Here is a 57,671-nt window from a genome sequence, read left to right as displayed (position 1 = left end):
TTTTTCACAGGAAATGTAATTTATTTTAAATTTTATACCGAAAGGATGAATAGGAAAAAATGATGAACAAAGAATTTTTTGAAGCAGTAAAAATGCTTACAGCTGAAAAAGGAATTCCGGAAGATTATCTTTACGAAAAAATTTCTGCCGCAATTATTGTTGCCGCAAAGCACGATTACAACGGCAAAGACATTGTACATTGCGACATTGACCCGGATAAAATGAGCATTAAGGTTTATGTAACCAAAAATGTTGTTGAAGAGATTGAAGACCCTGATACAGACCTCACTCTTGAGCAGGCTCAGCTTATTCGCAAGAGTGCAAAGGTCGGCAAAACAATTGATATTCCGCTCAAGACAAAAGATTTTGGCAGAATTGTTGCTCAAACCGCAAAGCATGTTATCCGTCAGGGTATCCGTGAAGCGGAAAGAGGAAAGATGCTTGAAGAGTTCCAGAGCAAGAACCAAGAGCTTCTTTCTGCAAAGGTTAACAAGGTTGACCCTGTAACAGGTAATGTTTACCTTGAAATCGGCCACAGCGAAGCTGTTCTTCCAAAGGCAGAGCAGGTTCCGGGCGAAACATTTGTTGAAGGTCAGATGACAAAGATTTTTGTTGTTGATGTTAAGGATATGGGCAAAGGTCCAAAGGTTATGATTTCAAGAACTCACCCTGGTCTTGTAAGACGCCTTTTTGAAACAGAAGTTCCTGAAATTTTTGACGGTACAATCGAGATTATGAGCGTTTCCCGTGAGGCAGGCTCCCGTACAAAGATTGCCGTATATTCAAAGGACGAAAATGTAGACGCAGTAGGTTCATGTATCGGTCCTAAGGGTCAGAGAGTTTCAAATGTTGTTGATGCTCTCGGCGGTGAAAAGATTGATATTGTTAAGTACAGCACAGACCCGGCAGAGTTTGTTTCTGCCGCACTTGCACCGTCCGATGTAATTTCCGTTGAAATTCTTGACGAAGAAGCAAAGTCTTGCAGAGCAACCGTTCCGGACGATCAGCTTTCACTTGCAATCGGTAATAAGGGTCAAAATGTTCGCCTTGCCGCAAAGCTTACATCGTGGAAGATTGACATCAAGCCTGAATCGGGTTTCTATGAGGGTGAGTCCGAAACTGCTCTTGAAGAAAGCGACAGCGAAGAATAATTATAACAAAGGTGATAGCTTATGAAAACCAAAAAAGTACCTATGAGAATGTGTACGGGCTGCGGCGAAATGTTTGACAAGCGTACACTTGTAAGAGTGGTTAAAGGCCCCGACGGAGAAGTCAGCCTTGACCTCACGGGCAAAAAAGCCGGCAGAGGTGCTTATGTTTGCAAAAACGCAGACTGCTTAAAAAAAGCAAGAAAAAAGCGTGCCTTTGAAAGAGCGTTTTCTATGAAAATAGAGGACAGCGTATACGATAAAATGGAAGAAGAAATTTCAAATGCCGAATAAAAAATATCTCTCAATGCTGGGAATGGCGAGAAGAGCGGGTAAACTCTCAATGGGTCACGATATGACGGTTAAATCCGTTATGGAACATAAAACCGACCTTGTGATTTTTGCATCGGATGCTTCAAAGCGACTCATTGATGAATTTGAGGTAAGCATACAAAAGTCAAAACATGATGTTGCCGTTAAAATCATTCCCGAAACGATAAACGACATCCACAGAGCTTTGGGCTACAAAGCGGGAGTTATTACGGTTAACGACATTAACTTTTCCGGCAGAATAAAAGAATTAATTAATCAGGAGGAAAACGAGTATGGTAATAAAGATTAAGGTTTCCGATGTTGCAAAAGACTTCGGAAAGCAAAACAAAGAAATTATCGAAGTACTTGACCAATACTGCGAAGGTCCTGCAAAAAAAGCTGCAACTGCACTCAGCGAGGATGAACTTAACATCCTTTTTGATAAACTTACACAAGCAAACAGCGTAAGCAATTTTGATAGCTACTTTGCACAGAAAAAGGCTGCTCCAAAAAAGAAGGCGGCACCTAAAAAGGAAGCAAAGAAAGAGGCTGACCCTAAGGACGATGCTAAAAACAAGAAGCGTCAGAGTCAAGCCGCTATTCTTCAGATGGCTGAGCAAGCCGCAAAGAGAGCGGAAGAAAAAGCAAAGAAAAAGGCAGAGCAGGCTCCTCAGGCAAGAACAAAGGGCGAGGCTCGCCACATTGATACAAGGGTTAACAATGTTGACCTTGAAAAGTATAATCAGAAGTACGAAGATATTTCTCCTGCAAATACAGTAAACGATTATCAGAAAAAGCAAAAGCTTAATCAAAAATCAAAGCAGTACAGAAAGAAGAAGCCTCAGGGTATGCACGCCCGTTCAAAGAAAGAAACAGAGGCACAGCGTCTTGCCCGTATTGCAGAGCAGAGAAAGAAGCAACAAATCAAGATTACAGTCGGTGACGAAATCACAGTAGGCGAACTTGCTTCACGTCTTCGTCTTGCCGCCAATGAAGTAATCAAGGCACTTATGAAACTCGGTATGATGGTATCGGTTAACGAGGTTATCGACTACGATACAGCCGAAATCGTTGCAACAGAACTTGGTGCAAAGGTTGAAAAAGAGGTTGTTGTTACAATCGAAGAGCAGATTATCGAGGCAGAGGACGAAAACGATGAAAACGCAGTTACACGCCCACCGGTTGTTTGCGTTATGGGTCATGTTGACCACGGTAAAACATCTATTCTTGATGCTATTCGTAACACATCCGTTACATCAACCGAAGCCGGCGGTATTACACAGGCTATCGGTGCTTATCAGGTAGTAACTCCTGATAAACAGGTTATTACTTTCCTTGATACACCGGGTCACGCCGCATTTACCGCAATGCGTGCAAGAGGTGCAATGAGCACGGATATTGCCGTTCTTGTTGTTGCCGCAGATGACGGTATTATGCCGCAGACTATTGAGGCTATCAATCACGCAAAGGCAGCAGGCGTAGAAATTATTGTTGCCATCAACAAGATGGATAAAGAGGGTGCAAATCCCGACAGAGTTATGCAGCAGCTCACAGAGCACGAACTTGTTCCGGAAGAATGGGGCGGCGATGTTATCTGTGTTCCTGTTTCGGCTAAAACAAAGATGGGTATCGACAAGCTTCTTGAAACAATTAACCTTGTTGCAGAAATGTGCGAGCTTAAAGCTAATCCGGACAGAACCGCAAAGGGTGTTGTTATTGAAGCAAAGCTTGACAAGGGCAGAGGCCCTATTGCAACACTTCTTGTACAAAACGGTACTCTCAATGCAGGTGATGTTATCGTTGCAGGTACAGCCGTAGGTAAGGTAAGAGCGATGGTTGACTGCCAGGGCAAAAAGATAAATTCGGCAGGTCCGTCTGTTCCTGTTGAAATTATGGGTCTTGACAATGTTCCTATGAGCGGTGACCTCTTCAATGCCGTATCGGATGAAAAACTTGCCCGTCAGCTTGTTGAACAGCGTAAGGCGGAGGCTAAGGAAGAAGAATTCAAGGCATTCCAAAAGGTTACTCTTGACACATTGTTTGACACTCTCCACGAGGGCGAACTCAAAGACCTCAATATCATTGTTAAGGCTGATGTTCAAGGTTCGGTTGAAGCTGTTAAGCAGTCACTTCTCAAGATTGAAAATGACGAAGTTCGAGTTAAGATTATCCATGGCGGCGTAGGTACGGTTAACGAAAGTGATGTTATGCTTGCAAACGCATCAAATGCTATCATTGTAGGCTTTGCTGTAGGCGTTGACCCAATCGCACAGGAAAGTGCAAACCGTGACGGTATCGAAATCAAAACTTACGATATCATCTATGACGCTATTGAAGATATTGAAAACGCTATGCGTGGTATGAGAGCACCTAAGTATCGTGATGTAGACACAGGTGCCGCAGAAGTTCGTGAGGTCTACAAAATTTCTTCGGCAGGTACTATTGCAGGTTGCGTTGTTACATCGGGTAACATCAAACGTGGCGGTAAGATTCGTGTTATGAGAAACGACAAGCAAATTGCCGATGTTGATATTGCAAACCTCAAGAGATTTAAGGATGAAGTTAAGGAAGTATCATCGGGTTATGAATGCGGTATCAGCCTTGCAGGTTTTGATGACATTCAGGCAGGCGATATTTTTGAGGCTTACATTGTAGAAGAATACAGAGATTAAGACTGTTGACAAAGCCAAATAAAGCTTTCTTAACAGTCGTAGGGAGGATTTATGGCAGGATACAGAATAGACAGAATTACAGAAGATATAAAAAGAGAACTTATTGCTATTCTCCGTGAGGTCAAAGACCCGAGAGTAAGCGGTATGCTCACGGTTGTTAAGGTAGATGTCAGCAACGATTTAAGCTATGCAAAGGTGTACATCAGTGCTCTTGAGGGCGTTGAAAAGGCTAAAGAAGCGGTTAAAGGCTTAAAGGCGGCACAGGGATTTATTCGCGGTCGTCTCGGCTCATCGCTTCACCTTCGCAAAACACCCGAGCTTCGCTTTGTTGCGGATGATTCTATCGAAAAAGGAATGGAGCTTTTTGATAAGCTAAAGGGTATAGAAGCTAAAAATGAAGATTAATGTTGAAAAGTGTGCAGGTTTGCTCAAAAAAGAGGATTGCTTCACAATTCTCTGCCACGCTCATCCTGACGGTGATACCTTGGGAAGCGGATACGCACTGCTTCGTGCTTTGCAAAAAATGGGCAAAAAGGCAAAACTTATTTGTGATGATCCTATTCCGACAAAATATGAATATCTTTATAACGACATAGAGGTTCAGGAGTTTGACGAAAAGTATATTATTGCTGTTGATGTTGCTACGGAAAACCTTCTCGGCGGACTTCAGAACATCTATGGCGGAAAAGTGGATTTGTGCATCGACCACCACGGCACGAATACAAATTACGCAAAGTATTTATTGCTTAATGCGGATGCGGCGGCAAACTGCGAAATTATACTTAAAGTTATTAAAGCACTCGGTGTTGATATTGACAAAAAGATGGCTGACTGCCTGTATACAGGTATAACAACAGACACAGGTTGCTTTAAGTATTCGTCGGCAACATCAAACACTTACCGTTCTGCGGCAGAGCTTATTGACCTCGGTGCGGATAACGGCTATATCAACCGTGTTATGTTTGAAACAAAGACGAAAAAATTTGCCGCTTTGGAGCGTCTTGCCATTGAGGGTATGCAGTTTTTCCTTGATGAAAGAGTGTGCATTCTTACCGTAACGAATGAGATGTACAAAAAGACAGGCACCACAGAACTTGACACGGAACCGTTGCCTCCGCTTACCCGTCAAATTGAGGGCGTGGAAATCGGTTTAACTATCCGCGAAAAGGCAGACGGTACCTGCAAATGCTCAATCAGAACATACGAGAGCGTAAATGCGGCAGAACTTGCGGCGGCTTTCGGTGGCGGAGGTCACAAGCAGGCGGCGGCTTGCAGATTTGATTGCGATGTTAAAACCGCAACAAAAAAGCTTGTTGAAAAATCAAAGGAATTATTGCACATATGACGGGAATAATTTGTGTAAACAAAGAAAAAGACATAACCTCTTTTGGCGTTGTTGCAAAACTTCGAGGCATAACAGGCGAGAAAAAGGCGGGCCATACAGGAACTCTTGACCCGATGGCAACAGGTGTTTTGCCTGTGATGTTCGGCGGAGCAACAAGGTTTTTGAATTTTTTGCCCGACAGCGACAAGGGCTACCGTGCAACCTTTAAACTCGGCTTGACAACGGACACCTTGGATATTACCGGTGAGGTGACTTCGCAAAGCGAGGTTGCGGTTTCGGTTGATGATGTCAAAAAGGTGATGCGTGATTTTGTCGGTGTTATAGATCAAATTCCGCCTATGTTCAGTGCAAAAAGCGTGGACGGAGTGCGTCTTTATGACCTTGCAAGAGAGGGCAAAACCGTGGAGCGTGAAGCGTGCAAGGTTGAAATCAAGGAACTTGAATTGGTTGCTTTTGACGACAAAGAGCACACCTATCAAATTGATGTCCTTTGCAGTAAGGGCACCTATATCCGCTCGCTCATTGACGATATAGGCAAAAAACTCGGTTGCGGTGCGGTTATGACAGAACTTGTTCGCACAAAGGCAATGGGCTTTGATTTGTCGGATTGCGTAACTTTGGCAGAACTTCAGGAGCGTAAGGACAGCGGCAAAGGTTTTGATGATGTTCTTATCGACATTGAAAGAATGTTTGATTGCTACAAAAAGGTGAGAGTATCTCCTGCACAGTCTACAAGATTTTTCAACGGCGGAGCACTTGATATTAACCGAGTGCAAAAGAATATTATGCCTGATGAAATATGTGCGGTTTACAGTGATAAAAACGAATTTTTAGGATTGGGACAAAGACAGGGTGAGGAACTAAAGGTTCTTCGCATTTTGTCCGTTAGAGAATAATGAATACAGACAATAACAAAAAGCAGAGAATTGCGGTTGCGCTCGGCGATTTTGACGGTATGCACCGTGCACATCAAACCGTTACCACCGGTGCCGAAAAAGTTATAATTTTCTGCGTAAACAACAAATTTTCACTTCTTCAAAAAAGTATTTTTGAAAAGCGTTATCCAAATGCCGTTTTTGCGTCTTTTGATGATATAAAGAATTTGAGCGGCGAGGAATTTATTGACAACATTTTGATAGGCGGATTTCACGCAGGAATTGTTTTGTGCGGATTTAATTTTAAATTCGGCAAAAACGCATCGTGGAACGCTATGGATATGAGAAAGTATCTTGAGGCAAAAGATGTTTGGGTGCGTATTTTGGAACACCTTGACTACAAGGATTTGCCGATTAGCTCAACGAGAATCAGAGAATGCGTAAAAAACGGCGAGATTAAAGACGCAAATGAGATGTTGGGCTATAATTTTACATTTGAAAATGAGGTAATCGGCGGTGACCAAAGGGGCAGAACAATCGGATTTCCAACCATAAATCAACATCTGCCGAACGGACTTGTTGTGCCTAAGTACGGCGTGTACGAAAGCAGAACCTTTGTTGACGGCAAGGAGTACAAGTCCTTTACAAACATCGGAATTCGCCCTACCTGGAGGGTTGACAAGCCGCTTTGCGAAACTCATATTTTCGATTTCAGCGGCGACCTTTACGGCAAAACCGTGAGGGTAGAACTTATCGATTACAAACGAGAGGAAAAAATCTTCAAAAATGTTGAAGAACTCAAAAAACAACTTGATTATGACAAAAGCAGTATTATTTGATTTTGACGAAACTTTGCAGGACAGAACAAAGGCTTTTGAAAAATACGCTTACGCTTTTCTTGATGAATTTTTGCCCGATTTGTCGGCAGAAGAAAGAGAAAAACGCAAAAGGGATATGGAGGACACAGGCAACGGCGGTTATGTCAACCGTGTTGAATGGTGTACCGAACTTATAAAAATGTGGGGATGGGAAAACGCTCCCGACCCGACTGTTCTTGCAAATCACTATGATGTCAATTTCGGTGATTACAATGTTATATTTGAAAATTCCGTGCCGCTTCTGAGGGAACTTCGTGCAAGGGGTTACCTTACGGGAGTGATTACAAACGGACCGTCAATTCTCCAAAATCACAAAATGGATATGAGCGGACTTCGTCCGTTGTGCGATATTGTGGTTGTAAGCGGTGACGAGGGCGTGCATAAGCCCGACCCACGACTTTTTGAGATTACGGCTGAACGACTCGGAGTGCAACCGAGCGAATGTATTTATGTCGGCGATCACCCGATTAATGATATTCAGGGTGCACTTTCGGCAGGTATGAGGGCAATCCGTATGAACTTCGGTTGGTTCAAGGACAAGGATTTGCGTTCCGATGTGCCTGTGATTACCGATATTATTGATGTGTTAAAATATGTATAGAATTACAACAGCTTCCCTTGTTTCGGCATTTAGGGGAGCTGTTGTGTTTTTTTGCGACTGTGGGGAATGATTGTTTTCGTAACAGTCAATTAATATTCTTTTTACAGTAGATTTAAAATTTGTTCTTTGTCAATTCGTATTTTGCGGGTATTATAAAGTCAAAGGTTAGGAACGAACCTTATAATACAACCAAAATACAGAAAGGAAAATGAATATGTTAGATTACATTTCAGGACAAAAAGGAACAGGAAAAACAAGAATGTTGACCGAAACCGCAATTTACACAGCTCAGCAAAGCAAGGGCAATGTTGTGTTTGCCGAATACGGAAGTAAAACTTCAAAAATTCTTCCTTTGTCGGTCAGACATATTGATTTGAAGCAGTATGATATAACATCTGCATGGCAGTTGTACGGCTTCTTTGCAGGAATTTGTGCCGGAAATTATGACATAACCGATATTTTTGTTGATGCAACAAATTGTGACGATTTTTGTAAAAATTCTAACATTGACGACTTCATTGATATATTAAAAAACCTTTCAAACAACACCGGCGTTGATATTCACCTTGCGTTGAGCGACGAGTACAGCGAGGAAGTATCGTATATTGATGTTGCATAAATAATTTGAATTTTTCATTTTTCTCCATACAATATATAAAAAGGACCGCTTCACTGTAAAAGGTGAAACGGTTCTTTTTTCTTAAATGTCAGCCGATTATTCAAGTATGCTCATTGCATACGCATTTTCAATCGTTGTGCCGAAGATGATGTTTTCAATATCCTGTGCGGTTTCGTAGTCGGCACTCATTTTGTGGGTTACAAAATGATATGGAATGTTGAGCGATTTTGCAAATTCCTTTGCATTGTCGGGCACGGTTGCAGAGTGGTACATTTCAATAAGCACCTCATCAACATTATCAAGATTGTAAGCACCCAAATCCATTGAAACATAGGGCTTTATTATCAGTACATTTTTGTTGCTGATTTTTTTCTTGCCTGTCGGAGCAGGGTAGTGAGAAATAGCCCTGAACTCGTCATTGATGTCGGCACTTGTGATGCAGTTTGCCCTTTTTATTCCGTTATACGAAACATACACTCCGCTTTTGCCGCTTAACAGATGAGCAACGGCGGCATCAAAATTAGCCTTTGCGTTGCTCAGCGGATTTTCAACAGGTTTGTCGGAGGCAACAAGAACAATGTTTTTGTCGGCAAACGCATTGGCAATAATAGCCGATGTAAACGCAAGAGTGTCGCTTCCGTGGAGAATGATTACGCCCTTGTATTTTGAAAAATCAATGCTGTCAAGGTAATTTATCAGTTTCTGCCAAAGTTCTTTTGTCATATTTTCGCTGAGCACCTTGAACGGAGAAATGCCTTCAAATAACACATTTTTGTGTTCCGTAACGCTTAGGATTTTCAGGCAGTTGTCGTCAAGCGAAATGCTCTCGCCTGCAACACTCCCGATAGTTCCGCCCAAGCCGATTACAAGAATTTTATTCATAAATCTCGCCTTTGTCAAACTTAATGTTAAGCTCTGTGCCGTCCTTGCACTTGATACCTTTTGCATAACCCGACCATTCCTTTGGAATTGCACCTCTTACGAGCATTTCGGCAATGCCTGCCGCAACGCCGAAGTTGCCGTCAATTTGAAACGGCGGGTGGGCGTCAAACATATTCGGATAGCTTCCGCCTCCCGGACGCTTCAAACCTCTCGGATTGATTGGTCGAAGTTGATTTTTGATGAGCTTCAATGCGTTTTCAGCCTCATCAAGCCTTGCCCAAAGGCAAACTTTCCAGCCGAGTGCCCAGCCTGTGCCGTCAAAACCACGCTTCAAAAGTGATTTCTTTGCAGCCTCTCTGACTTTGTTTGGCTGTTCAACAGCCGACGGATAAACGCAGTAAAGATGGCTCACATGGCGGTGAGTGACTTCTGTTTCGTCGTATTCCTTAGCCCATTCGTTGATTCTGCCGTCAGAACCGATAGGGATATTTGGAATTTCAGGAGTGTCAAAACCGAATTCCTTGCAGTTTTGGAAGAATTCCTGAAGAATACCGATGTCCATTGTCGGCATATATGTCAAACAACCACGCTGACCGTTGTCGTTGAAAGTGTTTTCGGGTGAACTTGACGGACAGGTAACCAAATTGCCCTCAAATTCAAAGAGATAATCTTTGTAGAAATTGAGCACCTTTTCAAAATACGGCTTCATTTCTTCAAACAAAAGCTCGTCTTTTGTGTAGCGATAGTGCTCAAAAACTTCGTTGAGCATCCACGGAAGTGAACTTTGCCAATAAGCGTAACTTTCGGCATCTGTTTTGCCGATTGGGTCGCCGGCAGGATAGCTTGCACCCCAGATGTCACTGTTGTGGTGTGCAACCGAACCGCCGCAGTTGTAGTAATCTTTTGCAGTTGTTTCACCGTTTATGCACATTTTTTTGACTTGTTCAAAGAACGGGTCAAAACATTCCGAAAGGTTGCAAATATCCGTGCACCAGTAATTCATTTCGGTGTTGATGTTTGTTGTGTAGCTTGATGACCACGGAGCACGCAAATGAGGGTTGAATATGCCCTGAAGCGTCATTGCCTGTGTGCCGGAACGAGAACAGCAAATAGTGAGGTATCTGCCGTATTGGAAAAGAAGCGCAATAAGATTGTTGTCATCCGCACCTTTTTTGAATTGCTTTAATCTTTTATCTGTCGGAACATCTGCTCTCTCACTGCCAAAATCAACATCAACTCTGCTAAACAGTTCGGAAAAATCATCTGTGTGTTCACGCAAAAGTTCATTGTAAGGTCTGATGTTTACAAAATATTCCTTTGCCTTTTCAAGCGGGTCACCCTCCGGCATTGATTTGAAATCAACAAAGTTTGTTGCAAGCGACACCAAAAGAGTGAATTCTGTTTGGTTTGTAATCACTATTGCATCATCGTCAAAGGTTGCCGTGCCAAGTACCTTGACTGCACCCGCAAAACTCATTCCGCCTTCGCCATAATCAAACACATTGCCCGTGTTGTAGTAAGGCGGCATACAAATCTCGGGAGCTTTGCCCTCGATAACAAGCATATCCTCATCCGTATAACACTTGTGATGAAGTTTGCTGAAAAGCTGAACTCTTGCACTTATCGGTTCGTTTGCCTTGACATTAACCACCAAAAGCTGTGACGGACAGCTTACAAAAACCGTTTGAGTGAGCAAGTCGCTTTTTGTGATTGACAAGCCCTTTTCAAGGTCGAGTGTACGCTCGTAACCTTTTTTGGTTGATTTTGAATATTCAATGTTAAGGTCGCCGAACGGAAGATAAGCCTCGCTCCAGTGACCGTGAAAATCTCTGTTTGCAATTTCTTTTGCCGTTTTGCGGTCGCTCGACAAGATGGCTTTTCTGAGCGGCTCAAGGTATTTGCCGGAATCTTTTTTGTTCAAATCCTTTGGATAACCCGACCACAGGCTGTCCTCATTGAGGGCAATTCTTTCTGTTTTTAGGTTGCCAAACACCATTGCACCTATTCTGCCGTTGCCGACAGGAAGTGCCTCCTCCCAAGCCTTTGCTTTTTTCTTGTAAAATAAAATATTTTTCATATCTTATACCTCACATATTATTAATATTATTTTATTATATATAACATTATATTTCAAGACTTTATTGACAAATAGGTATTTTGGTGTATAATCAAGTAGAAATGGCTTAAATCAAACGGAATCGGGTGAGAATCCCGAGCAACCGCCATTACCGTATTTGATGAAGATTTTGCAATGCCATCGGTAAAACGAGAAGGTGCAAAATCAAGCTTTGCTATATCATAAGTCGGGAGACGAGTTTTAAGCTTAATTTTCGCTTTTGGGCAACGGGAAAGCAAGAAAATACAGTATAGTACGGGATTACTATACCCTTTTGCATTCTCTGTCTACACACAGAGTTTTTTTGTTTATAAGGAGGTAAAAATAATGAAAAAACTGTTATCAATTTTGTTATCGGTTGTTATGATTTTCTCGGCAGTAGTTCCGTTTACTGCTCTTGCCGAAACGGCAAAAATCACAACAGCAGAGGCAACAGCTGTACAAAGCAGCGTAAATTCCGATATTAAAGGAGCAATTAAGTTCCTAAATATTGAACAAACCGTGGCAAATTCTTACACTGTTCACACACTTGCAAAGGCAGGCGGAGATGTTTCAACATATCTCACGGCACTTGATGCAAATCTCAAAGCCAACAACGGCAAGATTATGGCAAGACAGCAGAACGAAACCGCAGACAGCGAAAATCTTGTTTACTATGCCGTTGCCATTGACATTTTGACAATCGCAGGCAAAGATGTAACAAACTACAACGGCTACAATCTTAAAGAAACATTTGAAAATTTTGCAAAAACAAATCAAACCGTTTCAAATCCGTATTTTTACAGATGTATCATTGAAGCTTGCGTGAATATCAAAAACGATGTTTTGGGCTTGGCATTTGCAAATCAAATGGCACAAAGCTACAAAATCGGTTCGGGCTTTGATTATTACGGCTGTTCATGTGATAACACGGCAATGTTTGTTGCATCGGTTGCACCTTACAAACTTGCTCTTTCCGAAAAGGTTAACGATGCACTCAAATTGATTGAAAAGTACAAAAAAGACAAGGGCTACTATTCGGACGATAAGTATACAACAAGCGAAAATGCTGATTCTACAGCATATGTAATTATGGCTTATTCTTCCGTAGGTGAGTATGATTATGCTTACAACGCATACAAACTTCTTGTTTCAAACTTTGAAAGCAAAACAAATGACGGTGTATTTTTGGCACTTGATTGGAACACAGGAGCGTTGGCAGAAAACACATATGCAACAACAGATGTTTTGAGAGCACTTCCGTATTTTGACGCAACTCAAATTTATCATAATTTTAACACAAACGGCATTTGCACCGTTTGCGGCTCAAAGAAAACGGCTTCTCCGACTCAAAATGTTCCAAAGCCTGCAACCAAACCTACAAAGCCTTCAACTTCTCAAACAACAACTTCGGCATCAAAACCTGCAAAAACAAAGGTTCAAAAGATTTCAACAGGTAAAAAGTCAATCACGGCACAGTGGAAAAAAGTTGCCGGTGTTTCTGCTTATCAGGTTCAAATCGCAACAAACAAGAAGTTCTCAAAGAACAAAAAGACCTTCAAGGTAAGCAAAAAATCAACAAAGGTTAAGATTAAAAAGCTCAAAGCTAAAAAGGTATACTATGTTCGTGTTCGTTCATACAAAATAAAGAACGGCAAAAAGGTATACTCAAAGTGGTCAACCGTACGAAAGGTTAAAACTAAATAATTAAATCCAAATTAAGGCTCCTCTTGTTGTAAGGTGATTCCCCCGTTAATCGGGGGAAATGTCTGCAACGCAGACAAAAGGGGGCGTCTACGCAGTAAAGCTGTCGCACTTTATGTGCGACTGAAGGGTTAAATCAAAATGCTCACTTTTGTGACCGAATGAATAAAATCGGTCAAAAGTGGGCATTTTTATTTTTGTAATAGTGTAATTTGAACAACAAAAGGAGCAAATTTATGCAAATGTGCCGAAAGTTATTGATTGCTATTGACCGAATTTGATTGAATTGCTATAATTCAAGTAGAAAGTGAACCCGAGGTGATTGAAAATGCTTACACAGGAAAGACGACAAAAAATTTTAGATTTAGTACTTCACAAAGGCTCGGCAAGTGTAACAGAGCTAAGCCAAGAATTTGACACCTCGGAAAGTACAATCAGGCGAGATTTGGTAGCACTTTCAAATTTGGGAAAGCTAAACAAGGTACACGGCGGTGCAACGGTTTTATCTCAGGAATTTGTAAATAACGAGGATAATAACGAAGAAAAGTTTTTGAAAAACATCAATGAAAAAACCTTGATTGCCAAATATTGCGCAGAGCAAATCAATGATGACGACTTCGTTTTTTTGGACGCAGGCACAACAACCTATTTGATGATAGATTATCTCGAGGGCTCAAAGGCGACTTTTGTCACAAACGGAATTTCACATGGCAAAAAACTTGCACAGGTTGGTTGCAAAGCATTCATTGTCGGCGGCGAGGTTAAGGCGACTACGGATGCAATTATAGGTCTTGCGGCGGCAAAAAATTTGCAAAAGTACAACTTTTCAAAGGCGTTCATCGGCACAAACGGAGTCAGCGAAAAGCAAGGCTGTACAACTCCGGACACCGATGAGGCGATGCTGAAAGCGGTTGCTGTTGAAAAAAGCTTTGTCACTTATGTGTTGGCAGACAGTTCAAAATTCGGCAAGGTTTCGGCGGTGACTTTTGCACCGATTGATGCGGTTTGTATTGTCTGCGACAAATGCGATGACGAGGCAATTAAGGAACGAACGGTTATAAAGGAGGTAGTGTGATATGGTTTATACGATTACATTGAATCCGGCACTTGATTATGTTATGAAAGTCGGAAAACTCAGGTATGACGACATAAATCGTTCTGTGAGTGAGGAAATTTATTACGGCGGAAAAGGCATTAATGTGTCGGTGATTTTGACAAGGCTCGGTGTTCACAACAAATCACTCGGTTTTGTGGCAGGCTTTACGGGCAGAAAGCTTGAGCAAATGCTTGTTGAGGAGGGCATTGATTGTGATTTCAACAGGCTCAAAGAAGGTCAAACCCGAATCAATGTCAAGATAAAGGCAGACACGGAACTTGATGTAAATGCACAAGGTCCTGACATCAGCGAACAGGAAATCGGCGAGCTGATGGAAAAACTTGACGACATCAAAGAGGACGACTATTTGGTGCTTGCAGGCTCAATACCAAGCACTTTGCCCGATGATATTTATGAGAGAATTTTGGCAAGATTGCAAAAACGAAATGTCAATTTTGTGGTTGACGCAACGGGCGATTTGCTGAAAAATGTTTTGCCTTACAAACCGTTTTTGGTAAAACCTAATCATCACGAACTCGGCGATTTGTTCGGAGTTGAAACAAAAACCGAGGAGGATATAGTTAAGTATGCCAAAAAAGTTCAGGAAATGGGCGCAAGAAATGTGCTTGTTTCAAGGGCAAAGGACGGAGCAATGCTGATTGACGAAAACGGCAAGGTAACAACATTCGGCAATGTTGACGGTAAGGTGGTCAATTCAGTAGGTTGCGGCGACAGTATGGTTGCAGGCTTTGTTGCCGGATATATCAACAAAAAAGATTATGCCTATGCACTTAAATTGGGTGCGGCGTGCGGCAATGCAACCGCATTTTCAGAGGAACTTGCAACAGCAGATGAAATAAAACATATTTTTGACATTATGTAATTAGAGCATTTAAAAAATGCTGAAAATATAAAATAATTTATCGGGAGGGACAATTATGAAAATAATTGATTTGCTGAAGATCGGTGCTATTGAACTTAATACATCGGTTGCAACAAAAGACGATGCCATTAACAAAATGGTATCGCTTCACGAAACTGTCGGTAATTTAGCCGACGCAAAGGCTTACAAGGAGGCAATTTTGCTCCGTGAAGAGCAGGGAACAACAGCTATCGGCGAAGGCATTGCGGTGCCTCACGCAAAGAGTGACAGCGTAAAAGTTCCGGGTTTGTCCGCAATTACGGTTAAGGGTGGCGTTGATTATGAATCACCTGACGGAAAACCGTCTGATATTTTCTTTATGATTGCCGCACCTATGGACGGCGACTTGCATCTTGAAATTCTTTCAAGGCTTATGGTTATGCTTATGGAACCTGAGTTTTGTAACGCACTTCGCAACGCACAAACGCCTGAAGAATTTTTGCAGATAATCGACAAAAAAGAGGCGGAAAAGTATCCGGAAGAGGCGGTAGCGGAAACTCCTAAAAAGGACGGCTACAGAATCCTTGCGGTAACAGCGTGCCCTACGGGTATTGCTCACACCTATATGGCAGCCGAAGCTTTGGAAAAGGCAGGCGAAAAGATGGGTTATCCTCTTAAAGCCGAAACAAACGGCTCGGGCGGTGCAAAGAATGTGCTCACAAAGGCGGAAATCGCAAATTGTGACGGTATTATCATTGCCGCAGACAAAAATGTTGAAATGGCAAGATTTGACGGCAAGCCTGTTGTAAAAACTTCTGTTTCAAACGGTATCAACAAGCCTGAAGAACTTATTCAAAGAATTGTTGACGGCAAAGCTCCCGTTTATCACGAAGAGGACGGAGCAACTGCTTCTGCCGATGATGATTTGGAAAAGGAAAGCTTCGGCCACAAGATTTATAAGCACCTTATGAACGGTGTTTCGCATATGCTTCCGTTCGTTGTAGGCGGCGGTGTTCTTATCGCACTCGGCTTCCTAATTGATACGCTTATGGGCAACGCCACATTGCCTGACGGTTCGGCAAACGGTTCATTCGGTTTCACAAGCTTTGCGGCTTCCGTTCCGTTTTGGATTGGTAAGGTTGCATTCGGCTTTATGCTTCCTGTTCTTGCAGGTTATATCTCTCAATCAATTGCAGACCGACCGGGCTTGCTTCCGGGTATGATCGGCGGTATGATTGCCGCACAGGGCTACACCTTTAATTCTATGTTCGAAAATCAAAATATGGTTGGCGATTCAACGGCTGTTTCGGGTTTTCTCGGTGCACTTTTTGCCGGCTTCGCAGCAGGTCTTATCGTAAATCTTCTTAAAAAAGTATTTTCGTGGCTTCCAAAAGCTATGGACGGTATCAAGCCTGTATTCCTCTATCCGTTGTTTGGTACTTTCCTTGTAGGTGCGTTGATGTGCCTCATCAATCCTGCTATCGGTTTCCTTAACACAGCGGTTTCAAACGGACTTTCATCACTCGGTGAAACAAGCCAAATTCTTCTTTCAATCGTTCTTGCCGCAATGATGGCAACCGATATGGGCGGTCCTTTCAACAAGGCAGCTTATGTATTCGGCACAGCGGCTATTGCAGACGGCAACACTTGGATTATGGCGGCTGTTATGATTGGCGGTATGGTTCCTCCTATTGCAATCGCTCTTTCAACAACATTTGCAAAGAAGTTCTGGACTGAAGAAGAAATCAAGAGTGGTCCTGTTAACTATCTTATGGGTCTTTGCTTCATCACAGAGGGCGCAATCCCTTACGCTGCATCTGACCCGCTCAGAGTTATCCCGTCTTGTATGGTCGGCTCTGCACTCGCAGGTGCACTTACAGCAGTGTTCCATGTAACCTGTCCTGCACCTCACGGCGGAATCTTCACATTCGCAGTTTGCGATCACCCTCTTCTTTATATCGTCGCTCTTGTAGCAGGTTCACTTCTCGGCGGAGTTGTTCTTACATTGCTCAAGGCACTTACAGCAAAGAAAAAGGCGTAAAAACTACAAAACAAAATATCAAACGGGAGGGATTATCCCTCCCGTTACGGAGAAATAAGAGGTAACTATTATGGTATCAAAGACTTTTACAATAAAAAATAAAATGGGATTTCATATGCGTCCCGCAAATGTTTTTGTAACAGAAATGACAAAGTATGCGTCAGATGTTGAAATTGAAATGGCAGGCAAAAAGATTAACGGCAAAAGCATTATGAACATTATGGCGGCTTGCATCAAGTGCGGCAGTGAAATCACTGTTGAATGTTCTGGCGCAGATGAAGAAGCTGCTCTTGCAGAGGCAACACAGCTTATTGAAAGCGGCTTCGGTGAAGAATAATTAAGATTTAACAATTCAAATCAACACAGAAAAAGGGGGAAATGTTATGCTGAAGGGTATCGGTGCTTCCCGTGGATACGGAATAGGCAAGGCTGTTGTCATAAGGGATTGCAACCTTGATTACAAGCAGGTGAAATATGCAGGTGCAGAGGAGGAAAAGCAAAAACTCCACACCGCAGTTGACACCTTTGTTGAAGAAACCAAGGCACTTGCCGAGAATTTGAAGCAGAGTGCCGGCGAAAAGGAAGCAGAAATATTGGAGGGTCATTTGGTGATGCTTCAAGACCCGTTTATGCTTTCGCAAATGGAAGAAAACATTGACGGCGGTATGACAGCCGAGGCAGGCGTTGACACGGTTTGCTCAATGTTTATCGATATGTTCTCCGGTGTTGATGACGAACTTACCCGTCAACGAGCTTCGGATATTAAAGACATCAAGGACAGCTTGTTGAGAATTTTGCTTGGCGAGGAGGCTGTTGATATTTCGGCGGTGCCGAAAAATTCGGTGCTTATCGCAAAGGATTTCACCCCGTCTATGACTTCGCAAATCAACAAGGACAATGTTTCGGCGATTGTTACGGAAGTCGGCGGTGTAACAAGCCACAGTGCAATTCTTGCAAGAGCGATGGGTATACCGGCGGTGTTGTCGGTTGTCGGTGCCGTTGACAGCATTGCCGACGGCGAACAGCTCATAGTTGACGGATTTAAGGGCAAGGTGTTTATTTCTCCAAGCGATGCGGAGCTTGAGGAATATTCCGCAAAGCAGCAGGCTTATCTTGAAGAAAGAGAAAGCCTCAACGAATATTTCGGCAAACCTACCGTTACAAAAAGCGGTGTTGTCAAAAAGGTTTACGGAAATATCGGCAAAGCCGAAGATGCACAAAATGTTGTGCAAAACGGTGGTGAGGGTATAGGTTTGTTCCGCACGGAATTCCTCTTTATGGACAGAGAGCATCAGCCGACGGAGGATGAGCAGTTTGAGGCTTATTCAACCGTTGCAAAGGCTATGGACAACAAAGAGGTTATCATCCGCACCCTTGATATCGGCGGTGACAAGGCTATTGATTATCTTTCTATCGAAAAAGAGGATAATCCGTTTTTGGGCTACCGTGCAATCAGATATTGCCTTGGCAACAAGGAGTTGTACAAAACACAGCTTCGTGCAATTTTGCGTGCGGCACAATTCGGCAATATCAAAATCATGCTTCCTTTGGTTACAACAGTTGATGAAGTTAAGCAGGCAAAGGCTTTGATTAAGGAATGTTGTGACGAGCTCGAAAACGAGGGACTTCGTTACAGGGAAGTTCCTGTAGGCGTTATGATAGAAACTCCGTCTGCGGCTATTATTTCGGACTTGCTTGCAAAGGAAGCGGCATTCTTCTCTATAGGAACAAACGATTTGACAGGTTACACAATGGCGGTTGACCGAGGCAATGCAAATGTCAGCTATCTTTATGATGTTTTTCAGCCTGCGGTGCTTCGTGCAATAGAAATGACAATTAAGAATGCCAAGGCGGCAGGCATTCAGGTAGGTATGTGCGGTGAAGCGGCGGCAGACGAACGCTTGATACCAAAGCTTATCGAATGGGGACTTGATGAATTCAGCGTAACTCCATCGTCAATTCTTCAAACCCGAAAAAATATTTGCAACAATGAATAATTTAATTTTACAAAAAGCGTTGTTCTTTTGAATGACGCTTTTTTCTCTTGTAAAATTTGTTGTTTTATCTTATAATTAAATGCAAGAGGTGAAATTTATGTCAAATGAAAAGCAGGATAAAATTCTGTGCATATTGTCGATTGCTTTGGTTACAATGTGTTATGCCGCAGAAAGAATTATTGAAGTGTCTATAAGAGTAAATGCAAATAACGCTTTTGTTTTGTTGAGCGTTTTTGCCGCTTGCACGGTTGTTGTGTGTGCAATTTCATCAAAAGCACAAAATCCTTTTTATGGGTTGCTTTCCGCTCTTATCGGGTACAAGATGATGCCGCCGTCAATATCGGCACTTAAAGAAATATCACCGTCGGGTGATATGTTTTATTATCTGCTTCAAAAAGCGGCTGTGATTGTGTTTGTTATTATAATTATAAAAATGTATAAGAAACAAAAAGATAATGAAAAAATCGCACTTATTCCGGTGCTTGCCTGTGCCGTTGTTGTTCCGTTTTTTGTGGAAATCGCAAACAAGCTCGGCATATATTTTATGTCGCAAATGAATATGAGTATGCTTGCTTTGTATTTTTCACAGTTTGCATTTTATTCTGTTGCCGCCGCAACAATATTTGTTGTTGCATACAAATCAAATTATGTAACATTTAGGTTTGTTGCCTGCTATGAGTTTGTGGCACTTGTTATCAACATACTTCGTAAAATCGGAGTTGTCGGCGTGTACGGTATAAAGTCGGAGCATATCAGCTTGAGTCACTACTGCTGGATTGCGATTTATCTGTGCTTTTTTGCATTGTTTTACTTTACGCTTCGCCGTAAAAATAAAGCCGCTGTAACCGCTTGATATCGGTGGCGTTAAAATAATATGGTATTATCAAACAGAAAGGTTACTTTGATATGAGTGAATTTAAGGTTATAGAAATCAAAAGGTCGGTTTTCGACAATAATGATAAAGAAGCGGATAAGGTTCGTGAGCAACTTAAAAAGGACAGAACTTTTTTGCTCAATCTTATGTCCTCACCGGGTTCCGGTAAAACAACAACTCTTAAAGCAACAATTAAGGCCCTTAAAGATGAATACAAAATGGGAGTTATGGAAGCGGATATTGATTCCGATGTCGATGCAAAGGCTATCGAAGAAGCGGGTGCAAAGTCAATTCAGCTTCACACGGGCGGAATGTGCCACCTTGACGCAGGTATGACAAAGCAAGGTCTTGACAGCTTTGACGCAAGCGATTTTGAGTTTGTTGTGCTTGAAAATGTAGGTAACCTTGTTTGCCCTGCCGAATTTGACACCGGTGCAAGCAAAAACGCAATGATTTTGTCCGTTCCCGAGGGCGATGACAAGCCGCTTAAATATCCGCTTATGTTTTCAATTTGCGATTGTGTTCTTATCAATAAAATTGATGCAAAAAGCGTTTTTGATTTTGATGACGAGGCTGTTGTTGAGAGAATTAAAAAACTCAATCCAAAGGCAGAAATTTTCTTTGTCAGTGCCAAAACGGGCGAGGGAATGGATAAGTGGTTTGATTGGCTAAGAAAGCAAATCAACGATTGGAATAACTGATGCACGAACTCGGTCTTGTTTATCAGGTGGTTAAAACCGTTGATGAAGTTGTAAAGGAAAACGGCATTACAGAAGTTGATGAGATTGTATTGCAGGTGGGCGAAATGAGCGATGTTGTGCCCAAGTTCCTTGAAGAAGCTTGGGTTGCGGCGGCACCCACAACGGATTATCCGTCGGCAAAAATGACGGTCGAGGTTATGCCCGCAACGGCAAAATGCCTTTTATGCGGTTACGAAGGACATGTAAAAACCTTTGCTCCCGATTGTCCGCATTGTCACTCGTCAAATCTCAAAATCACTTCGGGTCGACAGTTTGATATTAAAGAAATAATTGCAAAATAGCCAAAAATAAAAGGATGAGCGTGTCGAAAAAGTATTTTCGACACGCTGTAGGCTGTTGAGAAAGGTTCTGAATTTCGTTTTCTTGCGAAGGAAGATGTACGATGGTACCTCGACTGAGTAAAAAACGAAAAACGCCAAAAGCACCGCAAACTCAATGCTTGCGGTGCTTTTCTTTAGACTGTATTATTAAAACGATAATATTTCGGGATAAATAAGCCTATCACTTACAAAGTTTCGCTGAAACATTTTTGGCGTGGTTCAGGAGCTTTATCGACAGTCTGAAAGGATGCCCCGGGCATCCTTTTTGATTTTTATAAATCGTCTGCGTCTTGTACAGGTTCTTCCAATATTCCGTCGTAGTAGGTTTCTTTTGTTATGCCGGTGTATGAGCCGTTATCATCAAGCTGAACCATCTCGGGATGGAAGAATTTTCGCAAATCGATTATTTCTTTTGTGTTGTCCATATCGTCTTTTTGGTTGTTGGCATTCTTGCCTTTTTTCATAAAAAATCACCTCTGCATTATTTTTTGCAGAGGCGTTCGTTTTATGCTTTTTCAACATCAACTTGAGCGATTTTGTCAAGAAAATCTTTGGTGGTTACAACTTGTCCCATATCAAGAAATTCGTCCATATTCATATTAAAATTATTTACATAAATCGGTGCACCGGCGTATTCCACATCAATGTGCAACCGTTTGGCGTCTTCTTTGATTTGCTGTGGGTCAAATGAGTTTGTATCATATTGCTTTTCGGCAAGAATTTCGTTATTGTTTATGTATTGCAAAATTATGTTGCGGTTTGAACGGGAAATTGAAATGTACCTTGTATGAGCTTTCGACAGCGTTTGACCCATTGTTGTTTGGGCAACCGCTTTGCACGAATCACTGTGCAAAAAGAACTCGTTTATAAAAATATGTTCAAGTGCCGTTGTGTCATCGGGCACTATGATGGCAAATACATATTTGGTTACTTTTTTACCGTACAGTTTGAGCATAAATTCTTTAAAGTAATACTGACATTCCGAAATCTTGCTTGCAAATTGATGGTAAAACGGAATGTTCGGCACGGCTTCGATTCCCGGCATATTAAAAGTTACAAATTTATTGCTTTCTTTTTCTTTAACAAGAATACTGTTGTTTGCAATAATTATCGGTATTGTTTTAGGCATAATATCGTCCCTTTTGTTTGATAGAAATATTATACAACATATTATTTTTCTTTTCAATAGTTATGATTTTGTGCCAAAGTTATTTGCAAAGTGTTACAATTTAGTAATTTTTGTGGATATTTGCATCAATTGTGGTATAATTAATCTGTTATTTTATGAGAGGAATACACTTTTTATGAACGATAACGAATTGGAAGAAATACTTAATGAAATAAAAAATAACAAATCTCCAAAAAAAGATTTGGACTCAAATGAATTTGAGGATATTCTTAACAGTTTGCATATCGATGTTGATGCAACAGATGAAGAATCTTCTCAAAATGAAGCACTTAAAGAAGAAGTTAAAATCAAAAAAACAGAACCTGTTGCGGAAAAGGTCGTTGATAATGATTCTGAGTTTAACATTACCGAAGAGATTGTTGATGACGAAAAGGATTTTACGCCGGCAAATCAAATAGTAACCGATAATACGGTTGAGGATAATTATTTTGAGAATGATGAGGATTTGTCAGACAGTTCCGATGAACCTTCTCAATCCGAAGAAAATGATGATGATAATGTTTATTTTTCGGATATGAAAGATATGTCCGATATCGCAGGCGGTGATAAAAAGCCTAAGAAAAAAGGCAAAGCCGTTGCGATTATTCTTATTGTGGTTGTGCTTATTGCCGCAATCTGCGTCGGTGCATATTTTTATTTCTTTGCAAATAAAGATACGGAAGAACCTAAAACAACAAAGGAAAAAGTTACCGAAACCATTACCGAAAAATCGGAACTCGGTCCGCTTAATCCGCTTACCGGCGAAACGGGATATGACGAAAACGCACTTACACAGCGTCCTGTTGCCGTCGTTGTTGAAAACGAGTATTCAACTTCATCCGTCAGACCGCAATGGGGACTTGCAGATGCAGATATAGTTCTTGAGGGCGAAAGCGAATTTTCAACAAGAATGCTTTTGTTCTGGGCAGATTACAACAAGGTTCCTGAGCAGGTCGGCCCTGCCCGCTCTGCACGACCTCCGTTTATTCATTTTTCACAGCTTTTTGACGCCGTGTTTATTCATGCCGGACTTTCTCACTCAAAGGATAATTATGTCGGCGCAGATGAGGTGTTTGAGAGTGAAAACATCGATCACATCAATCTTTTGAGCTTTTCGGAATCAAGTTCGTATTTCCGCAGAGATAAGAGCAGAACAAGCACTATCGAGCATACGGGTTGCCTTATGGGTGCCAATACTGCCGATATGCTTAAAAATTCAAAGATTGATTTAAAACTGAATGAAAGCAAGTTTACAAAGCTTCAGTTTAACGAAGAAGCAAAGGCACTTTCAACAGATGCGGCAAAAGAGGTATCGTTTAAATGGTCAAAGGGTTATTGCCCTAAGGTCGGCAAGTATACATACGATGCGGAAAAACATAAGTACACCACAACTGATTTTGACTCAAAGTACGGCACTTCGGGTGTTGAGTGGGAAAATTTGATTTTCTTGCTTGACGAAACCGAGTATATTGTAAAACACAATTACAAGCATGCCGGCAACAGCGAAACTTATTGCAATTACAAGTTGTCGGGCGGCAAGGGAATTGTTTGCTCCGAGGGCACTTGTGTTGAAATTACATGGGGCGTTAAAAACGGCAAGCTTTGGATGAAGGACGCACAGGGTAATGAGGTTACTCTTAATCCGGGCAAGTCATACATCGGCTACGGCTCATCCAACCACGGCGGATATTATGAGGTTTCAGGTGCAGCAACCGCCGACGCCTCCACAACCGATGAGCAGTAAATTTTCAAATGATTATAATCATAACCACCAGTTGAACTGGTGGTTTGCACAGGCCCTATAAGGGCCGCCTACTGGCTTGCCGACTGAAAGTCGGCACTGATAGTTTGACATCGCATTACTATTTCAAGCAGCCCCTCTCGTGGGGCTGTTTATTTTTGCTTACTTATTCTTGTTACCCGTAAACGGGTCTACATACTCTTTGAGTGACATTTGATCATTCGCAAAATCTTCTTCTAACTGATTTTGTATGTATTTCTCTATCACTTTCTTGTTTCGACCGACTGTATCAACATAGTATCCTCTGCACCAAAAATGTCGATTTCCGTACTTATACTTTAAATTTGCATGTCGGTCGAAAATCATCAATGTGCTTTTTCCCTTGAGATATCCCATGAATTGTGCTACACTTATATACGGCGGTATTGAAACCAAAAGGTGTATGTGATCTTTACACGCTTCCGCTTCTATTATTTCTACACCTTTTTGTTCGCACAACTTTCGGATTATTTCTCCTATGTCTTTCTTTATCTTTCCGTATATTTCTTTTCTTCTGTACTTTGGTGCGAACACTATATGATATTGACACCTGTATGTTGAGTGCGACAATGTTTTTATTTCATTGTTTCCGTTCTTTTTTATCATGTTTTTAACCTCCTGTATTTTAGTAACGCGGCTGCCAAACCGTTTCTATTATACTAGGAGGTTATTTTTTCGCCAATACATTCGCCTTGCTTTAAGCTCGGCGGTTTTATTTTTACTAAAGCTTTTTATTTCCCCCGGTTGAACCGGGGGTTGAGTCTTTGCTGAAGAGATAAAACAAAAGGCTATGAACCGTTTTGATTCATAGCCTTTTTCTTCATCAACAATTATCTCATTGATTCTTCGTAAGCCTTGATCATTTTCTTGACCATCTGACCGCCGACAGAACCGGCTTGCTTAGAAGTAAGGTCGCCGTTGTAGCCCTGCTTAAGATTTACACCAACCTCGTTGGCAGCTTCCATCTTGAAGCGGTTGAGAGCGTCCTTAGCTTCAGGAACTGTATTCTTTGCCATTGTTGATACACCTCGCTTATCGATATTTGCAAAGGCGTGTTGTTGTACAAAAACGCTTTCGCCCTTGCAAAACATCACTTTCACCTTGCAAGTTTATTTTGTGTATCGTATTCGATTTTACAACTGAAAAATTTTTACAATTATTTATTGTTGATTATTTAATTGTTAAAATCTAATATTTTAGTGCTATATTTCAATTCAAAATCAGGAAGTTTTTGGTCCTTTACATATTTTCAATCAACCATTTCAGCATACTTATATTTCTTTCAGTTAATTCTTCGAACTTATCATATTTGCTGAAATAAGCAATACAAATAATTTCGATAGAGTAGATAACATAAGGAATAGCCTCGATTTCATGTTCACTCAATTTATCAATTCTATTATATCCCTTAATTAGATTGTTGAGTATTTTTTGCCATAACTTAAAATTAATTTGATTATTAAAGCACTCGGATAAAATAGCGGTTGCACAATAGCAAATATCAAAAATCCGAACATTAACCTCCGTTAAGTCAAAGTCAACAAAACCTTTAAATTCTTTTTCGTCAAAAATCATATTTGAAGGGTTAATATCTCTGTGTATAAGCTGAGTAGGCAATTTATTGATTAGTTTTCCAAATTCATTTTTGTATTTTTCACAAAGCTTATTTGATAAGTTTGCAACCTTTTGGACCTTATTAAGATTATTGATACAATCATCATAAATATTAGCCTGTTCAAAATTGTCAATATCGAAAAATTTTAATTTATTATGTAGCTTGGCAATATTTTCACCGATGGTTAAAGCAATTGAAGTATCATTAAAAATATCAACACATTTTAGTTGATTTCCATAAATTCGTTTTGTAACGATAAAATACAATTCTCCGTATTGTAAATAATCATCACCGTTATTTAATTTAAGAACTTCTGAAAACAAAGTGCTCTTTTTAATCACAGCAAAATTTGTTGAATATTTCATTACATAGCCATCGCCTATATAGTATGAATTGTCACTTTGTTTACCTGTGTTTTCGTTTATAATTGGTTTAACCACGCTGTTTTGCAAATTCCAATTTGGCAATATTTTTTGTATTTTAGTTTTTGAAACCATAATATTTTCCTCTTGCAAAATGTTAATTTTATACGGTTTACCACCCACATAAGATTTTGTAAATTTTGACGGAGAGCAACTTAATTCTCGCATAAAAGCTTTGTAAAAACCGGCATAAGTATCAAATCCAAATTCAAAAGCAATATCAGTTTTTGATAAATCGCCGTTCATTTCATAAACAGCAAACAATAATCTTCTTTTGAGTATATATTCATTCGGTGAAATACCCAAATACTGCTTAAACAAGCGAGCTAAATGAATATATGAATATCCTGCAATGCTGCATAAATCATCATTACTTATTTCAGATTTTATATTTTCGTCAATGTAATCGAGTACATTTTGAATTATATTTCGAGAATTCACAGTAACCCTCCTTTCATTTTACTTGCAAGTTTATTTGTATTATATCATAAAATATTTCAAATACATTTCCTATTATATCAAAATAATGGCGTTTAAATGGCAAAAAAATAGCCCGACGATTTTTCGCCGGACTTTTGATATACAAAAAGCATTCATTTTGAGGTAATGGGAGTTTACTGAGAATGTTCATTACCCCACAATATTATTGTGTATTTTTTATTTCTTATATAAACAGCCGATTGTGTTGCCGCAAATATGAAGCTTTAAGTGTTTTAATTATACACTTGTTTTATTGAAAAATTTGTCGATTTTTGTTGATAAAATTATTTTTTATAAAAATTTTGCGTTCGGCGTAAATTTATATCATTTTGGCTAATATATTGACATAAAAATACCCGTATGATACGATGAATTTAGATTCAAATTTTCAGAGCTGAGGTTAAATATGTCAGATACAATCATAATAATCAGAGGTAATTCAGGTAGCGGCAAAACAACCGTTGCAAATAAATTGTGTGATGAGTTGGGCACAGAATGTATGTTGCTTTCTCAAGATGTTATCAGGAGAGATATATTGCACACAAAAGATGGCGAAAATAGTATAGCTGTTGATTTGCTAAAGGATTTAATCTTATTTGGCAAGAAACATAATAGTATAATTATTCTTGAAGGCATATTGAATTCTGTTTGGTACAAATCGTTGTTTAATTTGATTCAAAAAAATTTTAATAACATTTATACATATTACTATGACATACCGTTTGATGAAACTGTTAAAAGGTTTCAAACTAAAAGCAATGTGAGTTATACCGAACAGGATATGAAGCGTTGGTGGAATGAAAAAGATTTGCTGGGATTTGATAATGAAAAAATTATTTCAAAAGATATGTCTGCAGATGATACGGTTAAAATGATATTGAAGAATTGTACGAAAAATATCAGTTGATGTGCAATTATGTTTTTATTTGACTTAGTACTAAAATTTACTCGTATGTCAATTGCGATGTTGTTTGTAAAATAGAATTATGATATAATAATTATATTAAGAGTTTTACTAACTCGTGCAAGGTCGGGTATGGTGATTTGCGTGCCGTTTGGTAATGGCAATAAAACCTCTACCGGCTTTTGGGAGGACAGCACACGTCTGCCGGAGTATTACAATGGAACTTATGAATATTTGAAAAGCTTGGAAATTGAAGAAATTTAACGGTTGCTCAAAATCCCTAATTTGCAGAGGTGGATTATGAAAATAACATACATTAACCACAGCGGATTTTTGGTTGAAACCGAGAACTGCTACTATGTTTTTGATTACTACAAAGGCGAGATGCCGAGGCTTGACAAAAGTAAGGGAGTTGTCGTCTTTTGCAGTCACTTTCACCAAGACCATTTCAATCCGAAAATCTTTGAAATTCTTGATGATATGGGTATGAGTTATCAGGCAGTTTTGGCGAAAGATATCAGCAAAAAGAAGTATCCTGCCGGTGTGAAAATTACGACGGCTTATCACGATCAAACCTACACTCTTGACAACGGCACACAGGTTAGTACGCTTCTTTCAACCGACAGCGGTGTTGCTTTTATCGTCAAAACAAGCGAGGGCATGATTTATCACGCAGGTGATTTGAACGATTGGCATTGGGAGGGTGAGACGGAAGTCGACAACCGCCATATGACCTCTATGTACCATGCCGAGATTGACAAAATCAAGGGCGCTCATTTTGATGCAACATTCGTTCCCCTTGACCCACGGCAGGAGGAGCATTATGCCGACGGTATGCTTTATTTTTTGAAACATGTCGATTGCAACGCCGTTTTTCCTATGCATTATTGGAACGAGCCGAGCGTGATTGATAGGTTTATCACCGAATATCCGCAGTATAAATCACGAATAAAAAATACAGAATCCGCAAAAGGAGAAGAAATATGAGCTTTAGAATGATTCACGAAAACTATAATGTTTCCGATTTGGATAGGTCGATTAAGTTTTATGGCGATGCGCTTGATTTGCACGAGGTCAGACGAAAAACCACCGACGATTTTATTATCGTTTATTTGAACAATGATTCAAGCGATTTTGAGCTTGAACTTACTTGGCTTAAAGAACATCCGCAGCCGTACGATTTGGGCGAATGTGAATTCCATTTGGCATTTAAGGCGGATGATTTTGATTTGGCACATAAAAAGCACGAAGAAATGGGCTGTATCTGTTTTGAAAACCATGAAATGGGTATCTATTTCATCGAGGACCCGGACGGCTATTGGCTCGAAATCTTGCCGTGATTAAGTTACGCTATAATAAAAAGAGTTGAGAAATACAATTTCTCAACTCTTTTATGTTTATGCAAGCAGTTCATTTTATTTTGATCTTTTCTTGCTTTTCCCTTATAAATCCGCAATAATCATTGCTTTTAAGCGTTCTGTGTGATATACTAAATTTATATAATTGTAACTATCTGAAAGCGAGGAAAATCTAATGGATTCTAACATCGAGCGCTGGTACTCTATGAAAGAAATATGCGAATATCTTGGCGTCAGCCGTGATACCGTACTTGATTGGATAGAAAGAAGAAATATGCCCGCAGCAAAAATTGGACGTCTTTGGAAATTCAAAGTCAGCGAAATTGACGCTTGGATGAAATCCGGTATTGCAGCGGATAAGTGATTTTCGGAGGCATATATGAGTTTTATTGAATCTTACAAGCATCTTGATAAAATATGCGGAGAAATGTTTGAAACTTAATATGGAGTATCCGCCTATATAGAGGAAATGCTAAACAATCCTCGGGGTTCTTTTCTTGTCAGAGGATGGGAAAATGATTTAAAACGACTAAAGCACTATCGCTGGATTAGGAATCAAATAGTACACGAACCCGATTGCTACGAAGAAAGTATGTGCGAAGCCGGAGACGATGAATGGCTTGTTGATTTTTATGAAAGAATAATAAATCAAACTGATCCGCTTGCAATGTATTTTCAAGCAACAAAACCACATCCTGTTGCAAAATCCGCACAAAATCACGAACCGGCTCAACTGCAATATACATATTCTGAACAACCTAACTGGTCGAAACATAAATCAAAAAAGGTCGTAAGATGGATTGTGTTTTCAATTATCGTGGTTATTGTTCTACTGTACTTAGTACTTAAATACTTTATTAATTGATTTTGGAGGTGTAAATATGGCACTTGAAAATAAATTAGGTTTAACAAGTTCTGCCGACCTTGCCCGTGAAGAGGAACGCATCAGCAAGAAAAAGGCTGTTGAACTTTTTGAAACAGGCTTACTCGATACTCTTCCAGCAGGTAAGTTTGTAACATTGCAGGCAATCCACAAGTACCTTTTTGAGGATATTTATGACTTTGCCGGAGAAATCCGCACGGTGAATATGGCAAAAGGTAATTTTCGCTTTGCACCGCTTATGTATTTGCAAGCGGCACTTGAAAATATCGACAAAATGCCGCAGTCGAATTTTGATGAGATAGTAGAAAAATATGTTGAGATGAACATTGCTCACCCATTCCGTGAAGGAAACGGTCGAAGCACTCGCATTTGGCTTGACCATATTTTGAAAAACGAAATCGGCAAAGTTGTTGACTGGAGCAAGGTGGATAAAGAAGATTATCTACTCGCAATGGAACGCAGTCCGATTAAAGATGTAGAGATTAAAATGTTGCTAAAAGGTGCGCTTACCGACGAAATAAACAGCAGAGAAGTTTATATGAAAGGTATCGACCACAGCTACTATTATGAGGGTTATACAACCTTTAAGGCTGAAGAATTATAATTCGATAGTGTAATATGACACAATTATCAAAGATAAAAGGAATGTTTGAACATGGCTGAAGAAAATATCAAACAACATACAGAAGAAACTCCCGAAAAAAATAAGATTATAGTTTGGGTAAAAGAACACAAATCACAGTTGCTTTTTACAGGGGTTAGTATCACAACTGTAATATTAACTATTGCAGGAATAAAAAATAAGGACGCCCTTACAGATTTATGGAAGTCATTAAAAGAACAAATTGAAAAAGGTACTCTATACAGTTCCAAATGGTTTGAAAAAGCAAGCCTTGAGGAACTTGAAAAAGGAAGAGAAATAGTTCATAAAGATTTCCTTAATCCAAAACTTGATTCAGAATATAGAAATGAATGTTGGAATCTTTTGAAGTGCTTTGATAATGCCATAGAAAAAATCAAATGGGACGGGAAAGAGTATGAATATCCTGTTCACAGCAGTAATGGTTGGTATTTGACGAGTGATGACTAAAACATTAATTACGAAACAAGAAACGAGGTGCAAATATGCCGGACAAGAATTGGCAATTTGAACTTGAAGAATATATAAAGCAAGGCGAACCCGACAAAGCCGAAAAAAGCGAAGCATGGCAAACTGCCATCGGTTTGCAGGCTGTTGATGGGCTGAATACTTCTGATTATTTGTTAGACACCGCCAAAGAGCATATCGAGGGTAAAATCACAATCGACGAGGCTCAAAAGCGTATTCACAGTTACTATGAGCAGCGTTCTGTACGCACCGAAACGGAAAATGAAACCAAAGAGGCGGACATTGTTTCGGCAAGAATTGCGAAATTGTTGGGAGAAAAAGCGTTTCAGTTCTCTCCTGCCGAGTGGCTTTCGATTCATCGCAGATTGTTCGAGGGTGTGTTCAGTCACGCAGGACAAGTCAGGCAGTACAACATCACAAAAAAAGAGTGGGTACTAAACGGCGATACTGTTACCTATGCGGATTGGAACAGTATTAGGGAAACCTTAGATTACGACTTTGCAACCGAAAAACAGTTCTCTTATGAGGGCTTGTCCGTAGATGAAGCTGTAAAGCATTTGGCTAAATTTGCTTCGGATATATGGCAAATTCACCCATTCAGCGAGGGAAACACCCGTGCAACTGCCGTATTTATGATAAAATATATGAAAACATTCGGCTTTAGCGTAAACAACGACGCATTCGAGAAAAATTCTTGGTACTTTCGTAATGCTTTGGTTCGTGCTAATTATAATAACCTGCAAAAAGGCGTCCATTCCACGACTAAGTTTTTGGAAACGTTCTTTTCAAATCTTTTGTTAGATACGCATTACGAGCTGAAAAACAGATATATGCACATTGATTATGCAGAGAACGATTCCCGAAGTATCAACCCAAAAATTCCAAAGTATCAATTTGATACTTTGGACTGTACTTTAGAAGAACTTGCAGTTTTAGAATTAGTGGCAAAGAACCCGACAGTAAAACAGCAAGAGCTTGTAAAAGCTACCGGAAAATCCATTGCAACCATAAAGCGAATTATGAAATCCCTGCAAGATAAAAACTATATCCGCCGAGAAAGCGGAAAACGCTACGGTAAATGGGAAGTTATGTTTTGAATTTAAAAATTAAAATCTTATTATCCTGCATATATCTTTTCCTCAAGCCACAGTTCATTGGTACCATTAGTGCGAAAATTGTAGATGCTTGAAAGATAACGAAAATAAACGGAGGCTTTATTATGAGTACATTAGATATTAAAAGAGAAAACGGAAAAATATTCTGTCCATTAACAAACTCTTGGCATATTGAAACTCCTGAAGAGAAAGTGCGCCAAGAATACATAAAAATCCTTGTGGAGGACTATGGTTATTCTCTTGACCAAATGGCACAAGAAATAAAGGTTAATAACTCTCAACGTGGTCAAGGCAAAGCACGGGCAGATATTGTTGTGTGGAAATCCAAACAGGATAAAATCGAAAGTAAAGCCGCTTTTATTGTTGTTGAATGTAAAGCGGAAAATGTTCGTATTCGTGAAGAAGATTATTATCAGGGATACAATTATGCTTCTTGGGCGGGAGCAAGCTTTTTTGTAACCACTAACGAAAAGGAAACAAAATACTTTAACGTTGACAAAGAATATCTTCCCAAAGAGTTAGTAGAGGTTGTTGCTATTCCTACCGCTGAAGAAGCACTGAATGATAAAAAAGTTAAAGATATTCTTTCTAAAACCAAAACATTTACGAGAGATGATTTCACAAAGGTTCTCCGCACCTGCCATAATATTATTCGTAATAATGATAAGCTTTCGCCTGAAGCAGCATTTGATGAAATTAGCAAAATTCTCTTTATGAAAATTAAATACGAGCGTGAGCAACGTGGAGCAAAAGTATTTACCAAGAACGAGTTCGTAGAAAAAGAAAAATGGTTTGAAAAAGAAATTCGTCCCAGTTTGAAAGGAACTCCCAAGGACCTTCCTTATATGCAATTCTTGTTTTACAACACAAAAGAAGAATTTAAGGATGACCAGCTTTTTGAAGAAAACGAAATCATTAAAATCAGACAAAATAGCTTTGAACAAATCCTCGAAAAGCTCGAAACCTATAATCTTTCCGACACACAGGACGATGTTAAGGGTATAGCCTTTGAACAGTTCTTAGGCACTACATTCCGAGGTGAATTAGGTCAGTACTTTACACCTCGTACTATTGTTGATTTTATGACACACATTCTCGACCCAAAAGAGAATGAAACTGTATGTGATCCTACTTGCGGTAGCGGCGGATTTTTAATTAAAGCATTCGAATATATGCGTGAACAAATTGAAGATGATGTCAAAACAGCCAAGGCTAAACTCCGAGCGGAGATCGAGGGAGATAACTACGAAAACCTCTCCGAAAAGGAGCAGCTTGCAATTAACGAACGCATTGAAGTAATGCAATCTACATTAAATAAAGAGCTTGATACACAATTAGAAGGTAGCCGTATGTATAATTTATCACGTAATTGTATCTACGGTACAGACGCTAACCCCCGAATGGCAAGAACATCGAAAATGAATATGATTATGCACGGTGATGGACACGGTGGCGTTCATCATCACGATGGTTTGTTGAATGTGAATGGTATTTTTGAAGAGCGCTTTGATGTTATCTTAACAAATCCGCCTTTTGGTGCAAGAATTGACAAATCTCAAAAAATTACCGAAGCAGATAAATTTACCGATGAAACATTAATTGCAAAATACAAAGAAAAATACGGTGAGGCTTATGAAAATGCGCTCAAGCAGGTAAACGACAATATCGGCAAATCTTTGCTTTCGTTGTATGACGTAGGCTCCATGTCCGGTCTTACTGAAGTGCTCTTTATGGAACGTTGCCTTAGACTGCTTAAAAAAGGTGGTCGTATGGGTATGGTTCTGCCTGAAGGTGTTTTGAATACATCTAACCTCCAGAAAATTCGTGAATACTTTGAAGGTAAAGCTAAGATTATCTTGATTTGCTCTATTCCTCAAGATGTATTTATTGCTGCCGGTGCCACAGTAAAACCCAGCCTTGTTTTCTTCAAGCGTTTTACCGATGAAGAAGAGCTTCAGTACTTAGGTGCAAAAACAAAGGCAGAAAAAGAAATTAGGAAAAAATATATTGGTCAAATAAAAGCATTACAAGAGAAGATCGCAACTGAAAAAGCCAAAAAACTTAAAGTTAAAGCACTCATTGTCGTAGCAGAAAAAGAACTCAGAGACCTTGAGAAGGCTATCATCGAAGAAGCTAAACCGCTTACCAAAGAATACTTCGATTACGAAATTCCGATCGCTATGGTTGAGGATGCCGGCATTACTTCTACTGGTGCTGTTTCCGCAGGTAATCAACTTCCTACCCTTCAAGACGAATATAAAGAATATAGAATCACAAACAAGCTATGGGAAGAATCCAATAGCTGTATTTCCTATACTATTAATCACGAGGGTAAGATTATTCGTAACAGTGATGGTGAGGAGGTTGAACTAAAGTGGTAAATACAAATTCAGTGTTGTCCTCTATTTTATTTAGCCAAACCATCGATTGGAATATTAAGCAATTTTTCAATTCAACTTCCATTAAGTCACCATTCGAGCTAAAAAGAATTGGAAAAGCGATTACACGCCGCAAGGATCAAATGGCTGTTGAAGATGATAAGCAATATAAGCGTATTACTATAAAAACAAATTGCGGAGGTGTTTTTGTTAGAGATGAGGTTTTAGGAAAAGATATTAAAACCAAGAATCAGTACTATGTAAAGGCAGGTCAATTAGCAGTATCAAAAATTGACGCTCGTAACGGAGCATTTGGCGTAGTTCCTCTTGAAGCTGATGGAGCAATTATTACGGGGAATTTTTGGGTTTATGATGTCGATCCTGAAATTGCAAATATTGACTACTTGATATTATTACTTTCCTCAAATGTTTTTGTGCAAGCATGGCAGGATTGTAGTAATGGTAGCGGCAATCGTTTGTATTTACAGGAAGATAAATTTTTAAATTATAAAATTCCTCTGCCTCCTATATTAAAACAAAATCAGATAATCATGGCGTACAATCAGTTGCTTAATAAAGCAACTAATTTAGAGTGTGAAGCTATCAATCTTGAAAAAGATTTGCGAAAATCAGTTTTTGATTCTTTAGGGATAAAAATGAAGAAAAAGAGTGTTTCGGCATCAATGTTGAACACAGTTAGGTTTCAAAACATACGGCAATGGGATATGATAAAATTGCAATTGACTTTCCATATTCATTTGAGAAATATAAAGGTCATTCTCTTTCGTCTAATCCGAGTTGGCTAAAAGAAATATATCGAGGAAAAAGTCCTAAATACCAACAACACGGCAAACGCATTATTTTAAACCAAAAATGTAATCGAATCAATAATATTGATTTGAAATACGCAAAAACAGTAAATGAATTATGGTTTTCAAAAATTCCTTGCAATAAGTTAACTCAAATAAATGATATTGTGATTAATTCTACTGGAGAAGGAACATTGGGAAGAGCAAGCTTAATTGCTTTTGATGAACATGTTGGATTAGCTTATGATAGCCATATGCTTTTGCTTCGGGTGAATCTAAACGAAATTGATCCTCTGCTTTTTGTGTATTTATTTAATAGCCCCTTGGGACAAAGGCAGGTAGATTTATATAAAAGTGCACAAGCAACAAAACAAACCGAATTAGGCATAGAAAACACAAAAAGAATTCGATTCCCTTTACCGCCTTTAGCCATTCAAAAGAGTATTTCCAATTTTATAGAAAAAGAAACATTACAAATTGGCAAATTACATGAAGAAGCAACAGAATTTTATCAAAAAGCAAAAATAGAATTTGAGGAGGCGATCTTTGATGAGTAAGTTTTCATTTTATGGGTTGATTGGAAATAACTGTGGTGTTGTAACTCCTTATTTAGGACCCTTGAAAAGATTACAAGAGCTGGGTTTTTATGTTGAAAATGGTATTCCCACTCTTCGAGGATATGCTAGAATATCAGACTTAGCTGCCGCTTCTATTCCACAATATGAACGATATCAACGAAATCTCAAAGAAGATCATGTAAATGACATTGCAAGGTTTCTTGAAAACTGCAAGGATGAAGCCAAGTTTTTGCCTGAAGTAGTCCTATCTGTTAACGATTCTAAAAAAGCAAACTTAAAATGCTATGATCACAAAGGATTTTCTTCTGTTTCCGAAACCGCTAAAGGTGCAATTAAAAACATTGGGTATTATTGTTTAGAGGTTGAAGATGAAACGCTCATGAGAGTTGATGGGAATCACCGTTTAGAAGCTGGTAAAGACAAGGATTATTATATTCCGTTTTCTATCGTCCTTTGGAACATCAACACCGAAGACCCTGATAATATTGTTTTAGAGATAGCCGATGAAGACAACACCGAGAGTGAATCATTTTTGTTTTACATATTGAATAATACTGCAAGAAAACTAGAAGCAGAAGAAAATTTCAAAGGATTAGTTAAATCAAAAAAATGGGAGAATGGCGAACTTGCTTTAATTAACAAATATTTGCCGTTATTAAAATACTACTATGACAAGTACGATAGTAACTCTTTGATTAACAAGCAATACTTTGATTCACCTCTTTCTCAAATATGTGAAATATTAGAAGAAATAAATAGCGAAGATATTGACGAAACACAGTTTGATATATTACTTGTTGATTCGTTTAAAATACTTACTCAAACAGAAAGATTTGGTTATATAAAAAAAGAATTTCCAAATATTTTCTTTCAACTTGCCTTTTATTCCAGATATAAAAGCACGAATTTAACCGAGGCTTGTAAAATTATGGGCTTAATAGATAAATGGCTTGAAAAGTATAAATACACAGGAGCTGTGTTTACAAAAGCATCTAAAATTTTTGATGTAGCATATAAACACATAACTTCATCACCCAAATATATATTTATGGCAATGCAATATAAAAGTAAAGAGATTGTTAGGGATTATAACGAAGCTCTTCAACGTGCTGTTGCAACACTAAATAATATGGGGGCTAATGTTGAGTTGATTGCACATCCTATAATGACAGGCGAAGGACGGAGTATCAACATAACATCTGATATATATGATAAAATAGAAAATTGTTCAATATTTCTTGCCGACACAACAGAAGCCAATCCAAATGTTATGTATGAACTAGGAATGGCTTATAACAAAAAGAAGCCAATAATTATGGTAAGAGAAAAGAACAAAAAGATAAAAATACCCTCTGATATTATTTCGGAGCACTATTATTTTTTCGACGGCATGTCCGAGCTTGAAGATTTGTTTGTAAAGCACATAAGAAAAATAATGGAAACAGATTATGGAATTATATATCCAGGTTAAGAGGTTAGATATGAATGAACAAAAATTAAAAGTAGCAATATCCGAATTTGTTAATAAAAAGAAGTCCAATGCGGCGTATTACGAAGAAAATTGGGCTGAGCGCAAAGAGCGTAAAGAGTATTATCAGTCGTTTACCAAGGACAGGCTTTTGGCTATGACTGAGGAGGAATTCTTAGAGTACATTAGCAAGCTGTGGTCTATGCTTATTTGGGGTAACAAGAAATATGTTGTTGACAAAATGATTGCCGACAACGGTTTTGGTACACTCAAAAAGCAGTTGGCTGAATTACTTTATGGCACAAGCCCTATTGAAAAGCGTTGGGATGTATTTTTGAAATCCATAAAGGGTATGGGTCCTGCAACTATAAGCGAGTTGCTTACATATGCAAATCCGCAGGAATATGTAATTTTCAACAAGACTACAATCCTTTGCTATGGCTATCTTGATATCCCCGATATGCCGAAATATAACTATCAGTACACCGGAAAGAAATATGCTGAAGTTTGCGCCATTGCAAAAGAAATTGCCGAACAACTCAAAAAGGCTGGTGCAGAAGATTACGACCTTTTAGCAGTAGATTACTTTATGTGGGATGAAATATTGCCATTTGCTGAAAAGAAAACTTCAGATATTCCTGCTACTACTGGAGTTAAGAAAGCTGTTACAGCGAATGATTCAAAATCTCTTCACGATGAGATTAAGGAAAAATTGGTTGCAATCGGTGAGCTCCTCGGATTTGATAGCCGTTCTGAAGTTAAGATTGCCACCGGTGCGGTTGTAGATGCCGTATGGGAAGCGAAAATCGGCAATATGGGTAAAGCAATCTATGTGTTTGAGGTGCAGTCCAAAGGCTCAATAGATAGCTTGATTCTAAATCTCAAAAAAGCACAGAGCAACGCAGCCGTACAAGCTGTTGTCGCTGTTGCCGATGAAGAACAACTTGCAAAAATTATTCGTGAGAGTACAGGAGTTATAGATGAAAAATCTCTACGAACTTGGGACTCAGAAGATGTCTTGGCAGTCTATGATGCCCTCGTCCGAGCTCACGAGTCAATTAACAAACTGGCACTCGTTCCGGAAAGTTTTTAAGTATCAAACCAACAGGAGGCAAAAATGAACTGGTCTACTTTTCAAACTTATAATGATTCTCCAGAGAGAGCATTTGAAATTTTATGTAACCAATTGTTTGAAAACTGGAATAAGAGAGAATACAATGATAAACTTGCCTCTTTCAGCGTTGTTAATGGATCTGGCGGCGATGGCGGTGTGGAATCTTATTCTACTCTAACCGATGGAAAAATCGTTGGATTACAGGCAAAATGGTTTCTTTACAGTCTTTCTGGTAATCAAATCCAACAAATAAAAAAATCAATTGAAACTGCTGTCAAAATTCGTCCGCAGATATTCCGATATATTGTATGTATACCTCGTGACCTAGCATCCGACACTGGAAGAGGTACTAATACAGAAAGCAAACGTTGGGAAGCTTTATTGAAAGATATTAAATCAAAACATCCTGATCTAATTGTTGAATTGTGGAACGAAACTCGTATAGTAAAAGAATTACAAGAGGACTCATCAGCCGGTATCAAGAAATATTGGTTTGAAAATTCTGAAACATCTGAAGATTCTTTCATTTTTGCTTTTAAAAAAAGCAAAGAAAGTTGGTTAAAAACAAAATATGTTCCCGACCTAAATGCGTATGGAAGTATCGACAATTATATTTCATTAACTTTGGGTGAAGTAAACAAACGAGGAGAATTAGCCGATACGTCCTTGAAGGTTGCTGTTCTGTGTGAACAATTAGATAAAGCAATACTTGAATTTCAAGAAGTATTAAAGGATAAAGATGCAGAATTAAAAGCTGAATTAGATAATATTTTTGCAAAAGCAAGCTTGCTTAGTAGCACCTGTAGGACTATACACGCTTGGTGTATACAAGAATCTGTTTCTATTTGCGACATCGATAGAAGTGCATTTAGTTTTGACTTTGAAAGTAGCCGTGAAACTATAAATAGAAGTCACGGAACAGTGTATCATCAGTTTCACCTATCAGAAGTAACAAAAGTTCTTCGTAGATTATCTTCTATTGATATATACCGAATTCTTGATGAATTCGACTATAGTTTATGTACGAACCCAGTTTTATTTTTAGGTGAACCGGGGACAGGAAAAACACACGGAGTTGCAGCTTCATCAGAAAAGTTATTTGGTAACTGTATTCACACTCCATTAGTTATACAGGCTCGTAATATTTCTCCAAGCTCGAATTGGAAAGATATAATTAGTTCTGCTCTTGGGTTATCCTCAAATTGGAGCGAAGATGAAATATGGCAAGCAATGATTTCAATTGTGAATAGACATCGTTTTTCTTCTGCATACATAGATTCTAATATTAAAATCGTTCCTAAGATTCTTTTAATTGTGGATGGAATAGACGAATGTGCTCCGTATGAAATTTGGAATGACCGAATAAAAGAAGCGGGCATAATAACAAAAAGATATCAGCAAATCAGATTCTGCTTTACATCTAGACCATTTATATTTCCTAAGAAACTAAGTGGTGTTACAACAAAACGCTTGGGCTCTGCTGGCGACGTACTTACTCACACTTTGTTTGAACGTTATATGGAAGCATACAATATTAACGCTCAAAATTACGGATGGTTAAAATTCGCTTTAACCACACCTTTATCATTAAAAGTGTTCTGTGAGCTAAACGAAGGAAAAACTGTAGAATATACAAAAAATACCGATGTTTTTTTAACAAATTTATTGCGCAGTAAAATTGACCTTATTGAAAAAGAATTTGCCAAAGAAGAAAAAATATCCATTAAGAATCAGTATATTCTAAGAGCTATATTAGAGCTTTCAAACCTGTTTTTAAAGAGCAAATCCATTGAATATAGCGATGTCATTTCATATCTAATTAGTAACCTTGGTACAACTCAACAACAATGCGAAAGAGTTCTACAGTATTTGGAAAACTATGGAATTCTCTCGTCTTTTTGCAAACACGGAGAAGGTTTGAATCCGGATTTGCATTTCTATATCCCGGGAACACAAGGCTATTTCGATTATGCAATGGCATTAAAATTGTTGGAGTCATATGATCATCCGCAAAATATAGATTTTGAACAGTGTTCTGCAATAGAAAATGAGGCTTTGTATGCATTGTCCGTAATGGCGATGCAAAACCATAATTATTTAATTACCAGAAATAAGACTATTGATCATGCTATTGATGAATGGTCTAAACAAGATCTGCAGTTTTTTGCTTTGAGGCACACTTCTCACGAAAATGGAGCATTGTTCAAAGAACGTTCATTAAAAATAATGTCTGAAAATGCAGATGGACTAATGACTATTACCAACGACCTTATTTTACCGCTTTGCAGAGATGTCGATCATCCTCTTGGTGTTAAACTGTTGGATGAGTTTCTCTTTTCCTTTGACTTACCCGCACAACGCGATCTGTTTTGGTCTGTGCCCAGCTTTCTCAGAGATTCTGATGGCTATAAGTGGCATACTTTGCAGTCGATTAGTTTAGATGAAGAAGAGTATGTACTGACTAAGGAAGATGTTTTTAACGGATGCCCTTCTGTATATGCGTGGTCACTTTCGACATTAAATAATACTTTACGAAAAGAATACCGTTCCAACCTTATGCGTTGGGCAAAATACAATCCTTGTGAATTCTATAACTTGTTTATAAAATTTTCCACTATAAACGATCCGCAAATTAGAAGTGATCTATTTTCAATCCTTGTATGCTTAGTATATGACGGTGCTGATAGTGCCCTTATTAAAAAAGCCAGTGATTGGATGATGGATAATATTTTAAGTCCATCAAAAGTGCTTAATATTATGGATGTATCTATACGATACTACGCTATTGCTATAGTTCATAAGGCAGTTTTAGTTGGACTTTATAATAGTACTGATGTTTCAACTTATATGCCACCCTATAAGGCTGATAGTTATGATATTCCACTTGACGAAAAAGCGTTATCTGGAACACGGATGAGCGGATATAGTGCTATCGACTATGACTTAGCAAGATATGTTTTGATTGATCATTTCGAATCGGCATTTTCACAATATGGTCATAGAGATGGCGATCAAATCACCGATTTAATAAGCAAAATTGCTCAACTTCAACCCGAATTTGCAAATATTAAAAATGAACAATTTATTATATCAGCTGCTTTTGCATATCTTTCACAAGTAGGCTGGAATGAAGATGAATTTTATAATTTTAAACAAAAAGAACAGGGTGATGGGATAATAGGTGGATTAGATGTTGCTATATTAAGAAGGTACACTCCTGCGACACATGGCTCAAAAAGTTCTGTTATGACAGTATGTGAAAAATACATTTGGCAATTTCGAAATCATATGGACGGATTTCTTGCAGATAGATTATTATATTGGAATAACTACGAGCCAGAAAATATTAGAGATTATGGATTGCTTGATGATTTCATAATACCTATACAGGATGTCGAACAAATTGATCCCGATGAATTGCCCGAGGATAATCCTTGGTATATTCCCGAACCAAAGACTGCAATCATAGAAGCAGAAAACTGTAGTAAAGAAGAAGTTATCAATAGCGTTATTCACGCCCCAAACTTGAATTGGGATAAATGGATTACTATAAATAATGCTGACAAGCAATATAGAATAAATAGCGATACTTTGTTGGCATTGAACAACTATTCTTGTTTTTATGGTTCTGCGGGTGTTGAGACCTGTATCTTTATTAGTTCAATAATTATTGATAAGGATGATCTTGATGCATTCGTTGATAAATTGAGCAGTGATAAAGATTTATCTAAAAGAGTATCGAATCCTGTCGATTGGCACGGTGGCATTGTTTCCTCCTGTTACATAACCCCCAAAGAGGTTTGTTGGTTCCCGTGGAAAAAAAGATATAATAGTAGTAATGTCGAAGATTTCCCTGATTTTTCTATACAGTCGGCAGTCGATGGCTGTTGTTATAATTTTCCTGAATACGGTGATGTGTACTATGATATTCCGTCTGAGCCAATCAGAAAATTACTTAACATTGTAGATTCTAATGGATATATCTTTTATGACGATAATAAGGAAATCAAAGCACACTATTCAATTTCAGGAGAAAAGTGGAGAACGGCTCAAAATTATTTACTTGTCGATAAAAATGAACTGTTGGATGCTCTACAAAATAGCGATAAGTCTTTGATATGGATTATGCGAGAATATCGAAGAGAAGATGGAAAAGCCATTGAGCGATATGGGAAGTTCTATGCAGAGAAGGATAGTAGTTATGTGGGATGTTTTAGAAACGGAGAATTTGTCGTTAAACAAATTAACAATGAAACATCACATTCTCAAATACCCTAACCAAACAATCTCTAGCTTATAACGCAAAAATGGCACAGGATATTTCTTGTGCCATTTTTACCTACTCAAATATTAAGTTTTTATCAACTATTTTTTTACACTCTCTTGGATATTATTCATTCTCTGCATCCAGAGCATCATATCGGTTGCTTTTAGTTCTTCGGTGACGTCTTCTTTTTTGGCATATTGTTTTACCAATCGAGAAAAGAGTTGTTGGGCTTGTTCTTCGGTATCGGCAATGTGGGAATGAAGTTTGCCGGAAGTGAGCAGATTGTAATACAAAACTTTGCGGTGGTGCTTTAAGTAGTTTAACCTGCGTTGTTCCCATACTCCGATATAACCGGTTTCTTCTTCCATCGGTAAAGTTAAATTTGACAAAAGATAATCGCCCTGTTGAGTATATGTACCGCCAAATTGTTCAAATAATGTGTTATTCATAGTAAAACCTCCTTTGATACTCAAATTGTATCAAAGGAGGCTTTCTTTTTGCGATGTGCGATTTATAAATTTACAAATTTAGTTCGTGCCAAAAATTACAACGAACTTTTGCAATCTGTGCCACTTTTTACGACGAATAGTCTGTATTCTGATCTATTCATTATGTTCGTTATATTCGTTTGGTATTCGTTATATTTACTTTTTCATTTACCATTAATTTTGTTGAAACATGAAATTGATTTGTTGGGATTGAATTTTATCGAAAATAATGATTGATGCAAATTATGATACACAATTAAAAAGGCGTTGGAGATTGATTTCTCCAACGCTTTCGTTTTTATGGGCTTTTTATAAAAATCTAATCAATCACCTAAAACTTGATTTATATATCAAACTAATGTAGAATAATATAGGGAGTATATTTTTGTTTCGGAGGTGAGTGACATAAACAAGATTTCAAGAGATATTTTCAAAGCGATTCATGAAGGTAAGTGGATTGCTGTTGAGTACAGGAACAAACAGCAAAATGTAACAAAATATTGGATTGGAATTAAAAACATAAATCCATATAAAAAATTACTCATTGTTGATGGTCTTAATGTCGCTACATCGGAAATGAAAGAATTGAATTTGTATTATGATTCTATAATTGACGCAAATTTGATTGAAGGTTCATTTTGCAAAATAAACTCTAAACTACTTGAAGATATAGAAGAACATTCCTCAAGGTATTCATTTATCTTTAATAATGTAGCAAATTTGAAGCTTCTTGATTATTATAGTGAGTGTAATAAGCTCGATAATACTCCTTATCGCAACGATTATAAACTTATTGATGAACTTGATATTGATGTCATTGGTGAAGGAAATTACAATTTAAGCAATGAACAGTTTGAACATTTAGTAAAAGTTTATAATTATAATGCTAAAAATAAGAATCAAAACAAAATGCCTCGTTCAGTGTCTCTGTGTATGAATATATGTAGTATTCATACTAAAAAAGGACTTTATGTACTTGCTTATAAAAAACTTTTGTTTGATGTTAAAAACCGCACCCTTACACAAGATGATGAAGTGTCTGTTTGTCGAGAGTTTACCGTTGACGGTTTAAAGATAAGTGCACATTGGTTTCTTGATGCAGACGAGTTCCAATTACTTGATAAGTTTGAGGAAAATTCCGAGCTTATTAAAGATTTAATTACTAAGAACAACCCTGAATACAACGGCGTTGATGATATGCCATATGTTATGGCTTTGTCACGAGATTTTACAATAAATCTTGACAAAGAGTATGACGCCATTCTTAAAATGTATGAAAACAACACGGTGACATATCCGATTAAAGCTTTTTTTGGGGACTTAACGGCTAAACCAAGGAAAATTAAGAATTACCCTTTGGCTTTATATAATGATAAAGTAAATCTTGACCAACTTTTAGCAATACATAATGGTTTGAAATATCCTGTTTTGTATGTGCAAGGGCCTCCGGGAAGCGGAAAAACAAATACCATTCTCAATACAGTTGTTACTGCATTTTTTAATAACAAAAGTGTTTTGATTTCATCGTATAATAATCATCCGGTTGATGAGATTTATCAAAAACTTTCTCATCTTAAATATAAAGGTAACGATATACCATTCCCGATAATCCGTCTTGGAAACGGTGATAAGCTCAAAGAAGCAATTAAACAGATACGACACTTGTTTGAGATTACCGCATCTATGAAAGTGTTTGATTCGTCATTGAACAGAAAAAAGAACGATGAAGAACACAAAACCAAGGCTTTAAGTGATTTGCTTCGTAAATATGAAGAAAAGCTTGATATGAATGAACGAAAAGAAATGATAAGAACAATGATTTCTTCTTCAAATAATTTGACTTTTCTCACGGATTTGCAAGGCAAACAGCTTACCAAAGTAAATAGTGCGCTTAAAGAGATAGGAGAAATTACAGATAACGATATTAAGCCACTAATTACACAAGACAGACTTGAATTGTTAAAGTATTTGAATTTTACTTCAGCTAAGTTTATTAAACGATTATCAGAGCCTAAATATGAGGAACTTGCTGATATTATATTCACTAAAGACATAAACGAAGCAGCAAAACAATTAAATCAGTATCTTTCAAATGATGAGAATTTTCAAAAATTTCTCAAGATATTTCCCATTGTTGCAACAACAAATATTTCTGCTCATCGGTTGGGAGAACCAAAACAATATTTTGATATGGTTATTATGGATGAGGCAAGTCAGTGTGATACTGCGGTAGCACTTGTTCCGATTATCAGAGGTGAACAGCTTTTGCTTGTAGGCGATCCGCAACAGTTAAAACCGGTTATTTTACTTGACGAAAAGAATAATTTGGTTTTAAAAAAGAGATATAATATTACTGATGAATATGATTATAAAAACAAATCTGTTTATCAAACGTTTCTTTCTGCCGATGCTGTCAGTGATGAAGTTTTGCTAAGCTATCATTATAGATGTCATCCGAAGATAATAGAATTTAATAATAAAAAATACTATAACAACAAGCTTAATGTACTGTCTTCTGATAATGAAAAGCAACCGCTTGAATTTATAGAATGTCATTCAAAAAATGCAACATTGAAAAATACAAGTGAGAGTGAGGCAAGAGAAATTGTTCACTATGTTAAAACTCATCCTGACAAAACGATTGCAGTTATTACACCATTTGTAAATCAGCGTAATAAAATTCAAGAAGAATTAAATCAAAACGGAATTACTAACGTTGATTGCGGAACTGTACATGCATTTCAAGGGGATGAAAAACAAGAAATAATTTTTTCATTAGCCCTTACTGATAAGACGCATGAAAAAACATATTCTTGGTTAAAGAATAACAAAGAACTTATAAATGTTGCAACATCAAGAGCTAAAGAAAAATTAGTTATTGCAGGTGACAAAGATCAAATAAACAGACTTCACCATCCGGGAGATGATGACGATTTGTTTGAATTGTGTAATTATGTTCGATTAAACGGAAAAACAACCGTAACAGAGCGTGTGCCCGAATCAAGAGCACTTGGAATTAAACCTTACAGCACAGAAACAGAAACAGCATTTTTAGAAACGTTAAATCATGCTATAACCGCTATGATGATTACTAAATCAAAATATGTTGTTAAAAAGGAGGTCCCTATTTCGCAGGTGTTCAATTCTTCAAATCAAGTGAATGATTTATTCTATACAGGTAGATTTGACTATATAGTATATGAACGTGACGGAAAAGAATTGTTGCCGATTTTTGCGATTGAGCTTGATGGCAATGAGCACACAAATGACGTTAGGGTAATTGAAAGGGATAAAAAGAAGCAGCAAATATGTGATGAACATAGTTTTCAGCTTATTCGTGTTCCAAACAACTATGCAAGACGATATAATTATGCAAAAGAAATCTTGTCATCATTCTTTGAAAATTCAAGAAGATAATAAATATTCCAATTTAAAAATGAGCCGAGAGGGGATACCTCTTGGCTCATTTTTTGTGAACACACAACACTTATTTAAATTTTGATGATTATTTTATACTTTATTGAATTGGCTTTTCATTGAAAAACGCTTGAAACCCTTGAAAACAGTGGGTTTTTATCGTAAGCCTCAATCATTATATGATTATGATACATAGGTGCTTACGAGGGTTGTTTTTTACTAAACCGCTATGCAAAATTCGTATGTAATTGGTTGAAGTTGGTTATCTTTAGCCCAATTTGTACGCTGGAATTGCACGGTTCGTACAGGACATATTACATTGACCATCTGACCGCCGACAGAACCGGCTTGCTTAGAAGTAAGGTCGCCGTTGTAGCCCTGCTTAAGATTTACACCAACCTCGTTGGCAGCTTCCATCTTGAAGCGGTTGAGAGCGTCCTTAGCTTCAGGAACTGTATTCTTTGCCATTGTTGATACACCTCGCTTATCGATATTTGCAAAGGCGTGTTGTTGTACAAAAACGCTTTCGCCCTTGCAAAACATCACTTTCACCTTGCAAGTTTATTTTGTGTATCGTATTCGATTTTACAACTGAAAAATTTTTACAATTGATAAATTTACAAAAATAAAGCCCAACGATTGCTCGCCGGACTTTTGGTATGCAAAAAGCATTCATTTTGGCTAATATATTGACATACAATTATGTTTTTCACTTAATAAAATTAAGTCAAAATATTTTTGCCGAGTGAAAATATAATTTAAAACCCAAACATCATTTTGCATATTTTCTTTCCGCAGGAGGTTTTGAAAATTCTGTCATAAGCATTTTGAACAGCCTGTTTTGAAAGATTTTCCTCATACATATTAACGAGAAAATCAGCTTCAACAAGAATTTGATAGTCAATTCCGTCAATATTGTCATATGTATGATGATGCGCTATTAAATATTGCACTCGATTGGACACTTTGTCATTAAAACCTAATTTTTTCAGTAATTGTTTTGCTATCGGCGGTCCTTCTTTTTCCTGCAATTTTCCGTTGCAGCTTCCGTATTTTTCTTCACAGATATGAATTCCTATATCGTGGGTAAGTGCTGCCGTTTCAATTATAAATAATGTTTCGTCGTCAACATTTTCTGCCTCTGCAATGAGTTTTGCATAGCTGTGAACTTTGCAAAAATGCTGAATTCTCTTTGCGTCTCCGTTGTATAACTCTATCATTGCTAAATGCAGTTTGTTTATCATTTTGATACTTCCTTTTGAGTTCGTTTTATGTTAAAGAATTTAGCGGTGCTTTGCAGCCTTTGTGGATTTTACCTTGAAGGTTGCAGATTTCATTTTGAATTTCTTCCGTGCTTGTTATTCTTGAGCCTTTTGTTATCTATACTCTATTTATTGTTTAAAAGCTGAAGGCCCATTACGATGATCCACATATATGCACAGGTTTTTGGAATCATAAGCAAGCCAACCTTTGGCTTTGTTTTGCTGAACAATGTTACAGGGATGTAGCAACCGAATGAAATGATGATTGCGGTAACCATTCTTGTCATATGAAGGTCGTTAGTATTGCCTGAAATTGCGTAAAGAATGATTACGCCGATACCCGTTACTGCGAAAACTGCGTTTCTGATAATGGAAAGCTTCATATTGCCTTCGTCTGAACACCAGTTGTTTTGCGGAAGAACGCAGATTACAATTCTGATGATTGCGGAAATCCAAATCATTGCTTCAACTGCAACGGGTGCTGTCAATTCGGGGAATGTAAGCTTCCAAATGTACAACAAAACAATGTAGAATGCCGTCATTGTGATTGAAGAAACCTGCAAACCGATGCCGAGCTGTCTTTTGATTTTGTCGTTGCTACCGTGAACCGCTCTGATAATTCTCGGAACAAGGTGGAATGCGTCACCGCCGCAAAGCGTCAATGTCAACACGCCGTACAAGATGAACAAAGGATTGCCCTTTGAAAATGCGAAGAATAAAATACCTGCGATTAAGTCGAAAATCAAATATCCTGCGTCAAAAATTGCTTCCATAATATCCGGAACTTGCGGTTTGTATTTGTCGTTTGCCATAATTAAAACTCCTTTTTTACTCTAAATATATTAACATTCTAAATTTCATTTCTTGTTTAAACATTCTTCTGCGTTATTGCAGATTTTTTCAAAAATGTTTTTGAATGTTGCGATTTCCTCGTCCGAAAATCCTTTGAGCACATCGTGGGCGAAACGCTTTTGCGTGTCGATACCATCGTGAATTATGCTTTTTGCACTTTCGGTCACAAAAATCTCTATGTGTTTTTTGTTGCTTTCGCTTTGCTTCTTTTCAATCAAGCCTTTGTTTTCAAGCGATTTGAGCGAGGTTGAAACATGCGATTTTGTTGATTTGCGAATTTTGACAATGTCTGCCGCCGTGTTGAATTCGGGGTTGCCGTGCAAAAACATAAGTATATCATATTCCATTTGGGTCAAATCATACTTGTCGCAAATCGAACTTGTGAGCGATTCGTAATATCCTGTAATTGTTTTGTGTCTGTCCCAAAAATACATATTGTCACTCCTTGCTAATCGTTCTATTTAGAACTATTATAGCGTGCGGTATATAGTTTGTCAATACATATATTTTTGCGATAGTTGTAATTTGATTAAAAACAGACAGTCAAAATACTTGTTTTCTTGAAATGTTTGTTGAATTAAGTCGAATAAATTAATCTCTTTTTGTAAAATTATTCGTTTTTCGTTAAAATGCACGAAAAAAGCGATGGAAAATTGTTGAAAAAACAGAAAGTGATGATTTTTCACGAAAATTGATGAAATTCTATTGCACAATCATTTATGTTGTGCTAATATGTGTAGCATAGCAAGTGAGAATTTTTCACGAACTACGAAATACATATTTACAAAAATGGGTGGGTAAAAAGTAATGAACGAAACAATGAAAATCCTCATTGCCGATGACTCGGAGTTGTTCGGTAAAGAGTGCAAAAAAGAACTGAAAAAATTTGGCTTTGAATCAATCTTGACCAAAAAGGAAGGCAGAAAAGTGATAGAGCTTTTGCAAAGCGGACACTTTGATGCCGTGATTATGGATGTGTTTATGAGCGGTCTGGACGGAATAGAGGTTTTGGATTATATCCGTGAAAATGTAAGCAATCCGCCGCTTGTGATGATGCTGTCTTCTGTTGATAATGAGGGGTTTGAACAGCGGATAATGAACGCCGGAGCAGATTTCTATTTTATCAAGCCTGTTGAACCGTCATCGGTTGCAAAAAGAGTGCAAAGCCTTGCAGGTTGGAAAAAGGAAAACAGCAAGAAAGTGGGATTTGTTGAGCGTGATACCGAAGTTGTTATTTCGGATATTATGAGGCAAATCGGAGTGCCGGCACACATCAAGGGTTATCAGTATTTGCGTACGGCTATTGATTTGAGCATAAATGATGCTGAAATGCTTGAGGGTGTGACAAAACTTCTCTATCCAACTATCGCAAAAATGTATTCAACAACCTCGTCAAGAGTTGAAAGGGCAATCCGCCATGCGATTGAAGTCGCGTGGAACAGAGGCGATGTTGATGTGTTGTCGTCATATTTCGGCTACACCATCCAATCGGACAGAGGCAAGCCGACAAACAGCGAGTTCATCGCTATGATTGCCGACAGAATCAAACTTTCTATGCACAAATCACATACGGTTTGATATTTACATAATTGTGAATTTGTTATATAATCACTGTTGAGGTGATTGTTATGAGGTTTATTATTGTGCGTCACGGCGACCCTGATTATTCAATCGATTCACTTACGCCAAAAGGTTGGAAAGAAGCGGAACTTTTGTCGGACAGACTTGTAAAACTTGATGTGAAGAATTTTTACTGTTCGCCGCTTGGCAGAGCAAAGGACACTGCGTCCAAAACGCTTGAAAAACTCAGCCGTAAAGCCGAAACATTAAAATGGGCAAGAGAATTTGAGGGCAAGGTTAAAATAAACGGTGAAACCAAAAGTGCTTGGGACAGGCTTCCTACCGAGTGGACGGATAACCCCGATTTTTACAGCCCGCAAAATTGGATTAAAACTCAGATTATGCAAAGCGGAAATGTTGAAAAAAAGTACAAAAAGGTTTGCAGAGGTGTTGATGAGCTTCTTGCAAAGCACGGATATGTACATAAAGGCAATATTTTTGAAGTTAAAGAAGCAAATCACGATACTATCGTGTTGTTTTGTCATTTTGGTGTTGAGTGTGTTATTTTGTCACATATTTTCGGTTGTTCTCCAATGGTTTTGTGGCATAATTTTGTGGCTTTGCCAACCTCGGTTACCACTTTGATTACCGAAGAAAGGGAAGAAGGAATTGCCGTTTTCAGAATTCAGCAATTCGGCGATATAAGCCATTTGTATGCAGGAGGCGAAGAGCCTGCGTTTGCCGCAAGATTTTGCGAGTGCTTTTCGGACGACACAAGACATTGACAGATTTGAATTGAACCGCAATTTGATTGATTTCACTTTGCGGTTTTGTTTTTGTCTTATTGATTGACTGAAAAGAAAGTTTTATGTATAATATAATGTAAATATATAGCGGAAGTGATAATATGGCAGATAAAAAAGACTGCATGGCGGAATGCTGTGAAACTTCGTGTATTCACAAAAATTTGCTTGCAAAGGTAAATGAAAAAATGCCTGATGAAACGGAACTTTATGATTTGTCGGAGCTTTTTAAGGTGTTTGGCGATTCTACAAGAATAAGAATACTTTTTGTTTTGTTTGAAGAAGAAGTTTGTGTTTGTGATTTGGCAGAACAGCTTAATATGACGCAATCGGCAATTTCGCATCAACTCAGAATTTTGAAGCAAAACAAACTTGTTAAAAACAGACGAGAGGGCAAGTCGATGTTTTATTCTCTTGCCGATGACCATGTGCGTACAATTATTGCAATGGGACTTGAGCATATAGAGGAAAACGATTAATTTTTTATTGGAGGCGGTATGATGAAACGGTTATTTAGCATTTTTCTTGCTATAGCTTTGTTTGTTACTGCTTCTTTTTCATTTGAGTCGGTTTCGTTTGCGGCTGATGACGATTTGGGTACGAGAATAAAAGACAGCAACACTTTTTATAAATATGACGAAACGACAAAAACATTTTTTATAAACGGTGAGGGAGATGTTCCGAATCTTTCAAACAATTCAAAAGATCGGCCGTGGGCTGATTGGGAAAGCGATAAAATTCAAAATGTTGTGGTTGCCGAGGGCATAACTTCCATAGGCAATTATTTGTTTTATCAAGTGGGGGCAACCTCGTTTTCGCTTCCTCGAAGTCTTAAAAAAATCGGCAGATATTCTCTGTCGTGCACGAGAGGAATGAAAGAATGGACCCTTCCGTTTGGCGTGCAGACAATTTCGGATTACGCTTTTTATAATTGCATATATATGGAAACGGTTAATTTGCCGTCATCGGTTAAAACAATCGGCGACAGTGCGTTTTATAATTGTCGCAGCCTTAAAAGTGTGAATATTCCGTCAAGCGTTACCGCTGTAGGCAAAAACTCTTTTTACGCCTGCTCGGCACTCAATGAGGTTAATTTTGCTTCGCTCACGCAAACCACCGCGGTTTCGCTGTCGGCTTTTTTGGGATGCCCAAACTTAAAATCCGTTAACTTTTCTATGAATGTTTCGTGCAATGCAAAATCGTTCGGTTATATCAACAGCACAACCAAGACAGACGGATTTACCATGGGCGTTTTCAAAAATTCTCCTGCTTACAGTTACGCTCAGGGAAACGGCTTTGATTATGTTTTGCTTGATGAAGTGCCTGTAAAATGCGGTGTGGAATATGCCGCTTCCTTTACGGATGACAATATCGGCGATAGCTTTCATTATACATTTACTCCGGATAAAACTCAGGAGTATGTGATGTATTCTGTCGGCGGATGCGATACTTATGCAAAACTGTATCTTGACGGTGAGATTATAGCCCAAAATGACGATATTGATTTAAGCCAAAACGGATTTGGAATAAAACAAATTTTAAATAAAGGCAAAACATATGATTTGTATGTTACCTCAATGAAAATGACGGGTAACTTCAGCGTTCGTGTTTATCCTCAAAACATTGAAAATTTTGATGTTTATAACGGTAAAATCACCTTAAATGCGGCAGACGGCAGACTTGTCGGCAACAACAGGATTTTTGATATAACAAAAGATATGATGAAGGCTTTTGTTGTTGATTTAACTTTTGCCGACGGTACGGTTGACAGTCTCTTTATTGATGATTATATTGCGGGCGAGCACCTTAAAATTGTTGACAATCAGCGTGAAAAGCCTTTTGCTTGCGGAAATAACAACGGCTTGCTTTCTTTAGGCGACAAAACCGCAACATATGATATTTATGTTGAACACAGTTATGCTCAAAAGGTTGTTGAACCGACCGCTGACGATGACGGCTACACTCTTCATTACTGCATTAATTGCAATGTAAGCTACAAGGATAATTTTGTACCTACAACTTCGTATGTTGTTACCGGTAAGTGCGTTATGGCAGAGGATAGCTTTTATACCCATAATGAGGATGTGCCGTATTCTCATGTGTATATTACCGTTGACGGCAGAAGATACAATGTAAATGATGACGGTACATTTGCAATCAGGACTTTTGAAGATTGCTATATTACATTCAATAATCTTTACGGCGGAAATATTGTGAGAAAAATTGATGTTACGAATAACGGAAACTATGATTTCGGTACCGTTGCACTTAAAGGATATGACCTCAACGGTGACGGATATATAAATGCAAAGGACTATGCGATTTATTACAAAGAAATGAGAGAAAAACTCGGCGAGGACTACTGGCGGTTTGGCGACAATTTCTTGATTTGGCAATAGCAAGAGGCATAATGTACAATTATGTCTTTTGTTTTTTTATTATATTATATTATATAACTATTGAAATAAAATCTGTAACAAGGTATAATAATTAATATTAAAATGGAAAAATATGTCGTTGAGGTTTTCGGCATATGGGAAAGGACAAGACTTTATGAAAAAAGTTGCAATCATTATGGGTTCGGACAGCGATTTGCCTATCGTTACTCCGGCTATCAAACAACTCAAAGATTTGGGGATTGAAACCGAGGTGAGAGTTATGTCGGCTCACCGTACTCCGGAGGCCGCACACGAATTTTCAAAAAACGCTGTTAAAAACGGTTTTGGCGTTATTATTGCCGCAGCAGGTATGGCGGCTCATCTCGGCGGAGTTTTGGCTGCTTCAACAACTCTCCCTGTTATCGGAATTCCGTGTTCGGCAAAGGTGCTTGACGGTATGGACGCAATGCTTGCAACTGTTATGATGCCTCCGGGAATTCCTGTTGCTACAGTCGGTGTAAATGCGGCTAAAAATGCGGCACTTCTTGCGGCGGAAATTTTGGCTGTAGGCGATGACGGGCTTATGAGCAAACTCGTTGCTATGCGTGAGGATATGGCAAAGCAGGTTGAAGAAAAAGACAAGGCTCTTCAAGAAAAAATCAAAGAAATATAACAATAGGGTATAAGGAGAATACATTATGGAAAAAAGCTTCAGCGAAAGCTATGCGGCAGCAGGCGTAGATGTAACAGCGGGATATAAGTCGGTTGAACTTATCAAATCACATGTTAAAAGAACAAACATTCCGGGAGTCATCGGCGGTATCGGCGGCTTCGGCGGTATGTTTGAACTTGCGGCAAACGAATACAAAAATCCTGTTCTCGTTTCGGGTACAGACGGTGTAGGTACAAAAATCAAACTTGCTTTTCTTATGGATAAGCACGATACAATCGGCATTGACTGCGTTGCAATGTGCGTAAACGATGTTGCTTGTTCAGGTGCAAAGCCGCTTTTCTTCCTTGATTATATTGCTTGCGGCAAGAATTATCCTGAAAAAATCGAGCAGATAGTTAAAGGCGTTGCAGACGGTTGCGTTCAGTCGGGTTGTGCTCTTGTAGGCGGCGAAACTGCAGAACATCCGGGTATGATGCCTGATGAGGAATACGACCTTGCAGGCTTTACAGTTGGTATCGGTGAAAAGGACAAGCTTGTATCGGGCGAGCACCTCAAGGCAGGCGACGCCATCATCGGTGTTGCATCATCGGGTATTCACTCAAACGGCTTTTCACTTATTCGCAAGGTGTTCAATATCAACAGCGAAACTATTGCTGTTAAGTATGACGAACTCGGCACAACTCTCGGTGAAACGCTCCTTACTCCTACAAGAATTTATGTAAAGCCTCTCCTCACTCTTATGGACAATGTAAGAGTAAACGCTATTTCTCACATCACAGGCGGCGGCTTTTATGAGAATGTTCCGAGAATGCTCAACGATAACACTCTTGCCGTTATCGAAAAGGACAAATGCTTCAAGCTTCCTATTTTTGACCTTATTCAAAAAACAGGCAACATTTCCGAGCATGATATGTATAATACATTTAATATGGGCACAGGTCTTATGCTTGCGGTTGATTCCGACAAGGCAGACGAGGCTGTAAGAATTCTTAATGAAAACGGCGAGCAGGCAACAATTATCGGCGAAATCAAAAACGGCGAAAAGGGAGTAGAAATATGCTGAACATAGCGGTGTTTGTTTCCGGAGGGGGAACAAATCTTCAGGCTCTTATTGACGCACAGGACAGGGGCGAAATCAAAAACGGCAAAATCACCTTTGTCCTTGCTTCAAACGAAAACGCATATGCTCTTGAGCGTGCAAAAAAAGCAGGTATTGAAAGCACGGTTGTTAACCGAAAAGCATATGATACAAAGGCAGATTATGACAAAGCCGTACTCAAAGCTCTTGAGGGCAGAAATATCGACTTGATTGTTCTTGCCGGATTTTTGTCAATCCTCGGCGAGGATTTGGTTAACGAATACAAAAACAGAATTATCAACATTCACCCAAGCCTTATCCCGCTTTTCTGCGGTGACGGATTTTACGGCAAAAAGGTGCATACTGCTGTTCTCAACAGCGGTATGAAGGTTACGGGTGCAACCGCTCATTTTGTAAATGAAATTACCGACGGCGGTGCAATTATTTTGCAAAAGGCTGTTCCGATTGAACAGGGCGATAACGAGGATGTTCTTCAGTATCGTGTTATGCGTCAGGCTGAATGGGAGATTTTGCCTAAAGCCGTATCGCTTTTCTGCGAGGGCAGAATAAAAATTAACGGAAACAAAACAGAAATTATTTGAGGTTAGATATGAATATAGAATCACTTGCAAAAGAACTTAACACAAATACATATCCGGGACGAGGCATTGTTCTCGGCAAATCAAAGGACGGCAAAAAGGCTGTAATCGCTTATTTTATTATGGGTCGTTCGGTTAACTCACGCAACAGAATTTTTGAAGAAAATGACAGAGGCGGTATCCGTACAAAGGCTTTTGACGAAAGCAAGATGGAAGACCCGAGTCTTATTATCTACAATCCTGTTCTTAAATTTGAGGACAAAACAATTGTTACAAACGGCGACCAAACAGACACAATCTATGATTGCTTTGCAAACGGCAAGTGCTACATTCACGCACTTCGCACTCGTGAGTTTGAGCCTGACGCACCGAACTATACTCCAAGAATTTCGGGTGTTGTTAAGCCAAACGGCGACTATAATTTGTCAATCCTCAAATCAAACAACGGCGAGCCGCAGTGCGTAAGATATTTCTTTGAATATCCGGCAACAGCAGGTCTCGGACACTTCATCCACACATATAAATGTGACGGTGATCCTATTCCGTCATTTGAGGGCGAACCTACCCCTGTTGAAATCGGTGACGAAAGCATTGATGATTTCACCAAGATGGTTTGGGATAACCTCAACGAGGACAACAAGGTTTCTCTTTTCACTCGTTATATCGACCTTGAAACAGGCACAGAGGAAACAAGAATTATTAATAAAAACAACTAATTATATTCGGAGGATGTTATGAGAGTTTTGGTAGTAGGTTCGGGCGGCAGAGAACACGCTCTTATCAGAAAAATCAAGGAGTCAAGCAAAGTTGATTATATTGCGTGCTGTCCCGGCAACGGCGGCATTTCGTATGATGCTGAATGTTTTGATGTCGGTGCAACCGACATTGACGGAGCGGTTGAACTTGCAAAAAAGATAAAGGCTGATTTTGTGGTTGTCGCTCCCGACGATCCGCTTGTACTCGGTATGGTAGATGCACTCAACGAGGCAGGCTTTGCAACCTTCGGTCCAAAGGCAAATGCCGCAATTATCGAAGGCTCCAAGGTTTTCTCAAAGGATCTTATGGAAAAGTACAATATTCCTACTGCCGAATACAAGGTGTTCAATGACCCGGCGGATGTAATTGACTATATTAAGGAAAAGAACGAATTTCCTACCGTTATCAAGGCTGACGGTCTTGCACTCGGCAAGGGCGTAATCATTCCCGAAACACTTGATGAGGCTGTTGCGGGTGTAAAGGAAATTATGGAAGATAAGATTTTCGGCGACTCGGGCAACAATGTTGTTGTTGAGGAATTCCTCACAGGCCCTGAAGTTTCTGTTCTTGCATTCACAGACGGCAAGTGTGTAAAACCTATGGTAACTTCTATGGACCACAAGCGTGCACTTGACGGTGACAAGGGTCTTAACACAGGCGGTATGGGCACTGTTTCTCCAAATCCTTATTATACAGAGGAAATTGCCAAGGAATGTATGGAAAAAATTTTTGTTCCTACTATTGAGGCTATGAACAGCGAGGGCAGAACTTTTAAAGGTTGCCTTTACTTCGGATTGATGCTTACACCGAAAGGACCAAAGGTAATTGAATATAACTGTCGTTTCGGCGACCCTGAAACACAGGTTGTTTTGCCAAGACTTAAAACTGATATTATTGATATTTTTGAGGCTATCAACAACGGCACACTTGCAGATTTGGACATTGAGTGGGACGAAAGAGCTTGCACTTGCGTAATTATGGCTTCGGGCGGTTATCCAAAATCTTATCCAAAGGGAATAGAGATTACAGGTCTTACCGACGGTCAGCTTGACGGTGTAACCGTTTATCACGCAGGCACAAAACTTCAGGACGGCAAGCTTGTAACTGCCGGCGGCAGAGTTCTCGGCGTTACCGCTCTCGGCAATGATTTAAAGGAAGCACTTGCAAAATCTTATGCCGCTGTTGAGCAAATTCACTTTGACGGTGCTCATTACAGAAAAGATATCGGTGCAAAAGCACTCAAGGCTTTGCAGTAAATATGAACAAATTGTCAATT

Annotated in this window: 55 protein-coding genes, 2 pseudogenes and 1 riboswitch (1 of these 58 only partly in view); of the genes and pseudogenes, 45 read left to right on the top strand and 12 right to left on the bottom strand. The window is 38.7% G+C overall.

Going from position 1 to position 57,671, the window contains the following annotated elements:
* The 11 genes from rimP to Q0E08_RS06455 all read left to right on the top strand — a co-directional run.
* On the top strand, nucleotides 1-19 hold the 3' end of the coding sequence (gene rimP / locus Q0E08_RS06505) for a ribosome maturation factor RimP (protein WP_294778169.1). 470 nt of this gene lie to the left of the window's left edge; the window shows 19 of its 489 coding nt (coding positions 471-489); its start codon lies beyond the left edge, outside the window; the stop codon is at nucleotides 17-19.
* A 40-nt stretch (nucleotides 20-59) separates the two neighbouring features.
* Nucleotides 60-1,151, top strand: coding sequence for a transcription termination factor NusA (gene nusA / locus Q0E08_RS06500; RefSeq protein WP_367118527.1), 1,092 nt, complete (start codon nucleotides 60-62; stop codon nucleotides 1,149-1,151).
* Nucleotides 1,152-1,172: 21 nt separating this feature from the next.
* Entirely contained in the window at nucleotides 1,173-1,442 is a 270-nt protein-coding gene (locus Q0E08_RS06495) for an RNase P modulator RnpM (protein ID WP_177662498.1), read from the top strand.
* Nucleotides 1,432-1,770, top strand: coding sequence for a ribosomal L7Ae/L30e/S12e/Gadd45 family protein (locus Q0E08_RS06490; protein ID WP_294778166.1), 339 nt, complete (start codon nucleotides 1,432-1,434; stop codon nucleotides 1,768-1,770). Before Q0E08_RS06495 ends, Q0E08_RS06490 begins: the two co-directional genes overlap by 11 nt.
* Nucleotides 1,754-4,132, top strand: a complete 2,379-nt coding sequence (infB, locus tag Q0E08_RS06485; RefSeq protein WP_294778164.1) for a translation initiation factor IF-2 — start codon at nucleotides 1,754-1,756, stop codon at nucleotides 4,130-4,132. The genes Q0E08_RS06490 and infB overlap by 17 nt, the downstream gene beginning before the upstream one ends.
* A 51-nt stretch (nucleotides 4,133-4,183) precedes the next feature.
* Nucleotides 4,184-4,537, top strand: coding sequence for a 30S ribosome-binding factor RbfA (rbfA, locus tag Q0E08_RS06480; RefSeq protein WP_294778162.1), 354 nt, complete (start codon nucleotides 4,184-4,186; stop codon nucleotides 4,535-4,537).
* Nucleotides 4,527-5,477, top strand: coding sequence for a bifunctional oligoribonuclease/PAP phosphatase NrnA (locus Q0E08_RS06475; protein ID WP_294778160.1), 951 nt, complete (start codon nucleotides 4,527-4,529; stop codon nucleotides 5,475-5,477). Before rbfA ends, Q0E08_RS06475 begins: the two co-directional genes overlap by 11 nt.
* Nucleotides 5,474-6,373 (top strand): tRNA pseudouridine(55) synthase TruB, encoded by a 900-nt coding sequence (gene truB, locus Q0E08_RS06470; protein ID WP_294778158.1) that lies wholly within the window; start codon nucleotides 5,474-5,476, stop codon nucleotides 6,371-6,373. The genes Q0E08_RS06475 and truB overlap by 4 nt, the downstream gene beginning before the upstream one ends.
* Nucleotides 6,373-7,191: a riboflavin kinase gene (locus Q0E08_RS06465; RefSeq protein ID WP_294778156.1), complete on the top strand. Its 819-nt coding sequence runs from the start codon at nucleotides 6,373-6,375 to the stop codon at nucleotides 7,189-7,191. The genes truB and Q0E08_RS06465 overlap by 1 nt, the downstream gene beginning before the upstream one ends.
* Nucleotides 7,169-7,831, top strand: coding sequence for an HAD family hydrolase (locus Q0E08_RS06460; protein ID WP_294778154.1), 663 nt, complete (start codon nucleotides 7,169-7,171; stop codon nucleotides 7,829-7,831). The genes Q0E08_RS06465 and Q0E08_RS06460 overlap by 23 nt, the downstream gene beginning before the upstream one ends.
* Nucleotides 7,832-8,045: 214 nt before the next feature.
* Nucleotides 8,046-8,450, top strand: a complete 405-nt coding sequence (locus Q0E08_RS06455; protein WP_294778152.1) for a hypothetical protein — start codon at nucleotides 8,046-8,048, stop codon at nucleotides 8,448-8,450.
* 96 nt (nucleotides 8,451-8,546) lie between these two features.
* On the opposite strand, the gene Q0E08_RS06450 is transcribed toward Q0E08_RS06455, so the two are convergent.
* Nucleotides 8,547-9,332, bottom strand: coding sequence for an asparaginase domain-containing protein (locus Q0E08_RS06450; protein WP_294778150.1), 786 nt, complete (start codon nucleotides 9,330-9,332; stop codon nucleotides 8,547-8,549).
* Nucleotides 9,325-11,409: a glycoside hydrolase family 95 protein gene (locus tag Q0E08_RS06445; protein ID WP_294778148.1), complete on the bottom strand. Its 2,085-nt coding sequence runs from the start codon at nucleotides 11,407-11,409 to the stop codon at nucleotides 9,325-9,327. The genes Q0E08_RS06450 and Q0E08_RS06445 overlap by 8 nt, the downstream gene beginning before the upstream one ends.
* A 71-nt stretch (nucleotides 11,410-11,480) precedes the next feature.
* A riboswitch (cobalamin riboswitch) is annotated at nucleotides 11,481-11,667 on the top strand.
* A 108-nt stretch (nucleotides 11,668-11,775) separates the two neighbouring features.
* Here Q0E08_RS06445 and Q0E08_RS06440 point away from each other — a divergent pair.
* The 9 genes from Q0E08_RS06440 (at nucleotide 11,776) to Q0E08_RS06400 (ending at nucleotide 21,043) form a co-directional block, all read left to right on the top strand.
* Nucleotides 11,776-13,134 (top strand): fibronectin type III domain-containing protein, encoded by a 1,359-nt coding sequence (locus Q0E08_RS06440; RefSeq protein ID WP_294778146.1) that lies wholly within the window; start codon nucleotides 11,776-11,778, stop codon nucleotides 13,132-13,134.
* Between the two features lie 325 nt (nucleotides 13,135-13,459).
* Entirely contained in the window at nucleotides 13,460-14,206 is a 747-nt protein-coding gene (locus tag Q0E08_RS06435; protein WP_294778144.1) for a DeoR/GlpR family DNA-binding transcription regulator, read from the top strand.
* 1 nt (nucleotide 14,207) lies between these two features.
* Nucleotides 14,208-15,110 (top strand): 1-phosphofructokinase, encoded by a 903-nt coding sequence (gene pfkB / locus Q0E08_RS06430; protein ID WP_294778142.1) that lies wholly within the window; start codon nucleotides 14,208-14,210, stop codon nucleotides 15,108-15,110.
* A 55-nt stretch (nucleotides 15,111-15,165) separates the two neighbouring features.
* Nucleotides 15,166-17,130, top strand: a complete 1,965-nt coding sequence (locus tag Q0E08_RS06425; RefSeq protein WP_294778140.1) for a fructose-specific PTS transporter subunit EIIC — start codon at nucleotides 15,166-15,168, stop codon at nucleotides 17,128-17,130.
* Between the two features lie 70 nt (nucleotides 17,131-17,200).
* Entirely contained in the window at nucleotides 17,201-17,467 is a 267-nt protein-coding gene (locus Q0E08_RS06420; RefSeq protein WP_290907269.1) for an HPr family phosphocarrier protein, read from the top strand.
* Between the two features lie 46 nt (nucleotides 17,468-17,513).
* A complete protein-coding gene (gene ptsP / locus Q0E08_RS06415) occupies nucleotides 17,514-19,127 on the top strand; it encodes a phosphoenolpyruvate--protein phosphotransferase (RefSeq protein ID WP_294778137.1) in 1,614 nt (537 codons plus the stop codon).
* Between the two features lie 97 nt (nucleotides 19,128-19,224).
* Complete coding sequence (locus tag Q0E08_RS06410; protein ID WP_294778135.1) at nucleotides 19,225-19,980, top strand: hypothetical protein; 756 nt, start codon at nucleotides 19,225-19,227, stop codon at nucleotides 19,978-19,980.
* Between the two features lie 53 nt (nucleotides 19,981-20,033).
* Complete coding sequence (hypB, locus tag Q0E08_RS06405) at nucleotides 20,034-20,702, top strand: hydrogenase nickel incorporation protein HypB (protein ID WP_294778133.1); 669 nt, start codon at nucleotides 20,034-20,036, stop codon at nucleotides 20,700-20,702.
* Nucleotides 20,702-21,043: a hydrogenase maturation nickel metallochaperone HypA gene (locus tag Q0E08_RS06400; protein WP_294778131.1), complete on the top strand. Its 342-nt coding sequence runs from the start codon at nucleotides 20,702-20,704 to the stop codon at nucleotides 21,041-21,043. The genes hypB and Q0E08_RS06400 overlap by 1 nt, the downstream gene beginning before the upstream one ends.
* A gap of 311 nt (nucleotides 21,044-21,354) precedes the next feature.
* On the opposite strand, the gene Q0E08_RS06395 is transcribed toward Q0E08_RS06400, so the two are convergent.
* Together Q0E08_RS06395 and Q0E08_RS06390 are read right to left on the bottom strand one after the other, a co-directional pair.
* Nucleotides 21,355-21,546 (bottom strand): hypothetical protein, encoded by a 192-nt coding sequence (locus Q0E08_RS06395; protein ID WP_294778129.1) that lies wholly within the window; start codon nucleotides 21,544-21,546, stop codon nucleotides 21,355-21,357.
* Nucleotides 21,547-21,587: 41 nt separating this feature from the next.
* Entirely contained in the window at nucleotides 21,588-22,211 is a 624-nt protein-coding gene (locus Q0E08_RS06390) for a hypothetical protein (protein ID WP_294778127.1), read from the bottom strand.
* Between the two features lie 175 nt (nucleotides 22,212-22,386).
* Here Q0E08_RS06390 and Q0E08_RS06385 point away from each other — a divergent pair, with 175 nt between their 5' ends.
* Nucleotides 22,387-23,994 (top strand): DUF3048 domain-containing protein, encoded by a 1,608-nt coding sequence (locus Q0E08_RS06385; protein WP_294778125.1) that lies wholly within the window; start codon nucleotides 22,387-22,389, stop codon nucleotides 23,992-23,994.
* Between the two features lie 159 nt (nucleotides 23,995-24,153).
* On the opposite strand, the gene tnpA is transcribed toward Q0E08_RS06385, so the two are convergent.
* The 3 genes from tnpA to Q0E08_RS06370 form a co-directional block, all read right to left on the bottom strand.
* Nucleotides 24,154-24,636 carry an IS200/IS605 family transposase gene (gene tnpA, locus Q0E08_RS06380; RefSeq protein ID WP_294778124.1) on the bottom strand — a complete coding sequence of 161 codons (483 nt, stop codon included), beginning with the start codon at nucleotides 24,634-24,636 and terminating at the stop codon, nucleotides 24,154-24,156.
* A 224-nt stretch (nucleotides 24,637-24,860) separates the two neighbouring features.
* On the bottom strand, nucleotides 24,861-25,046 hold the full coding sequence (locus tag Q0E08_RS06375) for an alpha/beta-type small acid-soluble spore protein (protein WP_078767830.1): 186 nt from the start codon (nucleotides 25,044-25,046) through the stop codon (nucleotides 24,861-24,863).
* 223 nt (nucleotides 25,047-25,269) lie between these two features.
* Nucleotides 25,270-26,508, bottom strand: a complete 1,239-nt coding sequence (locus Q0E08_RS06370; RefSeq protein WP_294778121.1) for a helix-turn-helix domain-containing protein — start codon at nucleotides 26,506-26,508, stop codon at nucleotides 25,270-25,272.
* A 445-nt stretch (nucleotides 26,509-26,953) separates the two neighbouring features.
* On the opposite strand from Q0E08_RS06370, the gene Q0E08_RS06365 reads away from it, so the two are divergent.
* The 14 genes and pseudogenes from Q0E08_RS06365 to Q0E08_RS06300 all read left to right on the top strand — a co-directional run bounded on the left by Q0E08_RS06365 (nucleotide 26,954) and on the right by Q0E08_RS06300 (nucleotide 42,540).
* Complete coding sequence (locus Q0E08_RS06365; protein WP_294778119.1) at nucleotides 26,954-27,454, top strand: AAA family ATPase; 501 nt, start codon at nucleotides 26,954-26,956, stop codon at nucleotides 27,452-27,454.
* 297 nt (nucleotides 27,455-27,751) lie between these two features.
* Nucleotides 27,752-28,438, top strand: a complete 687-nt coding sequence (locus Q0E08_RS06360; protein ID WP_294778117.1) for an MBL fold metallo-hydrolase — start codon at nucleotides 27,752-27,754, stop codon at nucleotides 28,436-28,438.
* On the top strand, nucleotides 28,435-28,791 hold the full coding sequence (locus Q0E08_RS06355; protein ID WP_294778114.1) for a VOC family protein: 357 nt from the start codon (nucleotides 28,435-28,437) through the stop codon (nucleotides 28,789-28,791). Before Q0E08_RS06360 ends, Q0E08_RS06355 begins: the two co-directional genes overlap by 4 nt.
* A 193-nt stretch (nucleotides 28,792-28,984) precedes the next feature.
* A complete protein-coding gene (locus tag Q0E08_RS06350; RefSeq protein ID WP_022074379.1) occupies nucleotides 28,985-29,173 on the top strand; it encodes a helix-turn-helix domain-containing protein in 189 nt (62 codons plus the stop codon).
* Nucleotides 29,174-29,266: 93 nt separating this feature from the next.
* Nucleotides 29,267-29,674, top strand: a pseudogene (locus Q0E08_RS06345) (DUF6548 family protein); the annotation flags it as partial.
* A 16-nt stretch (nucleotides 29,675-29,690) separates the two neighbouring features.
* A complete protein-coding gene (fic, locus tag Q0E08_RS06340) occupies nucleotides 29,691-30,296 on the top strand; it encodes a protein adenylyltransferase Fic (protein WP_294778110.1) in 606 nt (201 codons plus the stop codon).
* A gap of 51 nt (nucleotides 30,297-30,347) precedes the next feature.
* Entirely contained in the window at nucleotides 30,348-30,782 is a 435-nt protein-coding gene (locus Q0E08_RS06335; RefSeq protein WP_294778108.1) for a hypothetical protein, read from the top strand.
* Nucleotides 30,783-30,817: 35 nt separating this feature from the next.
* The gene (locus Q0E08_RS06330) at nucleotides 30,818-31,897 is read left to right on the top strand and encodes a Fic family protein (RefSeq protein ID WP_294778106.1); all 1,080 of its coding nucleotides are present in this window, start codon (nucleotides 30,818-30,820) and stop codon (nucleotides 31,895-31,897) included.
* Nucleotides 31,898-32,019: 122 nt separating this feature from the next.
* Nucleotides 32,020-34,296 (top strand): N-6 DNA methylase, encoded by a 2,277-nt coding sequence (locus tag Q0E08_RS06325; RefSeq protein ID WP_294778104.1) that lies wholly within the window; start codon nucleotides 32,020-32,022, stop codon nucleotides 34,294-34,296.
* A complete protein-coding gene (locus tag Q0E08_RS06320; RefSeq protein WP_294778102.1) occupies nucleotides 34,290-35,099 on the top strand; it encodes a restriction endonuclease subunit S in 810 nt (269 codons plus the stop codon). Before Q0E08_RS06325 ends, Q0E08_RS06320 begins: the two co-directional genes overlap by 7 nt.
* Entirely contained in the window at nucleotides 35,012-35,659 is a 648-nt protein-coding gene (locus Q0E08_RS06315; RefSeq protein ID WP_294778100.1) for a restriction endonuclease subunit S, read from the top strand. The genes Q0E08_RS06320 and Q0E08_RS06315 overlap by 88 nt, the downstream gene beginning before the upstream one ends.
* Nucleotides 35,652-37,151: a hypothetical protein gene (locus tag Q0E08_RS06310; RefSeq protein ID WP_294778099.1), complete on the top strand. Its 1,500-nt coding sequence runs from the start codon at nucleotides 35,652-35,654 to the stop codon at nucleotides 37,149-37,151. Before Q0E08_RS06315 ends, Q0E08_RS06310 begins: the two co-directional genes overlap by 8 nt.
* 10 nt (nucleotides 37,152-37,161) lie before the next feature.
* Nucleotides 37,162-38,241 (top strand): hypothetical protein, encoded by a 1,080-nt coding sequence (locus Q0E08_RS06305; protein WP_294778097.1) that lies wholly within the window; start codon nucleotides 37,162-37,164, stop codon nucleotides 38,239-38,241.
* Nucleotides 38,242-38,265: 24 nt separating this feature from the next.
* Nucleotides 38,266-42,540 (top strand): hypothetical protein, encoded by a 4,275-nt coding sequence (locus Q0E08_RS06300; protein ID WP_294778095.1) that lies wholly within the window; start codon nucleotides 38,266-38,268, stop codon nucleotides 42,538-42,540.
* A gap of 87 nt (nucleotides 42,541-42,627) precedes the next feature.
* Here Q0E08_RS06300 and Q0E08_RS06295 read toward each other — a convergent pair whose 3' ends face one another.
* Complete coding sequence (locus Q0E08_RS06295; protein WP_294778093.1) at nucleotides 42,628-42,978, bottom strand: TnpV protein; 351 nt, start codon at nucleotides 42,976-42,978, stop codon at nucleotides 42,628-42,630.
* A gap of 435 nt (nucleotides 42,979-43,413) precedes the next feature.
* Between Q0E08_RS06295 and Q0E08_RS06290 the strand changes: the two genes are divergently transcribed.
* On the top strand, nucleotides 43,414-46,434 hold the full coding sequence (locus Q0E08_RS06290) for an AAA domain-containing protein (protein ID WP_294778091.1): 3,021 nt from the start codon (nucleotides 43,414-43,416) through the stop codon (nucleotides 46,432-46,434).
* Between the two features lie 321 nt (nucleotides 46,435-46,755).
* On the opposite strand, the pseudogene Q0E08_RS06285 reads toward Q0E08_RS06290, so the two are convergent.
* The 4 genes and pseudogenes from Q0E08_RS06285 to Q0E08_RS06270 all read right to left on the bottom strand — a co-directional run.
* Nucleotides 46,756-46,902: pseudogene (locus tag Q0E08_RS06285) on the bottom strand (alpha/beta-type small acid-soluble spore protein); the annotation flags it as partial.
* 290 nt (nucleotides 46,903-47,192) lie between these two features.
* A complete protein-coding gene (locus Q0E08_RS06280) occupies nucleotides 47,193-47,678 on the bottom strand; it encodes an HD domain-containing protein (RefSeq protein ID WP_294778089.1) in 486 nt (161 codons plus the stop codon).
* A 143-nt stretch (nucleotides 47,679-47,821) separates the two neighbouring features.
* The gene (locus Q0E08_RS06275; RefSeq protein WP_294778087.1) at nucleotides 47,822-48,508 is read right to left on the bottom strand and encodes a hypothetical protein; all 687 of its coding nucleotides are present in this window, start codon (nucleotides 48,506-48,508) and stop codon (nucleotides 47,822-47,824) included.
* Nucleotides 48,509-48,553: 45 nt separating this feature from the next.
* Nucleotides 48,554-48,982: a MarR family winged helix-turn-helix transcriptional regulator gene (locus tag Q0E08_RS06270; protein ID WP_294778085.1), complete on the bottom strand. Its 429-nt coding sequence runs from the start codon at nucleotides 48,980-48,982 to the stop codon at nucleotides 48,554-48,556.
* A 373-nt stretch (nucleotides 48,983-49,355) separates the two neighbouring features.
* On the opposite strand from Q0E08_RS06270, the gene spo0A reads away from it, so the two are divergent.
* The 9 genes from spo0A (at nucleotide 49,356) to purD (ending at nucleotide 57,651) form a co-directional block, all read left to right on the top strand.
* Nucleotides 49,356-50,126 carry a sporulation transcription factor Spo0A gene (gene spo0A / locus Q0E08_RS06265; RefSeq protein ID WP_294778083.1) on the top strand — a complete coding sequence of 257 codons (771 nt, stop codon included), beginning with the start codon at nucleotides 49,356-49,358 and terminating at the stop codon, nucleotides 50,124-50,126.
* A gap of 50 nt (nucleotides 50,127-50,176) precedes the next feature.
* Nucleotides 50,177-50,893, top strand: coding sequence for a histidine phosphatase family protein (locus tag Q0E08_RS06260; RefSeq protein WP_294778081.1), 717 nt, complete (start codon nucleotides 50,177-50,179; stop codon nucleotides 50,891-50,893).
* A 122-nt stretch (nucleotides 50,894-51,015) separates the two neighbouring features.
* On the top strand, nucleotides 51,016-51,390 hold the full coding sequence (locus Q0E08_RS06255) for a helix-turn-helix transcriptional regulator (RefSeq protein WP_294778079.1): 375 nt from the start codon (nucleotides 51,016-51,018) through the stop codon (nucleotides 51,388-51,390).
* An 18-nt stretch (nucleotides 51,391-51,408) separates the two neighbouring features.
* Complete coding sequence (locus Q0E08_RS06250) at nucleotides 51,409-53,310, top strand: leucine-rich repeat protein (RefSeq protein WP_294778077.1); 1,902 nt, start codon at nucleotides 51,409-51,411, stop codon at nucleotides 53,308-53,310.
* A gap of 154 nt (nucleotides 53,311-53,464) precedes the next feature.
* Nucleotides 53,465-53,962, top strand: coding sequence for a 5-(carboxyamino)imidazole ribonucleotide mutase (gene purE / locus Q0E08_RS06245; RefSeq protein WP_294778075.1), 498 nt, complete (start codon nucleotides 53,465-53,467; stop codon nucleotides 53,960-53,962).
* A 25-nt stretch (nucleotides 53,963-53,987) separates the two neighbouring features.
* Nucleotides 53,988-55,025, top strand: a complete 1,038-nt coding sequence (gene purM / locus Q0E08_RS06240; protein WP_294778073.1) for a phosphoribosylformylglycinamidine cyclo-ligase — start codon at nucleotides 53,988-53,990, stop codon at nucleotides 55,023-55,025.
* Nucleotides 55,019-55,642 carry a phosphoribosylglycinamide formyltransferase gene (purN, locus tag Q0E08_RS06235; RefSeq protein WP_294778071.1) on the top strand — a complete coding sequence of 208 codons (624 nt, stop codon included), beginning with the start codon at nucleotides 55,019-55,021 and terminating at the stop codon, nucleotides 55,640-55,642. Before purM ends, purN begins: the two co-directional genes overlap by 7 nt.
* A gap of 8 nt (nucleotides 55,643-55,650) precedes the next feature.
* Nucleotides 55,651-56,355 (top strand): IMP cyclohydrolase, encoded by a 705-nt coding sequence (locus Q0E08_RS06230; protein WP_294778069.1) that lies wholly within the window; start codon nucleotides 55,651-55,653, stop codon nucleotides 56,353-56,355.
* 18 nt (nucleotides 56,356-56,373) lie between these two features.
* On the top strand, nucleotides 56,374-57,651 hold the full coding sequence (purD, locus tag Q0E08_RS06225; RefSeq protein ID WP_294778067.1) for a phosphoribosylamine--glycine ligase: 1,278 nt from the start codon (nucleotides 56,374-56,376) through the stop codon (nucleotides 57,649-57,651).
* The last annotated feature ends 20 nt before the right edge of the window (nucleotides 57,652-57,671 follow it).

The organism is uncultured Eubacterium sp., assembly GCF_934561735.1.
Classification (GTDB): Bacteria; Bacillota; Clostridia; order Oscillospirales; family Acutalibacteraceae; genus Eubacterium_R.
The sequence above is the reverse complement of the archived record's forward strand: the minus strand, read 5'-3'. Positions and strand labels throughout refer to the sequence as shown.

Excerpts from the sequence above, each read along its gene's own strand:
- Q0E08_RS06435 (WP_294778144.1), top strand. The coding sequence starts at position 13,460 with ATGCTTACACAGGAAAGACGACAAAAAATTTTAGATTTAGTACTTCAC.
- Q0E08_RS06360 (WP_294778117.1), top strand. The coding sequence starts at position 27,752 with ATGAAAATAACATACATTAACCACAGCGGATTTTTGGTTGAAACCGAG.
- Q0E08_RS06395 (WP_294778129.1), bottom strand. The coding sequence starts at position 21,546 with ATGAAAAAAGGCAAGAATGCCAACAACCAAAAAGACGATATGGACAAC.
- Q0E08_RS06350 (WP_022074379.1), top strand. The coding sequence starts at position 28,985 with ATGGATTCTAACATCGAGCGCTGGTACTCTATGAAAGAAATATGCGAA.
- infB (WP_294778164.1), top strand. The coding sequence starts at position 1,754 with ATGGTAATAAAGATTAAGGTTTCCGATGTTGCAAAAGACTTCGGAAAG.
- Q0E08_RS06460 (WP_294778154.1), top strand. The coding sequence starts at position 7,169 with ATGACAAAAGCAGTATTATTTGATTTTGACGAAACTTTGCAGGACAGA.
- Q0E08_RS06475 (WP_294778160.1), top strand. The coding sequence starts at position 4,527 with ATGAAGATTAATGTTGAAAAGTGTGCAGGTTTGCTCAAAAAAGAGGAT.
- nusA (WP_367118527.1), top strand. The coding sequence starts at position 60 with ATGATGAACAAAGAATTTTTTGAAGCAGTAAAAATGCTTACAGCTGAA.
- Q0E08_RS06310 (WP_294778099.1), top strand. The coding sequence starts at position 35,652 with ATGAGTAAGTTTTCATTTTATGGGTTGATTGGAAATAACTGTGGTGTT.
- Q0E08_RS06445 (WP_294778148.1), bottom strand. The coding sequence starts at position 11,409 with ATGAAAAATATTTTATTTTACAAGAAAAAAGCAAAGGCTTGGGAGGAG.
- Q0E08_RS06330 (WP_294778106.1), top strand. The coding sequence starts at position 30,818 with ATGCCGGACAAGAATTGGCAATTTGAACTTGAAGAATATATAAAGCAA.
- pfkB (WP_294778142.1), top strand. The coding sequence starts at position 14,208 with ATGGTTTATACGATTACATTGAATCCGGCACTTGATTATGTTATGAAA.
- Q0E08_RS06305 (WP_294778097.1), top strand. The coding sequence starts at position 37,162 with ATGAATGAACAAAAATTAAAAGTAGCAATATCCGAATTTGTTAATAAA.
- Q0E08_RS06385 (WP_294778125.1), top strand. The coding sequence starts at position 22,387 with ATGAACGATAACGAATTGGAAGAAATACTTAATGAAATAAAAAATAAC.
- Q0E08_RS06440 (WP_294778146.1), top strand. The coding sequence starts at position 11,776 with ATGAAAAAACTGTTATCAATTTTGTTATCGGTTGTTATGATTTTCTCG.
- purD (WP_294778067.1), top strand. The coding sequence starts at position 56,374 with ATGAGAGTTTTGGTAGTAGGTTCGGGCGGCAGAGAACACGCTCTTATC.
- Q0E08_RS06455 (WP_294778152.1), top strand. The coding sequence starts at position 8,046 with ATGTTAGATTACATTTCAGGACAAAAAGGAACAGGAAAAACAAGAATG.
- Q0E08_RS06425 (WP_294778140.1), top strand. The coding sequence starts at position 15,166 with ATGAAAATAATTGATTTGCTGAAGATCGGTGCTATTGAACTTAATACA.
- Q0E08_RS06390 (WP_294778127.1), bottom strand. The coding sequence starts at position 22,211 with ATGCCTAAAACAATACCGATAATTATTGCAAACAACAGTATTCTTGTT.
- Q0E08_RS06270 (WP_294778085.1), bottom strand. The coding sequence starts at position 48,982 with ATGTATTTTTGGGACAGACACAAAACAATTACAGGATATTACGAATCG.
- Q0E08_RS06275 (WP_294778087.1), bottom strand. The coding sequence starts at position 48,508 with ATGGCAAACGACAAATACAAACCGCAAGTTCCGGATATTATGGAAGCA.
- Q0E08_RS06495 (WP_177662498.1), top strand. The coding sequence starts at position 1,173 with ATGAAAACCAAAAAAGTACCTATGAGAATGTGTACGGGCTGCGGCGAA.
- Q0E08_RS06365 (WP_294778119.1), top strand. The coding sequence starts at position 26,954 with ATGTCAGATACAATCATAATAATCAGAGGTAATTCAGGTAGCGGCAAA.
- Q0E08_RS06335 (WP_294778108.1), top strand. The coding sequence starts at position 30,348 with ATGGCTGAAGAAAATATCAAACAACATACAGAAGAAACTCCCGAAAAA.
- fic (WP_294778110.1), top strand. The coding sequence starts at position 29,691 with ATGGCACTTGAAAATAAATTAGGTTTAACAAGTTCTGCCGACCTTGCC.
- Q0E08_RS06255 (WP_294778079.1), top strand. The coding sequence starts at position 51,016 with ATGGCAGATAAAAAAGACTGCATGGCGGAATGCTGTGAAACTTCGTGT.
- Q0E08_RS06230 (WP_294778069.1), top strand. The coding sequence starts at position 55,651 with ATGAATATAGAATCACTTGCAAAAGAACTTAACACAAATACATATCCG.
- Q0E08_RS06355 (WP_294778114.1), top strand. The coding sequence starts at position 28,435 with ATGAGCTTTAGAATGATTCACGAAAACTATAATGTTTCCGATTTGGAT.
- Q0E08_RS06490 (WP_294778166.1), top strand. The coding sequence starts at position 1,432 with ATGCCGAATAAAAAATATCTCTCAATGCTGGGAATGGCGAGAAGAGCG.
- Q0E08_RS06280 (WP_294778089.1), bottom strand. The coding sequence starts at position 47,678 with ATGATAAACAAACTGCATTTAGCAATGATAGAGTTATACAACGGAGAC.
- Q0E08_RS06325 (WP_294778104.1), top strand. The coding sequence starts at position 32,020 with ATGAGTACATTAGATATTAAAAGAGAAAACGGAAAAATATTCTGTCCA.
- Q0E08_RS06260 (WP_294778081.1), top strand. The coding sequence starts at position 50,177 with ATGAGGTTTATTATTGTGCGTCACGGCGACCCTGATTATTCAATCGAT.
- truB (WP_294778158.1), top strand. The coding sequence starts at position 5,474 with ATGACGGGAATAATTTGTGTAAACAAAGAAAAAGACATAACCTCTTTT.
- tnpA (WP_294778124.1), bottom strand. The coding sequence starts at position 24,636 with ATGATAAAAAAGAACGGAAACAATGAAATAAAAACATTGTCGCACTCA.
- spo0A (WP_294778083.1), top strand. The coding sequence starts at position 49,356 with ATGAACGAAACAATGAAAATCCTCATTGCCGATGACTCGGAGTTGTTC.
- ptsP (WP_294778137.1), top strand. The coding sequence starts at position 17,514 with ATGCTGAAGGGTATCGGTGCTTCCCGTGGATACGGAATAGGCAAGGCT.
- Q0E08_RS06375 (WP_078767830.1), bottom strand. The coding sequence starts at position 25,046 with ATGGCAAAGAATACAGTTCCTGAAGCTAAGGACGCTCTCAACCGCTTC.
- Q0E08_RS06295 (WP_294778093.1), bottom strand. The coding sequence starts at position 42,978 with ATGAATAACACATTATTTGAACAATTTGGCGGTACATATACTCAACAG.
- Q0E08_RS06315 (WP_294778100.1), top strand. The coding sequence starts at position 35,012 with ATGGGATATGATAAAATTGCAATTGACTTTCCATATTCATTTGAGAAA.
- purE (WP_294778075.1), top strand. The coding sequence starts at position 53,465 with ATGAAAAAAGTTGCAATCATTATGGGTTCGGACAGCGATTTGCCTATC.
- purM (WP_294778073.1), top strand. The coding sequence starts at position 53,988 with ATGGAAAAAAGCTTCAGCGAAAGCTATGCGGCAGCAGGCGTAGATGTA.
- Q0E08_RS06465 (WP_294778156.1), top strand. The coding sequence starts at position 6,373 with ATGAATACAGACAATAACAAAAAGCAGAGAATTGCGGTTGCGCTCGGC.
- Q0E08_RS06410 (WP_294778135.1), top strand. The coding sequence starts at position 19,225 with ATGTCAAATGAAAAGCAGGATAAAATTCTGTGCATATTGTCGATTGCT.
- purN (WP_294778071.1), top strand. The coding sequence starts at position 55,019 with ATGCTGAACATAGCGGTGTTTGTTTCCGGAGGGGGAACAAATCTTCAG.
- Q0E08_RS06420 (WP_290907269.1), top strand. The coding sequence starts at position 17,201 with ATGGTATCAAAGACTTTTACAATAAAAAATAAAATGGGATTTCATATG.
- Q0E08_RS06250 (WP_294778077.1), top strand. The coding sequence starts at position 51,409 with ATGATGAAACGGTTATTTAGCATTTTTCTTGCTATAGCTTTGTTTGTT.
- rbfA (WP_294778162.1), top strand. The coding sequence starts at position 4,184 with ATGGCAGGATACAGAATAGACAGAATTACAGAAGATATAAAAAGAGAA.
- hypB (WP_294778133.1), top strand. The coding sequence starts at position 20,034 with ATGAGTGAATTTAAGGTTATAGAAATCAAAAGGTCGGTTTTCGACAAT.
- Q0E08_RS06450 (WP_294778150.1), bottom strand. The coding sequence starts at position 9,332 with ATGAATAAAATTCTTGTAATCGGCTTGGGCGGAACTATCGGGAGTGTT.
- Q0E08_RS06400 (WP_294778131.1), top strand. The coding sequence starts at position 20,702 with ATGCACGAACTCGGTCTTGTTTATCAGGTGGTTAAAACCGTTGATGAA.
- Q0E08_RS06300 (WP_294778095.1), top strand. The coding sequence starts at position 38,266 with ATGAACTGGTCTACTTTTCAAACTTATAATGATTCTCCAGAGAGAGCA.